Raw genomic sequence first — 57,671 nt, 5'->3', positions numbered from 1 at the left:
ACACGCCCGAAATGGGCATCCACGGGGTGATCGAATTCGGCAACCGACTTCTCGGAGTTGTGCTGGGGCTCGTCGCGATCGTCGCGTTCCTGGCCGTCGTGCGACTGCGCCGGTCACGGCCGGACCTGTTCCGGCTCGCGCTGCTGGCCGGCCTGGGCATTCCCGCGCAGGCGGTCATCGGCGGGGTGAGCGTGCTCGTGAGGCTCAACCCGTATGTGGTCGGGCTGCACTTCGTCATCTCCATCGCCCTCGTCGTGCTCTGCACGGTCTTCGTGCACCGCGTGTACACGGGCAACCCGGTGCGGATGCCGGCGGTCCCCGGGTGGTTCCGGCTCCTGGCCTACACCACGGGCGCCGTCATCCTGGTCACCATCCTCGTCGGGATCGTCACCACAGGCTCCGGCCCGCACGCGGGCGACGCGAACGCCCCGCGCAACGGCCTCGACTCCGAGCTGCTCCAGCACGTGCACAGCTGGCCGGCGTATGCCACCTTCGCCCTGACCCTCGCCCTCGTGATCGCATCCGTCGCGCTCGCGCTCCCGCCGCGGGGCTGGGCCGTGCTGCTGCTGATCATCGAGGCCGGCCAGATCGGCGTCGGCCTGCTCCAGGCCAACATCGGCCTGCCGCCCTTTCTGGTGGGTATCCACATGGTGCTGTCCTGCGTGCTCGTTGCGGTGATGACCGCGGTCGTCCTGAACCTCACGGCGCCGTCAGCGGAGCCGGCGCCGGCGTCCGGCCCGCTCGCGGAGAGCGCCGCCGCCCGCTAGCCCGTCAGAACGGCAGAAGCGGGTCGACGCCGACGGCGACGAACAAGAGCGTCAGATAGACGATCGAACCGTGGAACACCCGCATCGGCGACACGTGTTCGTGCCGGATGGCGAGGCTGTACAGGCGGTGCGTCTCGTAGATGAACCAGCCGCCGGTGACCAGAGCCGTGACCGTGTAGACGAGCCCCATGTCGGCGATCGGGATGAGCAGCAGGGAGCAGGCGACCGTCGCCCAGGCGTAGAGGATGACCTGGAGCCCGACCTGGCTGCGGCCTCGGATGACCGCGAGCATCGGCACCCCGGCGGCCTGGTACTCGCTGCGGTATTTCATCGAGAGCGGCCAGTAGTGCGGCGGGGTCCAGAGGAAGATGATCAGGAAGAGGATGAACGGCGGCCAGGACAGGTCGCCGGTGACCGCGGCCCAACCGATCAACACCGGCATGCAGCCGGCGATGCCGCCCCAGACGATGTTCTGGGCGGTGCGCCGCTTGAGGACGAGCGTGTAGAAGACCACGTAGAGCAGGATCGCGCCGAGTGAGAGGAGGGCGGCCAGCCAGTTGGTGAAGGCCCACAGCCAGACGATGGACACGGCACCGAGGACCCAGGCGAAAACAAGGGCCTGACGGTCGGTCAGCTCCCCCGTGACCAGCGGCCGGTTCTTCGTGCGATCCATCACCCGGTCGATGTCCCGGTCGATGTAGCAGTTGAAGGCCCCGGCGGACCCGGCGCTGAACGCACCGCCGACCAGGGTCGCGAGGACCAGCCACAGGCTCGGGATGCCCTGCTGCGCCAGGAACATCGTCGGGGCGGTCACGACGAGGAGCAGTTCGACGACCCGCGGTTTCGTCAGCGACAGGTAGGCCAGGAACGTGCGCCGGAACGAGCGGATTCCGCTCACGGTCGGGGTGGAGACGGGTCCGGGCATGACTCCTCTTACGCTGTGCATTGTGAGACGAGTCTAGGCGATCCGGACGTGCGGGGCAGGCAGGGACGTTCCGGCCCGGAGGCATCCGGGAGGGCGGCGCCATACGCCGTCACATCGCTCGGCCGTTTCTCGGCGACTGCCTATACTGGGGGGTGCTCGCCAATCTCGGTGCATGCGCGGATCCACCGAAGTCGGGCCTCTGCCGCAACGCCTGGATGACGTCGATGTCCACGGGCGCGCTCAATCCAATGGGTGCGGGTTCACGACAACCTGCCCCCTTTGTCTACGAAGGGTCAAGACCAAGTGGCAGCACTGCAGTGGGATTCGATTGACAACAAGGCGGTCGACACGGCACGCCTCCTCGCGGCGGACGCCGTCGAGAAGGTCGGGAACGGGCACCCGGGCACCGCAATGAGCCTCGCTCCCGCCGCCTACCTCCTGTTCCAGAAGGTCATGCGCCGCGACCCTGCCGACAACGAGTGGATCGGCCGGGACCGGTTCATCCTCTCGGTCGGCCACAGTTCCCTGACGCAGTACGTGCAGTTGTACCTCGGCGGCTACGGCCTCGAGCTCGACGACCTCAAGGCCCTTCGCACCTGGGGTTCGAAGACCCCGGGCCACCCCGAATACGGCCACACCGACGGTGTCGAGATCACCACGGGCCCGCTCGGCCAGGGCCTGGCCTCCGCCGTCGGCTTCGCCTACGCCTCCCGCTTCGAGCGCGGCATGTTCGACCCCGAGGCGGCGACCGGCACCAGCCCGTTCGACCACTTCGTCTACGTGATCGCCGGCGACGGCGACCTGCAGGAAGGCATCACCAGCGAGGCGTCCTCGCTGGCCGGCCACCAGCAGCTCGGCAACCTCATCGCGATCTACGACAGCAACCAGATCTCGATCGAGGACGACACGAAGATCGCCTTCACCGAGGATGTCGCGGCCCGCTACGAGGCGTACCACTGGCATGTGCAGACTGTCGACTGGAAGAAGACAGGGTCATACGTCGAAGACGTGCAGGCGCTCAACGACGCGATCGAGACCGCCAAGGGCGTCAGCGACAAGCCGTCCCTGATCATCCTGAAGACCATCATCGGCTGGCCCAGCCCGAAGAAACAGAACACCGGCAAGATCCACGGTTCGGCACTCGGCGCCGACGAACTGGCCGCCGTCAAGGCAATCCTCGGCTTCGACCCGGAGCAGACCTTCGAGGTGGCCGACGAGGTCATCGAGCACACCCGCAAGGCGCAGGGCCGCGGTGCCGCGGCGCACGCCGAGTGGGACGCTGAATTCGCGGTGTGGGCGGAGGCCAATCCGGAGCGGAAGGCGCTGCTGGACCGGGTCCTGTCCGGCGAGCTTCCCGAAGGCGTCGAGGCGGCCCTCCCCGTGTTCGAGGGCGGCACCGAGGTGTCGACCCGCGCGGCATCCGGGAAGGTTCTGACCGCGCTCGGCGCCGTCGTCCCCGAACTCTGGGGCGGTTCGGCCGACCTCGCCGAATCGAACAACACCACCATCGGCGGCGCCGCCTCGTTCATCCCGGGCGAACATTCGACCCACGAGTGGACCGGCAACGAATACGGCCGGGTCCTGCACTTCGGTATCCGTGAGCACGCGATGGCCGCCATCCTCAACGGCATCGTGCTGCACGGCAACAGCCGCCCCTTCGGCGGCACCTTCCTGATCTTCAGCGACTACATGCGACCCGCGGTCCGCTTGGCCGCGTTGATGAAGGCACCGTCGATCTTCGTCTGGACGCACGACTCCGTCGCTCTGGGCGAGGACGGTCCCACCCACCAGCCGATCGAGCAGCTCGCGACCCTGCGGGCCATCCCCGGCCTCGACGTGGTGCGCCCCGGCGACGCCAACGAGGTCGCCTGGGCCTGGAAGACGATCCTTGAACGCCGCAACGGTCCGGCCGGAATCGTGCTGACCCGCCAGAACATCCCCGTCTTCAGCCGTGGCGAGGGCGAAGCCGTCGGCGATGTCCTCGCCTCGGCGCGGAACGTGGCCAAGGGTGCGTACATCCTGGCGGAGGCGGCGAACGGCACGCCCGACGTCATCCTGATCGGAACAGGCTCTGAGGTTCAACTCGCCCTGGCGGCCCGGGACACGCTGAAGGCGGAGGGCATCAATGCCCGCGTCGTGTCGGCTCCGAGCCTCGAATGGTTCCAGGAACAGCCCGCGGAGTACCGCGAGTCGGTGCTTCCGAAGGCCGTGACGGCCCGGGTATCGGTCGAGGCGGGAATCGCGTTGACCTGGGATGGCTACGTCGGCGACCGCGGCCGCAGCATTTCCATCGAGCACTTCGGCGCGTCTGCGGACTACAAGACCCTGTTCCGTGAATTCGGCATCACGACGGAGGCCGTTGTCGCCGCCGCCAAGGATTCACTCGCCGCTCTCTGACCTCGTCAACGGCGCGCATCCCCACACCTGAATAACCCGCTTCATTTAGGAGAATCACTATGACCGAGAACACTCCCCTCGCCCAGCTTTCCGCTGCCGGCGTCAGCATCTGGCTCGATGACCTGTCCCGCGAACGCATCGTTTCCGGCGGCCTCCAGACCCTGATCGACACGAAGAACGTCGTCGGCGTGACCACCAACCCGACGATCTTCGCCGGCGCCCTGAGCAAGGGCGAGGCCTACGTGGAGCAGGTGGCGGCCCTCGCCGCCGCCGGCGCCGGCGTGCAGGAGGCCGTCTTCGAGATCACCACCGACGACGTCCGCGCCGCGAGCGACATCTTCCGTCCGGTCTACGACGGCACCCGCGGCGTCGACGGCCGGGTCTCGATCGAGGTCGAGCCCGGGCTCGCCCACGACGCGGCCGGCACGGTCGCCCAGGCGCAGGAACTCTGGGCCAAGGTGGACCGACCCAACGCCATGATCAAGATCCCCGCGACCGTCGAAGGGCTCGATGCGATCACCGCGACCATCGCGCTGGGCATCAGCGTCAACGTCACCCTGATCTTCAGCCTCGAGCGTCACCGCCAGGTCATCAACGCGTACCTGTCCGGCCTGGAGAAGGCCCGCTCGGCGGGCCTCGACCTGTCGACGATCCACTCCGTCGCCTCGTTCTTCGTGTCCCGCGTCGACACGGAGATCAACCAGCGCCTCGAAGCCATCGGCACGGATGCTGCCCTCGCCCTCAAGAGCAAGGCCGGCGTCGCCAACGCCCAGCTGGCCTACGAGGTCTTCGAACAGGCCTTCTCCAGCGAGCGTGCCCTCGGCCTGCTCCAGGCCGGCGCCAACAAGCAGCGCCCGCTCTGGGCGTCCACCGGCGTCAAGGACCCGACCCTGCCGGACACGCTCTATGTGACCAACCTCGTCGCGCCGGAGGTCGTCAACACGATGCCGGAGAAGACCCTCGAAGCGACGCTCGACCACGGCGTCATCCCCGCCGACTCGGTCACCGGCGCGTACGACGAGGCCAATGCCGTGCTCGACGCGCTCGCCAACGAAGGCGTCTCCTACGTCGACGTCACCCAGGTCCTCGAGGCCGAGGGTGTTGCCAAGTTCATCGTGTCCTGGAACGAACTCCTGGAGACCGTCTCCATCGCGCTCGACACCGCGAAGGCGACCTCGGGGGCGGCACTGTGAGCTTCCGCATCTCGGTCAGCGGCGCCGCCGCCGACGCCGTGCGCAGCACGGTCCCGACCCTGGTGGCCGACCTCGTCGCATCCGGCATCACGGCGCTCGACCCTGCCCTCTGGGGCCCGGAGGCCGAGGACGAGGCCGGCAAGCGACTCGGCTGGACCGAGTCGGTTTCCGACTCCCGGCCCCTGATCCCCGAGATCCTGGCGCTGCGCGACTCGCTGCGCGCCAAGGGCGTGAACCGGATCGCCCTCGCCGGCATGGGCGGCTCCTCGCTCGCGCCGGAGGTCATCACCCGCACCGCCGGAGTGCCCCTGACGGTGCTCGACTCGACCGACCCCGGCCAGGTCCTCGCCGCGCTCGGCGACCACCTCGCTTCGACCGCACTCGTCGTCTCGTCCAAGTCGGGTTCGACCGCGGAGACCGACAGCCAGCGCCGCGTGTTCGAGCGGGCATTCCGCGAAGCCGGCATCGACCCGGCCGAGCGCATCATCGTCGTCACCGACCCTGGTTCGCCGCTGGACGCGTCCGCGCGCGCCGCCGGCTACCGCGTCTTCAACGCCGACCCCACGGTCGGCGGGCGCTTCTCCGTGCTCACCGCCTTCGGCCTGGTGCCGTCAGGGCTCGCCGGGGTCGATATCGCCGAGTTGCTCGACGAGGCCGACGCTATCTCGCTCGCCCTCGCCGTCGACAGTCCGGAGAACCCGGGGCTCATCCTCGGTGCGGCCATCGCCGCGACCACGCCGCGTCGGGACAAGCTGGCAATCGTGTCCGACGGCACCCACATCGTCGGTTTCGCTGACTGGGCCGAGCAACTCATCGCCGAGTCAACCGGCAAGCAGGGCACGGGCATCCTCCCGGTCGTCCTCGACCGGGGTGCTCCCGAGCTGTCGGAGAACCTGCCTGACGTCCAGGTCGTGCGCCTCGTCGCCGACGCCGGCGTCGAGGTCTTCTCCGACAACGACGGCGCGGACGAGATCCGGGTCAGCGGCACCCTCGGGGCGCAGTTCCTGGTCTGGGAGTATGCCACCGTCATCGCCGGACGCCTGCTCGGCATCAACCCATTCGACCAGCCCGACGTGGAGGCGGCCAAAAACGCCACCCGCGGCCTGCTCGACGCCCGCCCGGAGCCCGTTCCGGCGGCGTTCATCTCGGACGGAATCGAGGTCAGGGGCACCGCACACGTCATCGGGGCCGCCAGCGACCTGGCGTCGGCCATCGACGCTCTCCTGGAGGAGCTCGGCCCGGACGGTTATCTGTCCGTGCAGGCTTACGTCAACCGCCTGGCCCTGCCGCAGCTCGCCGAGATCCGCGACCTGCTCGCGGCACTCTCCAGGCGCCCGGTCACGTTCGGCTGGGGACCTCGGTTCCTGCACTCGACCGGCCAGCTCCACAAGGGCGGCCCGGCCACCGGCGTCTTCCTGCAGATCCTCGCCACTGCCCCCGTCGACCTGGACATCCCGGAGCGCCCGTTCACCTTCGGGGAGCTCATCCAGGCGCAGGCCAGCGGCGACGCGATCGTCCTGGCCGACCACGGCCGCCCGGTGCTCACGCTCACGCTGACCCAGCCGGAAGCGAACGTCGCGACCCTGTTCGCGGCCCTGCGCTAGCCGCCACGCGTCACCCCGGCCGCCCCGGCCACGCTGTCCGTCCACACCCTGAAGGAGCTGCATGTCCCCGGTGGAAATCACCCCGGAGTTCAATCCCCTGCGATCGCCCTCCGACTACCGCCTGAATCGAATCGCGGGGCCCAGCAGCCTCGTCATTTTCGGCGTTACCGGTGACCTCTCACGGAAGAAACTCATGCCGGCCGTCTACGACCTGGCCAACCGGGGCCTGTTGCCTCCCGGATTCGCCCTGGTCGGTTTCGCCCGGCGCGACTGGGACAACGAGGACTTCATGCAGGTGGTGCACGACTCCGTCAAGGAGTACGCGCGCACCGATTTCCATGAGGATGTCTGGGCGCAGCTGGCCGAAGGCATCCGTTTCGTCCCCGGGACGTTCGACGACGACGAGTCGTTCGAACGTCTCAAGGAGACGATCGCGCTGCTCGACGAGGAACGCGGAACGATGGGCAACCACGCGTTCTACCTGTCGATCCCGCCGAAGGCCTTCCCGCAGGTGACCGAGCAGTTGCGGCGGTCCGGGCTGGCGGAGCAGAAGGACGGGCAGTGGCGACGGGTCGTCATCGAGAAGCCGTTCGGCAGTGACCTGCAGACCGCGCGCGAGCTGAACGATGTCGTTGAGTCGGTCTTCCCGCCAGACTCCGTGTTCCGGATCGACCACTATCTGGGCAAGGAGACGGTCCAGAACATCCTGGCGTTGCGTTTCGCGAACCAGTTGTACGAACCGATCTGGAACGCCAACCACGTCGATCACGTGCAGATCACGATGGCCGAGGACATCGGCGTCGGTGGCCGGGCCGGCTACTACGACGGCATCGGCGCGGCCAGGGACGTCATCCAGAACCACCTGCTCCAGCTCCTGGCCCTCACCGCGATGGAGGAGCCCATCTCCTTCGACGCGGCCGACCTCCGCACCGAGAAGGAGAAGGTGCTGGCGTCGATTCGCCTACCGGAGGACCTCGCCACCGGCACGGCCAGGGGCCAGTACGCGGGCGGCTGGCAGGGCGGCGAGAAGGTCCTCGGCTTCCTCGAAGAGGACGGCATGGACCCCGAGTCGGTCACCGAGACGTACGCGGCGCTGCGCCTCACCATCGACACCCGCCGCTGGTCGGGGGTCCCGTTCTACCTCCGGGCGGGAAAGCGCCTCGGCCGCCGCGTCACCGAGATCGCCGTCGTGTTCAAGCGCGCCCCCCAGCACCTCTTCGCGAAGGGCAACACCGCGGCCCTCGGCCAGAACGCGCTGGTGATCCGGGTGCAGCCCGATGAGGGTGTCACCATCCGGTTCGGCTCCAAGGTCCCCGGCGTCGGCATGCAGGTGCGCGACGTCACGATGGACTTCGGCTACGGCCACGCCTTCACCGAGGCCAGCCCGGAGGCCTACGAACGCCTGATCCTCGACGTGCTCCTCGGCGATCCTCCCCTGTTTCCCCGGCACGAAGAGGTGGAATTGTCCTGGAAGATACTCGACCCGATCGAGCAGTTCTGGGCCGAGCAGGGCCAACCGGAACAGTACCGCCCGGGAACCTGGGGCCCGGCCTCAGCCGATGAACTGCTGTCTCGCGACGGCCGACACTGGAGACGCCCATGATCGTCGATCTTCCCGACACCACCACGTCCAAGATATCCAAGGCCCTTGTCAGGATCCGCGAGGAAGGCGGCGCCGTCGCACTGGGACGGGTCCTCACCCTGATCATCGCGTCGACGATGGGCCACGAGGAGGAGGCCATCGAGGCCGCGAACGATGCCTCCCGCGAGCACCCGATGCGCGTCATCGTCGTGTCGACGCAGGCCCTCGACGACGGGGGCCTGGCCACGACACCGCGGATCGACGCGGAGATCCGGGTCGGCGGCGACGCCGGAGCGAGCGAGGTGATCGTGCTCCGCGCCTACGGCGAGGCCGCCAGCGACCCGGAGAGCCTCGTCACCGGCCTCCTGCTGCCGGATGCGCCCGTCGTGGCCTGGTGGCCCGGCGTGGCCCCTGCCGTGCCCGCCGAGTCCCCGCTCGGTCGCATTGCCTACCGCCGGATCACGGATGCGTCCGCGCAGCCGGACCCGCAGGCCGCGCTTCACCATCTCTGCAGCTCTTACCGCCCGGGCGACACCGACTTCGCCTGGACTCGGCTGACCCTGTGGCGCGCCCAGCTCGCAGCGGTCCTCGACCAGCCGCCCTACCTGCCCGTCACGGCCGTCGAGGTGTCCGGTGCGGCAGACTCCCCGTCGACCGCGTTGCTGGCCGCTTGGCTGCAGTTGCAACTGCAGGTTCCGGTCAGCTACGAGTTCACCACCGGCCCCATGTCCAGCGGAATCCGCGGTGTTCACCTCACCCGTGCGGCAGGGGTGATCTCGCTCGAACGTGAGGTGCCCGGCATCGCGACCCTCACCCAGCCGGGACAGCCGGTGCAGGACCTCACCCTCAAACGGCGCAGCCTGCGCGACTGCCTCAGCGACGAGCTGCGCCGGCTCGACCCGGATGAGTTGTATGGTGAGGTCATCACGCGCGGCCTCCCGCACCTTGACGATGTGGTCGCAGATCAAACCGAAGGACGACCGTGACCAACGAACGACGCGTACTCGTACACCCGGACCGGGCCGCCCTCGCGGCGTCGGTGGCGGCTCGATTCATCACCACGACCGTGGACATCCTGCACGAGCAGGGCGAGATCAATGTGGTCCTCGCCGGCGGCTCCGTCGCCACCGAGGTGCTCGAGGCGATCAACGCATCTGCGGCCAGGGACACCATCGATTGGGACCTGGTCAACTTCTGGTGGGGCGACGAGCGCTGGGTGGCCAAGAACGATCCGGAACGCAACGAGCTGCAGGCTCGGACCGCTCTCCTCGACCACATCGCGGTCCCCGCGGCGAACGTGCATCCGTTCGCGGCCTCGGACGAGGGCACGGACCTGGATTCCGCGGCTGCGGACTATGCCGCCCGGCTGGAGGCCGCGTCGATAGACGGCACGGCGCTTCCGCGATTCGACATCACGTTCCTCGGCGTCGGACCGGACGGGCACGTCGCCTCGCTGTTCCCCCACCAGCCCGGCATCAGGGAATCGGACGCGAGCGTACTCGCCGTCCGGGACTCCCCCAAGCCCCCGGCGGAACGTCTCAGCCTGAGCCGACCGGCCCTCAACTCCTCCCGCTGCATCTGGATGGTCCTGGCCGGACCAGACAAGGCATCCGCCCTCGGCCTGGCCCTCGCGGGCGCGAGCCGCGACGAGGTGCCCGTGGCCGGCATCAAGGGACGCCGGTACACGAACTTCTTCGTTGACCGGGAGGCCGCCGCTGAGGTTCCGGAGAATCTCACGGCGTCGACCTTCTGATCCGGCTGAGGCGCGGCCGACAAGCCACACCGTAGACAGAAAAGAGCGGGTCCCGATCAATCGGGACCCGCTCTTGTCTGTGTCAACGGTGTGGCTAGTTCGTGGCGGCGAGCTTCCCGCGACGTACCCGAAGCTGCTGCAGCGCCTCTTCAAGGAGCGACTCGGCCTCTTCCTCCGTTCGACGCTCCTTCACGTAGGCGAGGTGCGTCTTGTACGGCTCGAGCTTCACCACCGACGGCGGGTTCTCCTTGTCACGTCCGGCAGGCAGGCCGGACGACGGGCAATCTATGGTCGCCGGGATCTCATCGTCCGGGAGGTTCGCGGCGAAGTACCGGACGGTCTCATTCCCGAGGGCGTCCCAGTACGAGACCTTGATCCGGTCCGCGTGAAAACCGCGGTCCTGCTCGCCCATGGGGCCGGCTCCTACACGCGAGCCACGAATTGCGCTGCCACCAGATGCCATGATGTTCCTCCGCTAGAAAGGGGCGTTGAAGCTGATTGGCCGCTTGAGCCAATGTTGACTTGAACGGGTCGTGCCGAGCTCATCCGGCCGGGAATCAGCCCCGGCCGGGCGACGAGAATTACAGGCCTGCGTCGAACTTCGTGATCAGGCCGAGGACGACGATGCACGAGATCCACAGGAGTCCGAGGATGACGGTGATGCGGTTGAGGTTTCGTTCGGCGACACCGGAGGCGCCGAGGTTCGAGGTCACACCGCCGCCGAACATGTCCGACAGGCCTCCGCCACGCCCCTTGTGCAACAGAATGAGCATGGTGAGCAGGAGGCTCGTAATGCCGAGCAACACCTGCAGCACTACCTGGAGAATACCCACGCGAAACCTTTCACAGTGCGGTGGGGCACTTGCCCCACCAAGATCAGTGATAATCATAGCCTGACTCACGTCACAACCCGCCGTCCCCCGGTTCGGGGGACAGCGGGTTGCCTCAAACGGTCTGACCGGTGCTACAGGCCAACGTGCTTCTGAAAACGCACGATGCTGGAGAACTCGTCGATGTCCAGGCTTGCTCCGCCGACGAGGGCGCCATCCAGATTGGGCTCGCGCATGTAGCCGGCGATGTTGACGCCCTTCACGGAACCGCCGTAGAGGATGCGCGTCCTGGCGGCCACATCCTCCCCGAGGGTGTCCTTCAGCACGTTGCGCAGCTGGGCCGCAACCTGCTCGGCCTGTTCCGGAGTGGCGGCCTGGCCGGACCCGATCGCCCAGACGGGCTCGTAGGCCACGACGATGTCCGCGGCGTTGGAGACGCCGGACAGGGCCGCCTTCAACTGAGCAACCGGCACGGCGCTGGGACCGTGCAGTTCCAGGTCCGCGGCGGTCTCGCCGACGCAGATGATCGGAACCAAGTTGTGCTTGAGCGCGGCCTTGACCTTCGCCGCGACCTGCTCGTCGTCTTCCCCGTGCAGCGTGCGCCGCTCGGAGTGCCCGATCAGAACGTACTGGCACTCCAGCTGGGACAGGAACCCACCGGAGATCTCACCGGTGTAGGCGCCGGAGTCCTGCGCCGACAGGTCCTGCGCGCCGTAGGCGAGCGGGAGCTTGTCGGCGGACACGAGCGTCTGCACCGAGCGGAGATCGGTGAACGGCGGGAACACGGCAACCTCGACGGCTGAGAAGTCATGCTTCGCATCCTTGAGGTTCCATGCCAGCTTCTGCACGAACGCGATGGCCTGGAGGTGGTCCAGGTTCATCTTCCAGTTGCCCGCGATCAGCGGGGTGCGCCGCGGGTTGTCGTTTACTGCCATCCGAGGACCTCCAGTCCTGGTAGGCGCTTGCCCTCGAGGAATTCGAGGCTGGCGCCACCGCCGGTTGAAATGTGACCGAACTGGTCATCGGTGAAGCCGAGGATGCGCACGGCGGCGGCAGAATCGCCACCACCGACCACGCTCAGGCCGTCGACCTCGGTCAGTGCGCCGGCAACCGTCCGGGTGCCTTCCGCGAACGGAGCCAGCTCGAACACGCCCATGGGGCCGTTCCAGAAGACCGTCCTGGAAGACCGGATGATCTCGGCGAACGCAGCCGCCGTGTCGGGACCGATGTCAAGGCCGAGGCCCGAGGCACCGAATGGGGTGTCTTCGATCGCGTTGGCCGGGGTGATCACGTGTTCCGCGTCCGCCCCGAACTTCGATGCCACGACGATATCCGTCGGCAGCACGATCTTGACGCCGAGGCGCTCTGCTTCCGCCAGGTACCCGCGCACAGTCTCGATCTGGTCGGCCTCGAGCAGGCTTGCACCCACCTTGTGGCCCTGTGCGGCGAGGAACGTGAAGAGCATTCCCCCGCCGATGAGCAGCGAGTTGACTCGCGGCAGCAGGTGGCCGATGACGCCGAGCTTGTCCGACACCTTCGAGCCTCCGAGGATGACCGTGTAGGGTGCCTCCGGCTTCTCGGTGAGGCGATCGAGAACCTCGAGCTCCGCGGCGATCAGCAGACCGGCGGCGCTCGGGAGGATCGCTGCAAGGTCGAACACGCTGGCCTGCTTGCGGTGGACGACACCGAAGCCGTCCGAGACGAGGACGTCGCCGAGGGCCGCGAGCTCGTTGGCGAACGCAACGCGCTCGTCGTCCACCTTGCTGGTCTCCCCCGGGTTGAACCGGAGGTTCTCCAGCACGACGACCTCGCCGTCGGCCAGAGCCGAAACGGCAGCAGTCGCGGACTCGCCGACGGTGTCGGTGGCGAACGCGACGTCGCTGCCCAGCAGCTCAGCCAGACGGGTGGCGACCGGAGCCAGGCTGTACCTGTCCTCCGGCGCACCCTTCGGCCGGCCGAGGTGCGAGACGATCACGACTCGGGCGCCCTGCACGAGCAGCGCCTTGATGGTGGGCAGAGACGCGCGAACGCGACCATCGTCCGTGATCTCTCCGTCTTTCAACGGGACATTCAGATCGCAACGGACGATGACGCGCTTGCCGTGGAGCTGCCCCAGTGATTCGACTGTTCGAAGTGTCACCGTGGGCCTCGGTCAGAGGCTCTTGGCGACGAGCTCGGTGAGGTCAACCATGCGGTTGGAGTAGCCCCACTCGTTGTCGTACCAGGACGACAGCTTGACCTGGTCGCCGATGACGCGCAGCAGGCCGGCATCGAAGATGGAGGAGTGCGGGTCGGTGACGATGTCGCTGGAAACGATCTCATCTTCGGTGTACATGAGGATGCCCTTGAGGGGACCCTCGGCTGCTGCCTTGTAGGCTGCCTTGATCGCTTCCACGGTCACCGGGCGTTCGGCGATGACGGTGAGGTCGGTGATGGAGCCGGTGGGAACCGGAACGCGAAGCGCGAAGCCGTCGAGCTTGCCCTTGAGTTCCGGAAGCACGATTCCGAGCGCCTTGGCGGCACCGGTCGAGGTCGGAATGATGTTGACGGCTGCGGCGCGAGCGCGACGCAGGTCGGAGTGCGGGCCATCCTGCAGGTTCTGGTCGGCCGTGTACGCGTGGATCGTGGTCATCAGACCGGACTTGATACCGAAGTTGTCGTTGAACACCTTCGCCAGCGGCGCGAGGCAGTTCGTGGTGCAGGACGCGTTGGAGATGATGTCGAACTTGGCCGGGTCGTAGTCCTGCTCGTTGACGCCCATGACGATCGTGGCGACCTCTCCGGTGGCGGGAGCGGAGACGATGACCTTCTTGGCACCGGCGGTGATGTGCTTGCGCGCATCGTCGGCCTTGGTGAAGCGACCGGTGGACTCGATGACGATGTCGACGCCCAGGGCGCCCCAGGGGAGGTTGGCCGGGTCGCGCTCGGCGAGGACCTTAATCGGCTTGCCGTTGACGATGATCGAGTCGCCGTCAACCGAGACCGTGGCGGCAAGGCGCCCGGTGATGGAGTCGTATTTAAGGAGGTGAGCGAGCGTCTTCGTGTCGGTGAGGTCGTTCACGGCGACGATCTCGATGTCGCTGCCCTGGGCGAGGGCGGCGCGAAGATAATTACGGCCGATGCGGCCAAATCCGTTAATACCGATCTTTACAGACACGAATGTCTCCTAATCTTGTGCGCCGAAGCGCGTTTCTTGTGGGTGAACTGGACGAGGTGCCGGCCCCGGCGAGGGGGCCGGTCCTGCTATGAGAGCAGGAGCAGCCCGTTGGTCTTTTCGCGTGCGATGGTGAAGCGTTCCTGGACGTTCGCCCAGTTGACGATGTTCCAGAACGCCTTCACGTAGTCCGCACGCACGTTGCGGTAGTCGAGGTAGTAGGCGTGCTCCCAGACGTCGAGCATCAGCACGGGGATCGTGCCGGCGGCAAAGTTCGCCTGCTGGTCGAAGAACTGCTGGATGATCAGGCGCTGGCCGATCGAGTCCCAGGCGAGCACTGCCCAGCCTGAGCCCTGCACGCCGAGCGCGGTGGCCGCGAAGTGGGCCTGGAACTTGTCGAAGGAGCCGAAGTGATCGTCGATCGCGCTCGCGAGGTCGCCGGTGGGCTTGTCGCCGCCGTCCGGGGAGAGGTTGGTCCAGAAGATCGAGTGGTTGACGTGCCCGCCCAGGTTGAAGGCGAGGTCCTTCTCGAGCTTGTTGACGTAGGTCAGCTGTCCGGAGTCACGGGCTTCGGCCAGCTGGGCGAGGGCCGTGTTGGCCCCGGTTACGTAGGCCTGGTGGTGCTTGCCGTGGTGGAGTTCCATGATGGTGCCGCTGATGCTCGGCGCGAGCGCCGAGTAGTCATAGGCGAGGGCCGGGAGTGTGTATTCAGCCAATGTGTATCTCCTCTGTATTTGTCGGCGGGAAATGCTCCGCCACCAGTTTGTGAGCGACCTATCCAGTCTACTCAGGTCGCGCTGGCCGCGTGACGAGCAGCGGGATCAGACCTCGTCGAGGTCGGAGGGCAGATCCGCGTCGGTTCCGGGGATTCCCTGGTCTGCGGCCTTCTTGTCCGCCATCGCGAGCAGCCGGCGGATCCTGCCGGCGACGGCGTCCTTGGTCATCGGCGGGTCTGCGTGGTGACCGAGCTCGTCGAGGCTCGAATCCCGGAAGGACAGGCGCAGCTCACCGGCGTAGCGCAGGTGCTCCGGAATATCGGCCCCGAGGATCTCCATGGCTCGCTGGACCCGCGCGCAGGCGGCGACGGCGGCCTGCGCGGAGCGACGGAGGTTGGCGTCGTCGAAGTTGACGAGCCGGTTGGCGGTTGCCCGCACCTCGCGGCGCTGGCGGAGGGCCTCCCAGTTGAGCACGGTGTCATGGGCGCCCATGTGCACGAGCATCGCGCCGATGGCGTCGCCGTCGCGGATGACCACCCGGTGCACGCCGCGCACCTCCCTGGCCTTGGCGACGACGCCGAGGCGGCCGGCCGCTCCGACGAGGGCCATGGCCGCTTCGTTGCCCGGGCAGGTGATCTCGAGCGCGGCGGAGCGCCCGGGGTCGGTCAATGAGCCGTGGGCCAGGAACGCCCCCCGCCACACGGCGGCGATCTCTTCCTTCGACCCCGTGGTCAACCGGTTCGGCAGCCCGCGGATCGGACGTCGCCTGGCGTCGAGGAGCCCGGTCTGCCTGGCCAGGGTCTCGCCCCCGTCGAGAACGCGCACGAGGAAGTGGCTGGTCCGGCGCAGCCCGGAGGCCGCGATCACGGAGACGTCGCTGCGCACCCCGTAGAGCTCGGCCAGGGCCTTGCGGACGCGGCGGGCGAGCAGCGCAGTGTCGAGCTCGGATTCGATGGCGATCCGGCTGGAGATCATGTGCAGTCCGCCGGAGAACCGGAGGATGGTGGCCAGTTCCGCGGCCCGAACCGTGGTCTTCGAAACCTCCACGCGAGCGAGTTCGTCTTTAACGTCGGCGGTGAGTGCCAATCGCTTGTCCATTCTGTTGTCCTGGCCTTGTCCCGGCCGGGAGTTGTTCTGGCTGGCCCGGTGGCTGTTTCCAGGCACCCTCGGCCGTGGCTATTCTCGTCCGAGGTCGCGGTTCTTGAGGCTGACCGCCACCCCGGGAAAGTCCTTGATCCGGCGCGCGATTTCGGCCGACATGGCCACCGAACGGTGCTTGCCTCCGGTACAGCCGACCGCGATCGTCACGTGGCGCTTGTTCTCCCGCTGGTAGCCGGCGAGGACCGGCCCCAGTGCCGCCGCGTAGTTGTCCAGGAACTCCACCGCGCCGGTCTGGGCGAGTACGAAGTCCCTGACCTCTGAGTCCTGCCCGGTGTGCGCGCGCAGCTCGGGGATCCAGAAGGGATTCGGCAGGAAGCGCACGTCGGCGACCATGTCGACATCCGTGGGCAGGCCGTACTTGAAACCGAAGCTCATCAGGGTGACGTTGACCCCGGCCGTGTCAGCGGCCGCGAAACGGTCGGTGATCGTCGTGGCCAGTTGGTGGATGTTCAGGTCCGAGGTGTCGATGACGAGGTCGCAGGACTCCCGCACGGCACTGAGTTTGCTGCGCTCGGCCGAGATCCCGTCGAGGATGGTTCCGTCGCCCTGGAGCGGATGCGGCCTGCGCACGGACTCGAACCGGCGCACGAGCACGTCGTCCCTGGCCTCGAGGAAGATCACGCGCACGCGGGCGCTCTTGCGCAGGGACTGGACGATCTCCTGGAAATCGGTGAAGAAGCCCCGGCCGCGGATGTCGACGACCGCGGCGATCTTCGGAAGGCTGGTGCCGGCCCGGCTGACCAGTTCCACCAGCGGCCGCAGCATCTGCGGCGGGAGGTTGTCGACGACGTACCAGCCGAGATCCTCCAGCGCATTGGCCACGGTCGAGCGTCCCGCACCGGACATCCCCGTCACGATAAGCATCTCCTGCTTGTCGTTCTCCGTTGTCATATTCGCTCTCGCGCCTTCGGTTGTGGTGGATATCGCGTGTCCAGCCTACCGACCGGCCGAAGGGTTCAGGCGCGCAAGTGCTGATGGATGGTGCCCGCGAGGCCGGGGCCGATCCCCCGAACCTCGGCGATCGACTCCGCCGTGGCCTCCCTCAGCCGCGCCACGGAGCCGAAATGCTGCAGGAGAACCTTGACTCTCGCGGGGCCGAGACCCGGGATCTCGCCGAGGACCGTGGAGATGTCCCGTTTGCGCCTGGCACGTTGGTGGGTGATCGCGAACCGGTGCGCCTCGTCCCTGATCCGCTGGATCAGGAACAACGCGTCGCTGTTCCTGGGCAGGATCACCGGGTAGTCGGAGTCCGGCAACCAGATCTCCTCGAGTCGCTTGGCGATGCCGCAGAGCGTGATGCCGGTGACGCCGGACTCCCGCAGCGCGCGGGCGGCGGCGGCGACCTGCGGCTGCCCGCCGTCGACGATGAGCAGGTTGGGCCGGTAACGGAACTTGCGCCTCCTGGCCGGTGCACCGTCGTCGTCGGGCGACTCCGGTTCGTCGTCGGGGACCAGGTAGGCGAGGCGTCGGGTCAGGGTGCGGAAGATGGAGTCGGTGTCATCCGTCGATTCCGGGATACCGAACCGGCGGTATTCGTCGGTGCGGGGCAGCCCGTCCTCGAAGACCACCATCGAGGCGACGATGTTCGTGCCGCTGAGGTGCGACACGTCGTAACACTCCATCCGCAGCGGCGCAGACGGCATCCCCAGGGCCTCCTGGATGTCTTCCAGAGCCTTGGAGCGCGCAACGAAGTCCGAACTTCGCCGGGTCTTGTAGAGCATCAGGGCGTGTTTCGCGTTCTGGGTCGCCGTTGCCAGCAGGGCCGCCTTCTCTCCGCGCTGGGCGGCCTGGATGCGAACCTTGCGCCCGGCGATCCCGGCGAGCCAGTCCTCGAGGGCCTCGGCGTCATCGGGCAATTCGGGAATCACGATTTCCCGCGGCGGCACGGCATCCCCGCCGTAGGCGGTCTGCATGATCGTGTCGATGAGTTCGCTGGTGGTCAGGTCGAGTTCCTTGTCGACCATCCAGCCGCGGACGCCCCGGATCCGGCCGCCGCGCACGATGAACAGCTGCACCGCGGCCGCCAGCTCGTCCTCGTCGAAGGCGAACAGGTCGATGTCGACATTGTCTCGCAGGACCACGGCGCTCTTCTCGAGCACCGCGTCCAGGGCGCGGATCTGGTCGCGCCGTTTGGCGGCGGTTTCGTATTCCTGGTCGGCCGCGGCGACCTTCATCTCCGCGGTGAGCCGGTTGATCAGCTTGCGGTCCTGGCTGCCCATGAAGCCGACGAATTCGTTGACGATGACGCGGTGTTCCTCGAGACTCACCGTGCCGGCGCACGGTCCGAAGCACCGCCCGATCTGACCGGCGAAGCAGGGCTTGCCCGACTGCATCGCCCGCTTGTAGTTGGCGTTGTTGCAGGTGCGGATCGGGAAGGCCTTGAGCATCAGCTCGATGGTCTCGTGCACCGCCCAGACCTTCGGGTACGGCCCGAAATAGCGGGCCCCGCGGATGCCGGTGGTGCGGGTGACGAGGGCACGGGGCGCCTCATCGGCCAGGGTCACCGCCAGGTAGGGGTACGACTTGTCGTCCTTGAACTTGACGTTGAAGGGAGGGTCGAACTCGTTGATCCAGGTCCACTCGAGCTGCAACGCCTCGACCTCGGTGCCGACGACGGTCCACTCCACGGAATTGGCCGTGGTGACCATGCGCCTGGTGCGCTCGTGCAGGCTCCCGAGGGGCGCGAAGTAGTTGCTCAGCCGGGCCCGGAGGTTCTTCGCCTTGCCCACGTAGAGCACGCGTCCGGTTTCGTCACGGAACCGGTACACGCCCGGGCGGGTCGGGATCTCGCCCGCCTTGGGGCGGTAACTCAGCACGTCGGACATGAATTCCCCTGGTCTGCGCCTACTGCGCCGCCAGGACCTCCTTGAGGAATTTCCCGGTGTGGCTCTTCTTGACGGTGGCGACCTGCTCGGGGGTGCCGGTCGCGAGCACGCGCCCGCCGCCCGACCCGCCCTCCGGGCCGAGGTCGATCACCCAGTCCGCGGACTTGATGACGTCGAGGTTGTGTTCGATCACGATGACGGTGTTGCCCTTATCGACGAGGCTGTTGAGCACCAACAGCAGTTTGCGGACGTCTTCGAAGTGCAGGCCGGTGGTCGGCTCGTCGAGCACATAGACGCTGCGCCCGTTGGAGCGGCGCTGCAGCTCGGTCGCCAGCTTGACGCGTTGCGCCTCCCCTCCGGACAGGGTGGTGGCGCTCTGGCCGAGCCGCACGTAGCCGAGGCCCACCTCGACCAGGGTCTTGAGGAAGCGGTGGATAGCCGAAATAGGCTCGAAGAATTCCGCCGCCTCGCTGATGGGCATGTCGAGCACCTCGGCGATGTTCTTGCCCTTGTAGTGCACGGTGAGGGTGTCCCGGTTGTAGCGCGCTCCCCCGCACACCTCGCAGGCGACGTACACGTCGGGCAGGAAGTTCATCTCGATCTTGATTGTGCCGTCGCCGGAGCAAGCCTCGCAGCGGCCGCCCTTGACGTTGAAACTGAACCGCCCGGGGAGGTATCCGCGCGCCTTGGCCTCGATCGTTTCGGAGAACAGGGTGCGGATCTTGTCGAAGACGCCGGTGTAGGTCGCCGGGTTGGAGCGCGGGGTTCGCCCGATCGGAGCCTGGTCGACGTGGATGACCTTGTCCAGGTGGTCGAGGCCGGTGACCCTCGTGTGCCTCCCCGGCAGCTTGCGCGCACCGTTGAGCCGGTTGGCGAGGACCCGGTAGAGGATGTCGTTGACCAGGGAGGACTTGCCTGAGCCGCTGACCCCGGTGACGGCGGTGAACGTGCCGAGGGGGAAGCTCACCGACACCTTGCGGAGGTTGTTCGCCTCGGCCCCGACGACGGTGATCTCGCGGGTGGGGTCGATTTCGCGTCGCGCGGTGGGTGTGGGAATGGTCCTCCGGCCCGCCAGGTAGTCGCCGGTCAGGGACTTCTTGTTGGCCAGCAGGCTTTCGTACGAGCCGGAGTGCACGACGTGACCGCCGTTGACGCCGGCGCCCGGTCCGATGTCGACGATCCAGTCGGCCGTCTTGATGGTGTCCTCGTCGTGTTCGACGACGATCAGGGTGTTGCCGAGGTCGCGCAGGGCCACCAGGGTTTCGATCAGTCGGCGGTTGTCGCGCTGGTGCAGCCCGATGCTCGGCTCGTCGAGCACGTAGAGCACCCCGGTGAGGCCGGAGCCGATCTGGGTGGCCAGGCGGATGCGCTGGGCCTCGCCGCCGGACAGCGTCGCGGCGGCCCTGGCCAGGTTGAGGTAGTTGAGGCCCACCCGGATCAGGAAGTCGAGACGGGCCTTGATCTCTCGGAGCACCTGGGCCGCGATGGTCGATTCACGATCGGTCAGCTCGAGCTTGTTCATGAACGAGCGGGCGTCGGTCAGGCTGAGGGTGCAGACATCCGCGATGCTCGAGCCGTGAACCAGTACGGCGAGGACCTCCGGCTTGAGCCGGGTGCCGGAGCAGACGGGGCAGTCGACCTCGCGCAGGTACTCTCCCCAGCGTGCCCGCTGCGTGTCGGATTCGGCCTGGAGGTACTGGCGTTCGATGTAGGGCACGACACCCTCGAAACCGGAGGTGTAGCTCATCTCCCGGCCGTACCGGTTCTTCCACTTCACCTTCACCTCGAAGTTGTCGCCGCGGAGCACGGCGTTCTGCACCTCGGCGGGCAGCTCGCCCCACGGGGTGTTGAGGGAGAAGTCCAGGTCGCGGGAGAGCCCGTCGAGGAGTTTTTCGTAGTACTGGAACAGGCCCTTGCCCTGCGTGGTCCAGGGCAGCACGACCCCGTCCGCGATGCTGAGCTCCGGGTCGCCGAGCAGCAGGTCGGCGTCGACGGACATCCGGGTGCCGAGCCCGGAGCACTCGGGGCAGGCGCCGAACGGCGCGTTGAATGAGAAGGTGCGCGGCTCGATCTCGGTCAGTTGCACGGGGTGGTTGTTCGGGCAGGAGAGCTTCTCCGAGTAGCTCTGCCAGGCGTCGTCGCCCTCGCCGTCGACGTAGTTGATCTGCACGATGCCGTCGGTGAGTTTCAGCGCGGTCTCGAGGGAATCGGTGAGCCGGCTGAGCAGCTCGGGCCCGGCGACCAGCCGGTCGACGACCACGGAGATGTCGTGCTTGATCTGCTTCTTGAGCACGGGCGGCTCGTTCAACTGGATCTGGGTACCGTCGACGATCGCCCGCGAGTAACCGCCGGCGGCCAGTTCCTTGAACAGGTCGACGAATTCGCCCTTCTTCTGCGAGACGACGGGGCTGAGCACCTGGTAGCGGATGCCGGCCTCCAGCTCCATCAGCTGGTCGGCGATCTGCTGCACGGTCTGGGCCTGGATGACTTCGCCGCAGACGGCGCAATGCGGCACGCCGATGCGCGCCCAGAGCAGCCGCATGTAGTCGTACACCTCGGTGATCGTGCCGACCGTGGACCGGGGGTTCCGGTTGGTGGACTTCTGGTCGATCGAGACGGCGGGGCTGAGCCCCTCGATGAAGTCGACGTCGGGACGGTCGACCTGGCCGAGGAACTGGCGCGCATAGGCGGACAGCGACTCGACGTACCGGCGCTGGCCCTCCGCGAAGATGGTGTCGAAGGCGAGCGACGACTTGCCCGAACCGGACAGCCCGGTGAAGACCACGAGGGAATCCCGGGGGATCTCCAGGTCCACGTTGTGCAGATTGTGCACCCGTGCGCCGCGAACACTGAGTTTTGACCCGGACTCTACCTTGGAAATTGACACCGTTCGAGTCTATGCAGTGCGGCCGACACTCCGGTGCGAGATCAACACGCCCTGAGCGAACAGATGTTCGAAAGTGAGGCCGGTGGGTTGTGGCGCGGCCGGGTCAGATGTGACCCGCCTTCTCCATCTGGCGCAGTTCCCGTTTCAATTCGGAAACCTCGTCACGCAGCCGCGCCGCGAGTTCGAACTTGAGTTCCCCGGCGGCCTCGAGCATCTGGCCGTTCAGGTCCGCGATGATCGACTCCAGGTCGTTGGCCCCGTTGGCGGCCAGGCCCTGGCGGCGAGGGGTCGGCGCGAGTCCCTTGCGCCGCTCGGTGCGGCCGGCCAGGAGCTCGGCGGTGTCGGCCTCCTCCCGGGCGAGCACCTCGGTGATGTCCGCGATCCGCTTGCGGAGCGGGGTCGGGTCGATCCCGTGCAGGGTGTTGTAGGCCACCTGCTTCTCGCGGCGGCGGTCGGTTTCGTCGATGGCGCGTTCCATCGACGCCGTGAGCCGGTCGGCGTACATGTGCACCTCGCCCGAGACGTTGCGGGCAGCGCGCCCGATGGTCTGGATGAGCGAGGTGGCCGAGCGGAGGAACCCTTCCTTGTCGGCGTCGAGGATGGCGACGAGCGACACCTCGGGCAGGTCGAGGCCTTCCCGCAGCAGGTTGATTCCGACGAGCACGTCGTACACGCCCGCGCGGAGCTCCGTGAGCAGTTCCACCCGGCGCAGGGTGTCGACGTCGGAGTGCAGGTAGCGCACCCGCACCCCTGCCTCGGTGAGGAAGTCGGTGAGTTCCTCGGCCATCTTCTTGGTCAGCGTCGTGACGAGCACCCGTTCGTTGCGTTCGACCCTCGTGTGGATCTCCTCGAGGAGATCGTCGATCTGCCCCTTGCTGGGTTTCACGACGATTTGCGGGTCGATCAGCCCGGTCGGGCGGATGATCTGCTCCACGACGCCGTCGGCGATGCCCATCTCGTACTTGCCCGGTGTCGCGGACAGGTAGACGGTCTGGCCGACCCTGCCCTTGAACTCACTGAACTTGAGGGGCCGGTTGTCCAGCGCGCTGGGGAGCCGGAAGCCATGCTCGACGAGGGTGCGCTTGCGGGAGGAGTCGCCCTCGTACATGGCGCCGATCTGGGGCACGGTGACGTGCGACTCGTCGATGACCATCAGGAAGTCGTCGGGGAAGTAGTCGAGCAGGCAGTGCGGCGCCTCCCCCGGTTGCCGGGCGTCGATGTGCCGGGAGTAGTTCTCGATCCCCGAGCAGAACCCGATCTGCTCCATCATCTCCAGGTCGAAGGTGGTGCGCATCCGCAGGCGCTGAGCCTCCAGCAGCTTGCCGCCCCGTTCGAGCTGTTCGAGGCGTTCGGCCAGTTCCTCCTGGATGGTGCCGATGGCGCGCTGCATGACCTCGGTGCTGGCGACGTAGTGCGACCCGGGGAAGACGGAGACGGAGTCGAGCCTGCGCACGATGTCGCCGGTCAGCGGGTGCAGGCTGTACAGCGCCTCGATCTCGTCGCCAAACATCTCGATCCGGATCGCCAATTCCTCGTACATCGGGATGATCTCGATGGTGTCGCCCCGCACCCGGAAGTGGCCTCGGGAGAAGTCGACGTCGTTGCGCTGGTACTGCATCGCGACGAACCGGCGGACGAGCCAGTCCCGGCTGACCTTCTGGCCGACCTGGAGGGCGATCATGGCCTCCAGGTAGCCCTCCGGGGTGCCGAGGCCGTAGATGCACGAGACGGTGGACACGACGATCACGTCGCGCCGGCTCAGCAGCGAGTTGGTGGTGGAGTGCCGCAACCGCTCCACCTCCGCGTTGATCGAGGAGTCCTTCTCGATGAAGGTGTCGGTCTGCGGCACGTAGGCCTCAGGCTGGTAGTAGTCGTAGTAGGAGACGAAGTACTCGACGGCGTTGTTGGGCATCAGCTCACGGAACTCGTTCACCAGCTGTGCGGCCAGGGTCTTGTTGTGGGCGAGCACCAGGGTGGGGCGTTGCACCTGCTCGATCAGCCAGGCGGTCGTCGCCGATTTTCCGGTTCCGGTGGCGCCGAGCAGCACGATGTCGGTCTCGCCGGCGTTGATCCGGCCGGCCAGCTCGGCGATCGCGGTCGGCTGGTCACCGCTCGGGGTGTACTCGCTCACGACCTCGAACGGATGTACAGAGCGCGTGGGTTCCATGGCTCCAGTCTACGGAGCACCCCTGACAGTCGTCTCGGCGGCGACCCGCACGCGCCGCCAGAGGTCGTCGACCTGGGCCAGCGTGCGGGTGAGGCTGCCGGCGGTGTCGATGACCACGTCCGCGACGGCCAGGCGCTCGTCGTCGCTGGCCTGGGACCGGATCCGGCGCAGGGCCTCGGCCTCCGTCATCCCGCGCAGCTCGACCATCCGCCGCACCCGGGTTGCCTCGTCGGCGTGGGTGACCACGATCAGGTCGAACGGGTGGTCGACGCCGGCCTCCACCAGCAACGGAACGTCGTAGACGACGACCGCGTGCGGGTCCCGCTCGGCGGCCTCGCTGATCACCAGGTTCGAGAGGGATCGCACGGCCGGGTGCACGATCGCGTTGAGCAGGGTGAGGGCCGCTGAGTCGGCGAAGACGAGGGCCCCCAGTGCCGGTCGGTCGAGGCTGCCGTCCGGCCCGATCACGGACGGGCCGAACGAGCGGGAGATCTGGTTGAACGCCGCCGTGCCGGGTTCCACCGCGACCCGGGCGAGGTGGTCGGCGTCGATGTGCACGGCGCCGAGTTCGTCGAGCCTGCGCGCCACGGTGCTTTTTCCGGATGCGATCCCGCCGGTCAGTCCAATCAGGTACACCCGTGCAATGCTAACCTCCCGCGGCGCCCTCAGCGCCACGGTGTTCGTGCTGGTCGTCGACGGCAGGCCCGCACGAAAAAACAGGCCGGACCCCGAAGGGGCCGGCCTGTCTCAGCGCGCCGGCACCGTGTCGGTGCCGGCGAGCCAGGTGGAATCGCGCCCCTAGTTGGAGCTGGAGAGCTTCTCGCGCAGAGCTGCGAGGGCCTCGTCGTCCGCGAGGGTGCCGGCGCCGGCCGTCTCGCTGGAGAAGGAGGAGCCCGCGGCGGAGGGGACATCGCCGGGGGCGATGATCTCGTCGTTCGCGGAGGCAACCTGCTTCTTGTGGGCTTCCCAGCGAGCCTGGGCTGCAGCGTAGTCCTGCTCCCACTTCTCGCGCTGGGTTTCGAAGCCTTCGCGCCACTCGTTGGTCTCCGGGTCGAAGCCCTCAGGGTACTTGTAGTTGCCCTGGTCGTCGTACTCGGTGAGCATTCCGTAGAGTGCCGGGTCGAACTCGGTGCCCTCCGGGTCGACACCCTCGTTGGCCTGCTTGAGGCTCAGCGAGATGCGGCGACGCTCGAGGTCGATGTCGATGACCTTGACGAAGACCTCGTCGCCGACGGCGACGACCTGTTCGGCGAGCTCAACGTGCTTGCCGGAGAGCTCGGAGATGTGGACCAGGCCCTCGATGCCCTCGGCGACGCGAACGAACGCACCGAACGGGACGAGCTTGGTGACCTTGCCCGGTGCAACCTGGCCGATGGCGTGGGTGCGGGCGAAGACCTGCCACGGGTCTTCCTGGGTGGCCTTGAGCGACAGCGACACGCGCTCGCGCTCGAGGTCGACCTCGAGGATCTCGACGGTGACTTCCTGGCCGACCTCGACGACCTCGCTGGCGTGCTCGATGTGCTTCCAGCTGAGTTCGGAGACGTGAACCAGACCGTCAACGCCGCCCAGGTCGACGAACGCACCGAAGTTGACGATCGACGAGACGACGCCCTTGCGGACCTGTCCCTTCTGGAGGTTGTTGAGGAACGTGGTGCGGCTCTCGGACTGCGTCTGCTCGAGCAGGGCACGACGGGACAGCACGACGTTGTTGCGGTTCTTGTCGAGTTCGAGGATCTTGGCCTCGATCTCCTGGCCCAGGTACGGGGTCAGGTCGCGAACGCGCCGCAGCTCGATGAGCGAGGCCGGGAGGAAGCCGCGCAGGCCGATGTCCACGATGAGGCCACCCTTGACGACCTCGATGACCGAACCGGTGACAACGCCGTCTTCGTCCTTGATCTTCTCCACGTCGCCCCAGGCACGCTCGTACTGAGCGCGCTTCTTGGACAGGATGAGACGGCCTTCCTTGTCTTCCTTCTGAAGAACGAGGGCCTCAACCAGGTCGCCGACCTTGACGACCTCAGAGGGGTCGACGTCGTGCTTGATGGAGAGTTCGCGGGAGGGGATGACACCCTCGGTCTTGTAGCCCACGTCGAGGAGAACCTCGTCGCGGTCGATCTTCACTACGGTTCCTTCGATGAGGTCGCCGTCGTTGAAGAATTTCAGAGTCTTTTCGACCGCGGCAAGAAAGTCTTCAGCAGATCCAATGTCGTTGATGGCGACCTGCTTGGGTGCCCGTTCGGTCGTTGCGATTGTCATGTAGTAGTTGCTCCAGGATGGACATAGATCGGGCCACACGCAGAAAGGATTTCAGGATCGCGCACCGCGCATGGCAGCGGATAGTTCGTCACAAACGTGACAGTCAAGCTTAGCTGTTTGCGGACGGGCGCGGCAACTTCGCCCGAACCGGCCCCGGTGCCGCAATCTGGCGGATCGCGGGCTCGAGCTCGGGATAGGAAAAGACGTAGCCGGCGTCCACGAGCCGTTCGGGAATGACCCAGCGGCTCTTCAGCACGAGCTCGGTTTCAGTGCGGATGGCCACGGCGCCCAGCTCCAGCACCCACCGCGGCAGCGCCAGTCCGAACGGCATCCCGAGGACCTCCCGGAGCACGCCCATCACGGTGGCGTTGTCGGACGGGTTCGGCGAGGACGCGTTGACGATCCCCGCAAGGTCCGGCCGGTCGGTGAGGAAACGGATGATGCCCAGCACGTCGGCAATGTGGATCCAGCTGAACTTCTGCCTGCCGCCCTGCGCTCGAGCCTCATGCCAGGTGCCGGCCGCGAGGCGGTCACGCGTTGGCCACCACCGTCCGTCCCGCTGCGGGCCGCCGAGTCCGAGCCGGGTCAGCGTCAGGAGCGGGCTCAGGGCGCTGCCGTCGCCGAGTACGATCGCCATCCTCAGGGCGACCCGGCGAGTGCCCGGCAGGTCGCCATCGAAGAGCGCGCGTTCCCACGCTGTCGCGATACCCACCGAGAACCCCTCACCGAGCTCGCCTGTCGCTTCGGTCATCGGCCGGTCCTCGGCGTGACGGTAGATCGTCGCGGTCGAGGCGTTCACCCACAGGGGCGGCGGCGTTTCGCAGGCTTGCACGGCCGCCGCGAGTTCCCGCGTCGTGTCGACCCGGGACCGGAGGATCTGGGCCCGGTTCGCCTCCGTGTAGCGGCAATTGACGCTCTTGCCGGCGAGGTTGACGAGTACCTCGGCTCCGTCCAGGAGCCGGGTCAGCGCCGGAGAGTCGCCCCAGACCGCGTCGCCCGTTCGCCCGATCCGGGCGACGTTCCAGCCGTCGGCCCGGTAGGCCTCGACCAGGTACCTCCCGATAAAACCGGAGGCCCCGGCGATGACGATCCGTCGACTCATGTCTGGCGCTCCCTCTCTTGCACCGAGTAGTGGAACCACCCGGCGTATTCGTACAGTCTGCCGAGCCAGGGTGCGCTGACGATGACCCGCACGTGCTGGCTGTCCGTGTCGTCGTCGAATCGTTCGGTCAGCGAGACGGTCGGTGCGAGGAAGGCGGGCAGGACGAGGCGAAGGCCGGCCAGGCGCAGCAGCACCCGGGCGGAGTCCAATCGGAGCGTGCCGTCGACGATGCGGGCGTTGAGCCGGGTTTCGAGCAGGCCGAGGGTGCCCAGACGGTCGACCAGCCCGGAGGGCCCGGCCGTGATGGCGTCCACCATGCGCCGCTCCCCCGCCCGGAACCGGAATGTGCGCACTGCGGCGACGCCGCCATGGCCGGCGGCGTCGAGCGTGGGCGTGTTCAACACGGTGAAGGGCACGTCTCGTTCCCAGACGGGGAAGAGCACCCCCAGGCGGCCGAGGAGCCAGAGCGGGGGCCACAGCCACCGCCGGGGCGTTCCGACCGTGCTGAAGGTGCCTTCACCGGCGCCGACGCACCCGGCCGGGATCGCCGCGAAGTAGGCGCGGAGGCGCGGGTGCAGTCCGGCGAGGTCGTCGCCGAGCGCAGTCTGGTAGGGCGATCGTGCTTCCCCCGGCACGGCGCGCCTAACCGAGCATCGCCGAACGGAGCGTGTCGAGGCCGACCCCGCCGAGGTCCAGGGCCTTGCGGTGGAAGTCCTTGATCGAAAACGCCGCGCCCTCCTTCTCGCGGTAGGTGTCGCGCAGTTCTTCCCAGATCCGCTGGCCGACCTTGTACGAGGGTGCCTGGCCGGGCCAGCCGAGGTAGCGGTTGACCTCGAACTTCACGAAGCCGTCGTTCATGTTCACGTTCCGCCGGAGGAAGTCGAATGCGTAGTCGGCCGTCCACGGTCCGGAGCCGTCCGGCAGCTGCTTTTCCAGGTGGACCCCGATGTCGAGCACGACGCGGGCGGCGCGCATCCGCTGCCCGTCGAGCATGCCGAGGCGGTCGGCCGGGTCGTCGAGGTAGCCGAGCTGCTCCATCAGGCGTTCGGCGTAGAGGGCCCAGCCCTCGGCGTGGCCCGAGGTGCCGGCCAGCTGGCGGCGCCAGGTGTTCAGCTTGGCCCGGTTGTGGACGGCCTGGCCGATCTGCAGGTGGTGCCCGGGTATTCCCTCGTGGTAGACGGTCGTGAGTTCGCGCCAGGTGTCGAATTCGGTGACGCCGACGGGGACGGACCACCACATCCGGCCGGGGCGGGAGAAGTCGTCGGTGGGCCCGGTGTAGTAGATCCCGCCCTCCTGGGTGGGGGCGATCAGGCACTCGAGGCTCTTGATCTCGTCGGGGATGTCGAACTGGGTGCCGGACAGCTCGGCCACGGCGCGGTCGCTGGTCTCCTGCATCCACTGTTGCAGCGCCGCCGTGCCGTGCAGCTTGCGGCTCTGGTCGGTGTCGAGGTGCGCGATCGCCTCGAGCACGCTCGCGCCCGGCTTGATCTGGTCGGCCACGCTTTCCTGCTCGGCGACCATCCGGGACAGTTCCTCGACGCCCCACTCGTAGGTCTCGTCGAGGTCGATCGTGGCGCCGAGGAACCGGCGGGAATGGAGCGCGTACAACTCGCGGCCGATCGCGTCCTTCTCGGGCGCCGCACCCTCGAGGGTGCCGCCGAGGAACTCGGCGAGGGTGCCGTAGGCGGCGGCGGCGGCGCGCGCGCCCGTGGCGAGAGCGGTGGCCAGGGTGGCCGGCAGGCTGCCGGATTCGAGGCTGGCCTCGGCGGCGAACCGCGCGAAGAACCCCCCATTCGCGGCGTGGCGCTTCGCCTGGGTGGCGACCTCCCGCACCTGGCGCCTGGCCGGCATGATGCCCTGCCGCATTCCCTCCCGGAGGGTCTGCAGATAGCCGTCCATGGCCGCGGGGACACTGCCGAGGCGGGCGGCGATGTTCTCCCAGTCGCCGACGGTTGTGGTGGGCATGAGGTCGAAAATTTCGCGGATGCCCTGGGCCGGCGACGCGATCACGTTCAGGTCCCGCAGCGCCAGCCCGGCCTCGTGGCTCTCCACATCGAGGGCGAGGGCGCTGCGCAGGTCGGTGCGGGTGACGACGTCGACGTCGTCGGCGGGCGGCGCCGCGTCCAGGAGGGCGATGACCTTCTTCGCCTCGAGCTGGCGGCGTTCGTCCCCGGCCGGCGAATAGTCCCCGAAGCGGCCGTCGCCCTCGGTGCGGCCGATGTATGTTCCCACCGTCGGGTCGAGGTCGACGAGGGTGTCGACCCAGTCCTCGGCGATCCTGTCGATCGCCGTCGGAGTGCGCTGAGTGTCGATTGTCATGGCACGAGCCTAAGACACCGGCGGCGGCGGCGTCTTCCCCCCGGTCGGAAGGGTCACGACGAACCGCACACCCGGCCGGTGGAGCGGGTCGATCACGATCGACCCGCCGTGGGCGGCGACGATTTCCCGGGCGATCGCCAGGCCGAGGCCGCTGCCGCCGGCGTCACGGGTACGGGACTCGTCGACCCGGGCGAACCGTTCGAAGACCCGGTCGTGCTGGTCCGCCGGGATTCCGGCCCCGTCGTCCGCGACGGTCAGTTCGGCCTGCCCGTCGACCTCTCTCAGGCTGATCACGATGTGCGGGCCGCCGTGCTGCACCGCATTGTCGAGCAGGTTGCGCACGACCCGTGCGAGCCGGTCCCGGTCGCCACGGAGCTGCGCGCCGGACACCCTGCCGGCGTCGACCGAGACCGGTCGGGTGCCGCGCACCCGGCGCGCTTCGTCCATGACGACGTCGTCGAGGTCGACCGGCTCGTCCTGGCGCGGTTCGCGGACGCTGTCGGCCCGGGCGAGGAGGAGGAGATCGTCGATGAGCCGTTGCAGGGTGTCGGCCTCGTCGAGCACGCTCCGCTGGGTGGCGGCGACGTCCGCCGCCTCGGGGTGGGCGCGATCGACCTCGAGCTGGGCACGGATCCGGGCCAGCGGCGTGCGCAACTCGTGCGAGGCATCCGCCACGAATCGACGCTGCCTGGCGCCGGCCGTCTCCACACGCTCGAGCATGTCATTCATGGTGCGCGCGAGCCTGGCGATCTCATCCCGGGTGTTCGGTTCGGGCACCCGCCGGTCCAGGGTGGAGCCGGACATGGCGGCCACCCGGCTGCGGATGGCTTCGACCGGCCGCAGCACCCGTCCGACCAGCAGCCAGACGACAGCCGCCAGGAGCAGCGACGCTGCGGGGACCGCGACGAACAGGCCCGCGAGGAGGGCGTCGACGCTGTCCTGGACGTCGTCCAACGGGGTGCCGACGAGCACGCGGAGGCCGCTCCGGGTCGTGGACAGAACCCGGAACTCCGGGCCGGGAATCGACCGGATGGTCTGGAGTCCGTCACCGGAGTCCAGGCTGCCGGCCAGGCGCGCGTCGGCGAGGGAGCGGGCGGTGGCGGCGATCTCCCGGCCCGCCACATCCGTCACCCGGGCGAAGGATTCGTCGTCGCCCTGCCCGGAGATGACGGCCGGCAACGTTCCGGCGTCGAGTGCGGCGATGATCGCTGTGCTGTGTCGATGCAGGACCTCATCGACGTTGTCGGTCAACACCGACCGTTGGGCGGCGACGAGGGCTCCGCCGGTGACGGCCAGGACGATGAGCACGGCCAGCGTCGCGGCGGCGGTGATCCGCCAGCGCACACTTCCCATCAGCCAGGTCGCCCGCACGGCAGCCGACTCTACCGAGGCCCGGGGCTGCCCGGCACCGTTCGTGCCGCCAGCCGATAGCCCGCGCCGCGTACGGTGTCGATCGAGGCGTGGCAATCGTGCTGCTCGAGCTTGCGGCGCAGCCTGGCGACGTACACCTCGACGATATTCGGGTCGCCGTCGAAGTCTCCGCTCCAGACGCCGTCGAGGATGTGCTGCTTGGACAGCACCTGTCCGGTGCGGTGGACCAGGTAGTGCAGGACGTCGAACTCCCGGGAGGTGACGGTGAGTTCCGCCTCACCGACCCACACCCGGTGGTGGAGCGGGTCGATCCGGAGGTCGGCCACCCCGCTCGGCGGCGGCGTCGCCGAATTGCTCCGGCGGATCAGGGCGTACAGGCGTGCCACGAGAACCGGGAAGGAAAACGGCTTCACCAGGTAGTCATCCGCGCCGGTGTCCAGCGCCTCCGCCTCGTCGAGGTCACCGTCCTTCGCGGTCAGCATCAGGATGGGCGTCCAGTTCTCGGCCGCGCGGAGATCGGCGCAGACCAGGAACCCGTTCCGGCCCGGCATCATGATGTCCAGGACGATGACGTCGTAGCAGCCCTCGCCGGCTCGCCAGAGCCCGTCAATTCCGTTGCGCTCGACGTCCACGGTGAAGCCCTCTGCGCGGAGGCCGCGCCCGAGGGCGGCCGTGATCTTCTCGTCGTCGTCCACCAGGAGCACTTTCATGGCACACCCTTCCTGCCGGTGACTCCCGCCCGGTCGGCCGGTGCGGCCGACCGGTGCGGCCGACCGGTACCTCGCCGTGCCCGATCAGCCGTCGGCGCCGCCCTTAGGCTCAGCGACGACCTGGAATGCCCGGTCAAGCTGCACATCGACCTCTGTGCCGTCGTCGAAGGTCACTTCGACCTCATAGTAGCTCTCCTCGTCGCCGACCTCGGTGTCGGTGACCCGGCCCTGCCCGGTCGCGGCCAGGGCCGCGGCACTCGCCTGGGCGAGCGCCGGGCCGGTGATGGCCGTCTCGGAGTCGCTCTGGCCGGATCCCTCGGCGTTCGCGGCCGGAAGGCCGCCCACCGTGCCGACGCCGACCAGGGCGGCCAGTCCGGCGGCGGCCGCCTTGCCTGTCTTCTTCATTGTGTTCTCCTTGGATCTCGCTTCCGAGCGCGCTTGGCCCGGTCCTCGTCACGGTAGGGGACGGCCGCTGAATCCACCCTGAACGGTTCGGGGTCGTTCAGGGTGGGTTCAGAACCGGGGTCAGTGCGCGGCGGCGTCCCAGTTCGCGCCCCGGCCGACCTGGACCTCGAGCGGCACGAGCAGGTCGGCCGCCCTCTCCATCCGGTGCGTGACGACGGCGCGGAGGGCATCCCACTCTCCCGGTGCCACCTCGAAGATCAGTTCGTCGTGCACCTGGAGCATCATCCGGGACTCGAGCGCGCCCTCGGCCAGGTCGTCGGCGATGCCGTTCATGGCGATCTTCATGATGTCGGCGGCTGAACCCTGGATCGGGGCGTTGAGGGCAGCGCGTTCCGCGTTCTCGCGGAGCACCCGGTTGGCGCTGTGCAGCTCGGGGAAGGGACGGCGACGGCCGAAGATGGTGGCGGTGTAGCCGTCGAGCTTGGCCTGTTCGACGACGTGCCTGAGATAGTCGCGCACCGCCCCGAACCGGGCGAAGTAGTCGCCGATCAGCTGTTTGGCTTCCTTCGTGTCGATCCGAAGCTGGCGCGACAGCCCGAAGGCGCTCAGCCCGTAGGCGAGGCCGTAGGACATGGCCTTGACCTTGCTGCGCATTTCGGGAGTGACGTCTGCCGGGGCGACGCCGAACACGCTGGCGCCGACGAACCGGTGCAGGTCCTCTCCGGCGTTGAAGGCTTCGATCAGGCCGGCGTCCGCGGAGAGGTGCGCCATGATGCGCATCTCGATCTGGGAGTAGTCCGCGGTGAGCAGGCACTCGCTGCCGGGCCCGGCGTGGAAGGCGGCGCGGATGCGGCGACCCTCCTCCGTGCGCACGGGGATGTTCTGCAGATTGGGGTCCGTCGACGAGATGCGCCCGGTGGCCGTGCCGATCTGCACGTAGTTGGTGTGGATGCGGCCGGTCCCGTCGATGGCCTTGTCGAGGGTCTCCACGATCTGGCGCAGCTTGGTCGCGTCGCGGTGCTGCAGGAGCAGGTCGAGGAAGGGGTGCGGATTGCTGGCCTGCAGGTCGGCGAGGGCGCCGGCATCCGTGGAGTACCCGGTCTTGTTCGCGCGGGTCTTGGGCATGCCGAGTTGCTCGAAGAGCACCTCCTGGAGCTGCTTGGGCGATCCGAGGTTGACCTCACGGCCGATCTCGGCGTAGGCGCCCGCGGCCAGGGCTGCGGAGCGTTCGCCGAGCTGGGCGGACAGGGCCGCCAGCTCGTCGTGCGAGACGGCGACCCCGGCGAGCTCCATGTCCACGAGCGCGATCAGGGTGGGCATCTCGATGCCGGTCAGCACGCGCCGCGAGCCCGCGTCGAGCTGCGCGGCCAGGACCTGGGCGAGGCGGTAGGTGTACCACGCCTGCATGGGGACTCCCCCGGCCTCGTCCTCGTCCGGCACGAGCTGGTTCGGGTCGTGCACGGGCAGTGTCTCGTCGAGGTAACGGGTGACCAGGTCGGTGAGGGTCTTGTCCGGGCCGCCCGGACGCAGCAGCCAGCCGGCGACGAGGGTGTCGGTGGCCAGCCCGGTGAAGGCCAGGTTGCTGCGGCGCAGCGCCTTGATCTGGTGCTTGGCGTCGTGCATGATCTTGGGCGAGTCGCTCGCGAGCCATTCCTCGAGCGGGAGGTAGTCGGTGCGTCCGGGCTGCCAGGGCAGGTTGACGGTCTCGGTGGGGCCGGCCAGTCCGAAGCCGATCGCCTTGCCGTCCTGCACCTCGACGCACAGGCCGATTCCAACCGGTGATCCGGCCACCGCCCGGCTGATCCAGGCGCCGAGTTCCTCGTCGAGCAGGTCCTGGGCGGTAGGGGCCGAGGGAGCGGGGACGGCCTCCACAGCGGGGGACGGCGCCGCGGCGGCGTCGCCGTCGACGCCGGCCGCGCCGCCCTCGAGCTTGATCACCCGGTCGAGCAGAGTCTTGAATTCGAGCCGGCCGAAGACGTCGCGCACGGCCGGTTCGTTGATCGCGCCGCGGGCCAGGTCGGTGATCTGCACGGGCAGGTCGAGGTCGGTCACCAGCCGGTTCAGCCGCCGGTTGCGGATCGCGTTCTCCTTCTGCTCGCGCAGGTTGTTACCGACCACGCCCGTGATCTCGTCCGCGTGTTCGAGGATCCCGTCGAGGCTGCCGTAGAGCCCCAGCCATTTCACGGCCGTCTTCTCCCCGACCTTGGAGATGCCGATCAGGTTGTCGCTGGTCTCGCCGACCAGCGCCGCGACATCCGGGTACTGCGCAGGCCGGATGCCGTATTTCTCCATCACGCGCTCGGGGTCGTACCGGGTCAGCGCGGACACACCCTGGCTGGCCGGGTAGAGCAGGGTGACGTTCTCGTTGACGAGCTGGATGGTGTCGCGGTCGCCGGAGACGACGAGGACGTGGTAGCCCTCGTTGGTGCCGCGCACGGACAGGGTCGCGAGGATGTCGTCGGCCTCGAAATCTTCCTTGGTCAGGGTCGTGATGTTCATCGCTGCGAGGGCGTCCTGGAGCAGCGGGACCTGCCCGATGAACTCGCTGGGCGTGCTGGCCCTGGTCCCCTTGTAGTCGGGGTACTCGCGGGTGCGGAACGAGAACCGGGAGATGTCGAAGGCCACCGCGATGTGGGTGGGCTTCTCGTTGCGCAGCAGGCTCAGCAGCATCGAGATGAACCCGTGGATGGCGTTGGTGTGCTGCCCGTCCCGGGTCTGGAAACTGTCGACCGGGAGGGCATGGAACGCCCGGTAGGCCAGGGAATGGCCGTCGATGATCATCAGGGTAGGCTTTTCGGAATCCAACACAGAGACAGCCTACAAGCGTCGTCAGACGCGGGCAGGGTGCAGCGACCAAAGGTGATCATGATCGAGAAGACCGCAGACGCGCTGGCCTGGGTTCAGGAACGCGGGGCAGGCAGCCTGGCCGAGAAGATGGGCATCGAGTTCGTCCAGTTCACGATCGAACGGGCGGTCGCGCGGATGCCGGTCGCGGGCAACACCCAGCCGGCCATGTTGCTGCACGGCGGCGCCTATGTTGTGCTGGGCGAATCGCTCGGGTCGATGGCGGCGAACCTGCACGCCGGCCCGGGGCGCCTCGCGGTCGGCATCGAGATCAATGCCACGCACACCCGGTCGGCGACATCCGGCCATGTCACGGGAGTGTGCACGCCGCTCCACCTGGGGCGAACCCTGACGACGCATGAGATCGTCGTCACCGATGATCAGGGCCGACGCTGTTCGACGATCCGGATCACCAACCTGATCAAGGACCTGCCGGCGCTGGCATAGAAGAAACGCAGGCAACCCGTCCACCCACGGTTTGCCTGCGTGTCTTTTCCTGAGTCGAGAGCGCCGCCTATTTTTTTGCGGAGAGCTGCTCGATGATCGCCTGGGCGACGTCGTGCATGGTCAGGCGGCGGTCCATGGATGCCTTCTGGATCCAGCGGAACGACTCCGGCTCGGAGAGGCCCATCTTCTCGTTGAGCAGGCCCTTGGCCCGGTCGACGAGCTTGCGGGTCTCGAACCGCTCGACCAGGTCGGCGACCTCGGCCTCGAGCGTGATGATCTGGCTGTAGCGGGACAGGGCGATCTCGATCGCCGGGAGCAGGTCGTTGGGCGTGAACGGCTTGACGACGTACGCCAGCGCGCCGGCCTCCGTGGCCCGCTCGACCAGTTCCTTCTGGCTGAACGCGGTGAGCAGCACGACCGGGGCGATGTGCGCCTTGGTGATGCGTTCGGCGGCGGAGATGCCGTCAAGGTGAGGCATCTTGACGTCCATGATCACCAGGTCGGGCCGCAGCTCGGTGGCGAGGGCCACGGCGGTTTCGCCGTCGCCGGCTTCGCCGACCACTTCGAATCCGGCGTCGCGGAGGATTTCGACGATGTCGAGGCGGATGAGGGACTCGTCCTCGGCCACGACGACGCGGCGAGGAGGAACTGGAGTGGAATCTTGGTCGGTCACGGGTCAAAGCCTACGGTATTCTGATCCAGGTGTTGTGAGCCGGTGTGGCGGAATGGCAGACGCGGAGCACTCAAAATGCTTTGTTCGAGAGGACGTGTGGGTTCGAGTCCCACCACCGGTACCGACACCCAGGCTGTTTCCACCGCGGAAGTGTCGTGCGCCCTTCCGCGGCGTCGCCGAATCAGCCCCCCATCGAAGCCCTCCCGCCGTGCCAAACGATCCCTTCAGGGCGCGAAAAGCCCCGCCGCGTGCGGACACGGGGCGGGGTTTCTCGTTCGGGGTCAGTTCTTGGCGTAGGCCGGGTGAACCTCGTTGTGCGCATCGCCGACGCGGTGCACACGGATGTCGTTCGTGGAGCCGGCGATTCCGGGAGGGGATCCGCTGATCACGACGACCTTGTCGCCGAGCTGGGCCAGACCCTGGCTGAGCAGAATGTCGTCCACCTGGCCGAACATGGCGTCGGTGTGGGTGACCCGCTCGACCAGGTACGTCTGGATGCCCCAGCTGAGGGCAAGGCGACGACGGATGCCGGGCTCCGGGGTGAAGGCCAGCATCGGGATCTTCGAACGCAGGCGGGACATCCGCCTGGCCGAGTCACCGGACTCGGTGAAGATGCAGAGGTACTTCGCCTCGACGAACTCGGCAACCTCGATGGCGGCCAGGGTGATCGCCCCGCCCTGGGTGCGCGGCTTGTTCGTCAGCGGAGCAATGCGCTCCAGGCCGTGGTCCTCCGTCGAGGCCACGATGCGCGCCATGGTCTGGACCGTGACGACGGGGTACTCCCCGACGCTGGTCTCGCCACTGAGCATGACCGCGTCAGCACCGTCGAGCACGGCGTTGGCCACGTCGGACGTTTCCGCGCGCGTCGGCACCGGGCTGTGGATCATGGATTCCAGCATCTGGGTCGCCACGATGACCGGCTTGGCCATGCGACGAGCGAGCTCGACCGCATGCTTCTGCACGATCGGCACGGCCTCCAGCGGCAGCTCCACGCCCAGGTCGCCACGGGCGACCATGATGGCGTCGAACGCGTCGACGATGCCTTCGAGGTTCTCGACGGCCTGCGGCTTCTCGATCTTCGCGATCACGGGGACGCGACGGCCTTCCTCAGCCATGATCTCGTGCACGCGGGTGATGTCGGCGGCGTCGCGCACGAACGACAGCGCGATCAGGTCCGTTCCGAGCCGGAGACCCCAGCGCAGGTCAGCCTCGTCCTTTTCGGACAGGGCCGGCACGTTGACGGCGACTCCGGGCAGGTTGATGCCCTTGTTGTTCGAGACGGGGCCCGCGACGACTACCTTGGTGGTCACGACGGTGCCGTTCGTGACCACAACCTCGACCTTGACCTTGCCGTCGTCGATGAGGAGGAAGTCGCCGGCCTTGACGTCCTGGGGAAGGCCCTTGTACGTGGTGCCGGAGAGTTCCCGCGTGCCGACGACCTCTTCGGTGGTGATCTTAAAGATGTCGCCGACGGCCAGTTCGTAAGGGCCGCCTTCGAACTTGCCGAGACGGATCTTCGGCCCCTGCAGGTCGACCATGACGGCGACCGCACGGCCGGAGTCATTCGCGGCCTTGCGAACATTCGCGTAAACGCCTTCGTGGACCTGATAGTCCCCATGGCTGAGGTTCATCCGGCAGACATCGACGCCCGCATCGATGAGCGCTCGAATTTGTTCGTAGCTGGATGCCGCCGGCCCGAGGGTGGCAACGATTTTGGCGCGTCTCATACTGAAAATTCTCCGGTTTCCGCGCTTCTTTGGCGCTGTGGTGCTTTCGTGGGGGCAGAGACCACGGGGTGGTGGGTCTCTTCGGTGGTGATCACTTGGTAACGGACCAATCAGATTGCGAAGGCATGGTCGGTCGGTTTGACCGGAGCAGGCAGTAGGGTCTCACCTTCGAGGTAACGATCGACGGCGGCTGCCGCAGCCCGGCCCTCGGCGATCGCCCATACGATGAGCGACTGGCCGCGACCGGCGTCTCCGGCAACGAAGACTCCTTCGTGACTGGTCTGGTAGTTGCCGTCACGTTCGACATTACTCCGGTCGTCGACCGGCAATTGCAGCTGCGCGGTGAGGTCGCGGGATTCCGGCCCGGTGAATCCGAGGGACAGAAGCACGAGATCCGCGGGGATCTCCCGCTCGGTGCCCGCCTTGGGCACGCGGCGCCCGCCCCGGTACTCGGTCTCGGCGACCCGGATCGCGCGCACCTCGCCGGCGTCGTTCGCCAGGAACTCGATCGTCGACGCGAGGTACTGCCGGCTGCCGCCCTCTTCGTGGGCGCTCGACACCTCGAACAGCGTCGGCGAGAGCGGCCACGGCTGGTGCTCCGGGCGGCTCGTGCCCGGCCGCGTGCCGATTGCGAGGTTGGTGACGGATGCCGCCAGCTGACGGTGCGCGGTGCCGATGCAGTCGGCGCCGGTGTCGCCGCCGCCGAGCACGACCACGTGCCTGCCTTCCGCCGTGATCTGCTGGTCGACGGTGTCGCCCGCGCCGACCCTGTTCTGCTGGACCAGGTATTTCATCGCGAAGTGCACGCCGGGCAGGTCCCGCCCGGGGATCGGGAGATCGCGGGGCACCATCGCGCCGGTGGCGATGACCACGGCGTCGTACCTGGCGCGCAGGGCGTCCCAGGTGATGTCGACGCCGATGTTGACGCCGGCCCGGAACCGGGTTCCCTCCGCCGTCATCTGCGCCAGCCGCGACTCGAGGTGCTTCTTCTCCATCTTGAAGTCGGGGATGCCGTAACGGAGCAGCCCGCCGATCCGGTCGTCTCGTTCGAAGACGGCGACGGTATGCCCGGCGCGGGTGAGCTGCTGCGCCGCCGCGAGGCCGGCCGGGCCGGAACCGACGACGGCGACGGTCTTTCCGGTGAGCCGCCCCGGCGGCTGCGGCTGCACCCAGCCGTTGGCGAACGCCTGGTCGATGATGGACACCTCCACCTGCTTGATCGTGACGGCGGGCTGGCTGATGGCCAGGACGCAGGCGGATTCGCAGGGCGCCGGGCAGAGCCGGCCGGTGAACTCGGGGAAGTTGTTCGTGGAGTGGAGACGTTCGATCGCCTGCCTCCCCTCATCCCGCCAGGTGAGGTCGTTCCACTCGGGGATCAGGTTGCCCAGGGGGCAGCCCTGGTGGCAGAACGGCACGCCACAGTCCATGCAGCGGCCGGCCTGGCGTTTCAACTGCGCCGCGTCGCCCTGCTCGTAGACCTCTTTCCAGTCCATCAGGCGAACGGACACGGGACGGCGGGCCGGGGTTTCACGCTCCGTGGTCTTGAGGAAGCCCTTCGGATCAGCCATTGGTTACCTCCAGAATGCGGTTCCAGACGACGTCGCCGTCGGGGTCGAGACCCTCGGCGACGGCATTCTGCCTGGTTGCCAGCACGGCCGCGTAGTCCCGCGGCAGCACCTTGACGAATGTGGACATGGTGGTTTCGAGGTCGGCGAGCAGCCGGGCCGCGAGCGGTGAATCGGTGTACTCGCGGTGCTGTTCGAGCAGGTCGCGTACGATCTCCCGATCGGCGCTGCCCAGCGGAGACATGGTCAGCTCCCCCGATTGGAGGGCCTGGAAGTTGACGTTGTCGCTCTTGAGGTCGAAGATGTACGCCGTTCCGCCGCTCATTCCGGCCCCCAGGTTGCGCCCCGTCTCGCCGAGGATCACCGCGAGCCCGCCGGTCATGTATTCGAGGGCGTGGTCGCCGACGCCTTCGACGACGGCGGTCGCGCCGGAGTTGCGCACCAGGAACCGTTCCCCCACGATTCCGCGGATGAACATGCTGCCCTGGGTCGCGCCGTAGCCGATCACGTTGCCGGCGATCACGTTCTGCTCGGCGGGGAAGAGGCTGCGCCGGTCGGGGCGCACGATGATCTGCCCGCCGGAGAGGCCCTTCCCGACGTAGTCGTTCGAGTCGCCCTCGAGCCGCAGGGTGATGCCGCTGGGCAGGAACGCGCCGAAGGACTGGCCGGCCGATCCGGTGAGGGTGACGTCGATCGAACCGGCCGGGAGACCCTGTTCGCCGTGGCGCACGGTCACCTCGTGGCCGAGCATCGTTCCGACGGCCCGTTCGGTGTTGCGGATGGGCAGCTCGATGGCGATCGTGCCGCCGTGGTCAAGCACGCTGGCGCTCCGGCGGATGAGCTCGTTGTCGAAGTGCAGTTCCAGCTCGTGCTCCTGCGGACGGCCGGATTGCCTCGGCTCGCCGGCGGAGAAGTCCGGTCCGACCAGGATCGGCGACAGGTCGAGGCCGGATGCCTTCCAGTGCGTGAGTGCGCCGTCGACGTTGAGGATCTCCCGGTGTCCGATCGCCTCTTCGAGGCTGCGGAAACCGAGGCCGGCAAGGTATTCGCGCACCTCCTGGGCGATGAACTCGAAGAAGTTGATCACGTATTCGGCCTTGCCGGTGAACCGTTTCCGCAGCTCCGGGTTCTGGGTGGCCACTCCGACCGGGCAGGTGTCGAGGTGGCAGACGCGCATCATGACGCAGCCCTCGACGATCAGGGGCGCGGTGGCGAAGCCGAACTCCTCGGCGCCGAGCAGCGCGCCGATCACGACGTCCCTGCCGGTCTTGAGCTGTCCGTCGACCTGCAGCACCACCCGGTCACGCATGCCGTTGAGCATGAGTGTCTGCTGGGTCTCGGCGAGCCCGAGTTCCCAGGGCGTTCCGGCGTGCTTGAGCGAGTTCAGCGGGCTGGCACCCGTGCCGCCGTCGTGGCCGGAGATCAGGATCACGTCGGACAGCGCCTTGGCGACACCCGCCGCGACCGCGCCGATCCCGGACTGGCTGACCAGTTTGGTGTGGATCCGCGCCTGGGGGTTGGCCCGCTTGAGGTCGAAGATCAGCTGCTTGAGGTCTTCGATCGAGTAGATGTCGTGGTGCGGCGGCGGCGAGATCAGGCCGACTCCCGCGGTCGCGTGCCGGGTGCGGGCGATCCACGGGTACACCTTCGTCGGCGGCAGCTGGCCGCCCTCCCCCGGCTTGGCGCCCTGGGCGAGCTTGATCTGGATGTCGTCGGCGTGGGAGAGGTACATGCTGGTCACGCCGAACCGGCCGGACGCGACCTGCTTCACGGCGCTGCGCCGCTCCGGGTCGATCAACCGGTCGAGGTCCTCGCCGCCCTCGCCCGTGTTGGACTTGCCCCCGAGGCGGTTCATCGCGATGGCGAGCGTCTCGTGGGCCTCAGGCGAGATGGAGCCGTAGCTCATCGCACCGGTGGCGAAGCGCTTCACGATCGACTCGACCGACTCGACCTCGTCCAGGGGAACGGGGTGGCGCTTGCCGGTGTCGAAGGTGAACATGCCGCGCAGCGTCATCAGGCTCTCGGCCTGGTCGTCGACGAGTTTCGTGTACTCGCGGAAGATGTCGTAACGGCGGGTGCGGGTGGAGTGCTGGAGCCGGAAGATCGTCTCCGGGTTGAACAGGTGCGGTGAGCCGTCCCGGCGCCACTGGTACTCGCCGCCCGTGTTCAGGCGTTCGTGGGCGGTGACGGCGGCATCCTCCGGGTACGCGGAGGCGTGGCGGGCCTCGTTCTCCGCGGCGATGACGTCGATCCCGACCCCGCCGAGCTTGCTGGTGGTGCCGGTGAAGTACTGGTCGATGAACTCCTGGCTGAGGCCGACGGCCTCGAAGGTCTGGGCGCCCGCATAGGAGGAGACGGTGGAGATCCCCATCTTCGACATGATCTTGAGCACGCCCTTGCCGAGGGCCTTGATCACGTTGCGCACGGCCTGTTCCGGCGTGCCCGAGGTCAGGTAGCCGCTGCGCACGAGGTCTTCGCAGGTTTCCATCGCGAGGTACGGGTTGATCGCGGAGGCGCCGTAGCCGATCAGGAGGGCCACGTGGTGCACCTCGCGAACATCGCCGGCCTCGACCACGATGCCGACCTTCATCCGGTTCTCGGTTCGGATCAGGTGGTGGTGCACGGCGGCGATCATCAGCAGGGACGGGATCGGCGCGAAGTCCTTGTTGGAGTCGCGGTCGGACAAGACGATGAACATCGCCCCGGCCTCGATCGCCGCGTCCGCCTCCAGGCACATCTCGGCGATGCGGGCGGACAGGGCGTCCGGCCCGTCGTCGAACCGGTAGAGCCCGCGGATGGTGGTGGTCGTGCGGCTGCCGGGGGCGGTGTCGATGTGCTGGATCTTGGCCAGCTCGTCGTTGTCGATCACGGGGAAGTCGAGGACCACCTGCCGGGCGTGCTCCGGTCCGGCCGAGAGCAGGTTGCGCTCCGGGCCGAGCCCGAGCTTGAGCGAGGTGACGACCTCTTCGCGGATCGAGTCGAGCGGCGGGTTGGTCACCTGCGCGAACTGCTGGGTGAAGTAGTCGAAGATGAGCCGCGGACGGTCGCTGAGCACGGCGATCGGGGTGTCTGAGCCCATCGCGCCGAGCGGTTCCCCGCCGGTGCGTGCCATCGGGGCGAGCAGCACCCGCACCTCTTCCTCGGTGTAGCCGAAGGTGCGCTGTCGACGCACGACGGATGCCGGCGGGTGCACGATGTGCTCCCGGTCGGGAAGGTCCTTGAGGTTGATCCGGCCCGCGTCAAGCCAGGTTCCCCACGGCTCGCTGGCGGCCAGGTCGGCCTTGATCTCGTCGTCCTCGATCAGGCGGCCGGCGACGGTGTCGACGAGGAACATCTTGCCGGGACGAAGCCTGCCCTTGCGCACGATGCGGCTCGGGTCGATGTCGAGCACACCGATCTCGCTGGCCAGCACGACGAGTCCGTCGTCGGTGATCAGGTAGCGGCCGGGTCGGAGCCCGTTGCGGTCGAGGGTGGCGCCGACGAGGGAACCGTCGGTGAAGACGATTGCGGCGGGTCCGTCCCACGGTTCCATCAACATCGAGTGGTACTCGTAGAACGCGCGGCGTTCCTCGTCGAGGTCGGTCTGGTTCTCCCAGGCCTCCGGCACCATCATCATGACCGCGTGCGGGAGGGAGCGGCCGGACAGGCTGAGGAGTTCGACGACCTCGTCGAACGAGGCGGAGTCGCTGCCGCCCGGGGTGACGATCGGCAGTAGCGGGGCCAGGTCGCCGAGCAGCTCGGATTCGAGTTGGGACTGGCGTGCCTGCATCCAGTTGCGGTTGCCCTGAACGGTGTTGATCTCGCCGTTGTGCGCGATCATCCGGAACGGCTGCGCCAGCGGCCAGGACGGGAACGTGTTGGTGGAGTACCGGGAGTGCACCAGCGCGAGCCTGGAGACGAACCGCGGGTCGGAGAGGTCGGGGTAGAACGGCTCCAGCTGCAGGGTGGTGACCATGCCCTTGTAGACCATGGTGCGGCAGGACAGCGAGGCGAAGTAGATCTCCAGTTCGCGTTCGGCGCGCTTGCGCAGACGGACCGCCTGGCGGTCCAGGGCGATGTCGCCGAGGGACAGCCCGGCGTCGTCGGTCCGGTCGCTCTGCACGAAGAGCTGCTGGATGGCGGGCATGGCGGCCCTGGCCAGGTTTCCGACCTCGTCGGGCCGCACGGGGACCTCGCGCCAGCCGAGGATCGTGAGGCCCTCTTCGCGCACGATCCGGGCGATCTCACGTTTGATCGTGCTGCGCGCGGTCGGGTCGGTCGGCAGGAAAACGTTTCCCACCGCGTACCGGCCGACCTCGGGGAGGGTGAAGTCCGTGACGGAGCGGAGGAAGTCGTCGGGGATCTGGGTGATGATGCCGGCGCCGTCGCCGGTTCCGGCATCCGAGCCCACCGCGCCGCGGTGTTCGAGGTTGCGGAGCGCGTCCAGGGCGAGCGTGATGATGTCGTGCCCGGCAGTGCCGCGCAGGGTGGCGACCATGGCGAGCCCGCAGGCGTCCCGTTCGTCGGCTGGGTTGTACAACCCCTGGGGCTTCGGCACACTGCTGAAGCGCGAGAAGAGAGGTGTTTGCGGCATGGGACCGTCCTCACGAAGTGACTGGCAAGTGGGGACGACGCTGGCCCGCTGAAAGTGGTCTTGTGCGCGGCGGCCCGTGATACCGGGTGACAAGCCGTCGCGGGTTTTCCCTGGGGCTAAAGGCGCGTGTTGTCGGTGCTTGTGGCTGCAACATCGCCTGACCCGGCGGGTTCGACGGCGTCATCACCGTGATCCTCGGATTCCGGATCAAACTCTTCAGATTCTACCTCAGCATCCGGTCCCTTCCATTCGCGGCCGGGCTGGTAGGCGCTCACCGGGATCCCGGTGTGGCGTCGGCTCTGCACGATGAGGATGACCAGACCGATCAGGATCGCGGCGTAGGCGGCCCAGACGTTGGTGCGGATCCCGAAGTAGATCTCGCTCGGGTCGACCCGGATCGACTCGAAGAAGCTGCGCCCGAGGCCGTACCAGATCAGGTACACGCCGAAGGCCTTGCCCCAGCGCAGGGTGAGCCGACGTTCGAGCAGGAGGATCACGGCCACGCCGATCACATTCCAGATCATCTCGTAGAGGAAGGTGGGGTGGAACAGGGTGCCGGCGGGCAGGCCGACCGGGTAGGCCGGGTTGGTCGTTTCGATCTGGAGACCCCACGGCAGGGTGGTCGGCAGGCCGAACAGCTCGTGGTTGAACCAATTGCCGAGCCGGCCCATCGCCTGGGCGACGAGCATGCCGGGAGCCAGGGCGTCCGCGAAGGCCCAGAACCGGATGCCGGACATGCGGCAGCCGATGTACGCGCCCACGGCACCGCCGAGCAGCGCCCCGAAGATGGCGTTGCCGCCCTCCCAGATGTACAGGGTGCGGAGCAGGTCGGCGCCCGGGAAGAAGTAGTCCCCCGGGTGGGTGAGCACGTGGTAGATCCGTGCCCCGACGATGCCGAGCGGCACGGCCCACAGGATGATGTCGAGCACGACGCCCGGTTCGCCGCCGCGGCTGGTCAGCCGGCGGGAGGTCAACACGGTAGCGGCGATGATCCCGGCCAGGATGCAGAGGGCGTAGGCGTGGACCCGGAACGGTCCGACGTCGAAGAAGCTCCACTCCGGGCCGGGGCTCGGGATGCTCAGCAGAAAAGACACCAGGTATTACCTTTCATCGTGACGGGGTCACTCCGGGTTGGCCGACAAGCCGGGCCGGCCGAAAAACTGTCGAGGGGCCGAACGACCGCCTCGGTCAACATACCTCAGACTGCGGGGCGGATGTCCCTGGCACCGGCGGCGAGGTCGCGGGCGAGGACCGCGAGGAGAGGGAGTCCCCCTTCGGCGAGGGCCTTCACGAGCGCGGAGCCGACGATGGCGCCGTCGGCGTAGCCGAGGATTTCCCGCACCTGGCTGGGGGTGGAGATGCCGAGCCCGACACAGGCGCTCGTCGACCCGACCGCGCGCAGGCGGTCGATGAGAACCCGGGCCGCCGAATCGACGTCGCTGCGGGCACCGGTGATCCCCATGGTGGACACGGCGTAGACGAAACCGCGGCTCGCCTGGACCGCCTGCGCCAGCCGGGCGTCGGACGAGGACGGCGCGGCGAGGAAGACCCGGTCGAGGCCCGTGCGGTCGCTGGCCGCGAACCAGGCCGCCGCGTCGTCGGGGATCAGGTCGGGGGTGATCAGCCCGGCGCCGCCGGCGGAGTGGAGGTCGTCGGCGAACCGGTCGACGCCGTACTGCACGATCGGGTTCCAGTAGGTCATCACCAGCACCGGGGCATCCACCTGGGCGGTGATCGCCGCGACGGCCTCGATGCCGTGGCGCAGCCGGAAGCCGTTGGCCAGGGCCTGCTGGGTGGCGGCCTGGATCACGGGGCCGTCCATGACCGGGTCCGAATACGGCAGGCCCAGTTCGAGGATGTCCACGCCGCCGGCGACCAGGGCGACCGCTGCGTCGATGCTCTCGGACAGTGTTGGGAAACCGACCGGCAGGTAGCCGATCAGGGCGCCGCCGCCCTGTTGCCGCCGCGAGGCGATGGTGGATTCGACCGTACTTGTCGTTGTCGTCATAGCTGTGCCGCGCCCTTGTCGAGCAGGTCGAAGTAACGGCCCGCGGTTTCCATGTCCTTGTCGCCGCGGCCGGAGAGGTTCACCAGGATGGTGGAGTCCGGCCCGAGCCGCTTGCCCAGGTCGAGGGTGCCTGCGAGGGCGTGTGCCGACTCGATGGCGGGGATGATTCCCTCGGTGCGGCTGAGCAGCCGCAGGGCGTTCATCGCCTCCGCGTCGGTGATCGGAAGGTAGGTCGCCCGGCCGATGCTGGCCAGCCAGGAGTGCTCGGGTCCGACGCCGGGGTAGTCGAGGCCGGCGGAGATCGAGTGTGACTCGACGGTCTGGCCGTCTTCGTCCTGGAGCAGGAAGCTGCGGGCGCCGTGCAGGATGCCGGGGCGTCCCTTGGTGATCGTCGCCGCGTGGCGGAGGGTCTCCGCGCCGTCGCCGCCGGCCTCGTAGCCGTACAGGGCCACGTCGGCGTCGTCGAGGAACGCGTGGAAGATGCCCATCGCGTTGGAGCCGCCGCCCACGCAGGCCGTGACGGCGTCGGGGAGGCGCCCGGTCAGGTCGAGGACCTGCTGGCGGGCCTCCTCGCCGATGATCTTCTGGAAGTCGCGCACCATCGCCGGGAACGGGTGCGGGCCGGCGACCGTTCCGAAGATGTAGTTGGTGTTCTCCACGTTGGTGACCCAGTCGCGCATGGCGTCGTTGATGGCGTCCTTGAGCGTGCGGGAGCCGGTCGTGACCGGCACGACCTCCGCGCCGAGCAGCCGCATCCTGGCAACGTTGAGGGCCTGGCGTTCGGTGTCTACCTCGCCCATGTATACGACGCAGTCCAGCCCGAACAGGGCGGCGGCGGTCGCCGTGGCCACGCCGTGCTGGCCGGCTCCGGTCTCCGCGATCACCCTGGTCTTGCCGATGCGTTTGGTGAGCAGGGCCTGGCCGAGCACATTGTTGATCTTGTGCGACCCGGTGTGGTTGAGGTCTTCGCGTTTCAGGATGACGCGGGCGCCGCCGGCGTGCGCGGCGAACCTGGGCACCTCGGTGATGATGGACGGACGACCCGTGTAGGTGCGGTGCAGTTCCATCAGCTCAGCGGCGAAGGCCGGGTCGGATCGGGCGAGGGCGTACTCGTTGGTGAGTTCGTCGAGCGCCGCCACGAGGGACTCCGGGACGAATCGTCCGCCGAAATCCCCGAAGTACGGGCCTGCTTCTGCTTTGAGTGACATGTCTATACCGCCAGGAATTCGGTGAGGGTGCGGATGGGGTCGCTCGTGACGAGAGCTTCGCCGACGAGCACGACGTCGGCTCCGGCGGCACGGTAGTGTGCGACATCCGCCGCCGACTTGACGGCGGATTCGGCGACCCGGACCACTCCGGACGGGATCCGGTCGGCCAGCCGGCCGAACAGGTCCTGGTCGAGGTCGAAGGTGGAGAGGTCCCGGGCGTTGACCCCGACGAGGCCGGCCCCGAGGTCGAGGGCACGGTCGACCTCGTCGGCGCTGTGCGTTTCGACGAGGGCGGTCATGCCGAGTTCGCGCACGAGATCGTGCAGCGAGACCAGGGTGGCCTGGTCGAGGGCGGCGACGATGAGCAGCACCAGGTCGGCGCCTGCCGCGCGGGCCTCGAGCACCTGGTACGGGTCGCCGATGAAGTCCTTCCGCAGCACGGGCACCGACACGGCGGAGCGGACCTGTTCGAGGTCGGCCAGCGAGCCGAGGAACCGCCGCCCCTCGGTCAGCACGCTGATGGCGCTGGCGCCGCCGAACTCGTAGGACACGGCCAGGGCGGCCGGGTCGCGGATCTCGGCGAGCGTGCCCCGGGACGGGCTCGCCCGCTTCACCTCGGCGATGATCTTCACCCGCTCGGCCGGGGCGAGGGCGGACAGGGCGTCGATGGCCGCCGGGCGCGCAAGGGCGGCCGCCTCGACGACGGAGTACGGGCGATCCTGGCGGCGGAGCTCCGCGTCGGCGATCGCCCCGGCTAGCAGCTCGGAAAGCACTCGGCTAGTGGCCTTCGTGAGTCTGGGCGTCGGCTACGCCGTAGCCCACCTTGGAAAGCGCCCAGCCGACGACGAGACCGACGACGAGCAGCGCCGCCGAAGCCCAGACGAGCCAGGCCAGCGCGAGGAAGAACGCCACGGTGCCGATGGTGATGGCCACCAGCATGATGGTCACGGCGGTCCAGGCCGCAATGGAATGGCCTTCGCCAGGGTCTACCGACTCGAAGCTCATTGATCTCCTTTTGTGCGTTGACGTGCGGACCAAGTCTAGCGGCCTGACGGTGGCCGTCTTCAGCGAGGAGCCGTGGGGTCCTCGCCGCGGGTGAGGCCGTCCCAGTCGTCAACGGCGTCGCTGGACGGGTCGGTGGCGGGGTCGCCGGAAGCGCCGGCCGCCGGGCGGCCGGCGCCGTCGGCGGCATCCGCTGCTTCGAACCGCACGGCCTGGTATCTCGAACCGGGGCCCGGCCAGCGGCGGGCCGTCACGAGTACGGTGAGGCCGGCCGCGGCCATCGCGACGCCGGCGACGAGGGCCAGGTAGGGCCACGGCGTGGAGACTGAGGCGACGACCCCGTCGGTGACGGACTTGCTGCCGGCAATCCCGGTGGCGGCGGTGATGAGGGCCGAACTGGCCCCCGCCGGGTCGCCCAGCGCCAGCGCCGCGGCGAGGCCGACCGAGAAACCGAGCAGGATTTCGAGCAGGCCGAGGACGACGCGGATGACCGGGCCGGCGATGGTGAGCGCGCCGGCGAGGGCCACCCCGGCCAGGGCGAGGGCGGTCAGTCCGGGCGCGGCGGTCGAACCGGTGACCTCGAGGGCCTTCGGGGCCGTGCCGGGCTGCGGGGCGTCGGCGGTGATCCAGACCTGGGTCCAGGCCAGCAGGGCGAGGGCGCTGGCGGCGAGCACCAGCAGGATCACGGCGAGCTTGAGGCGGCGAGCGGACACTCAGCGCACCCGCTTCATGGCGTTGGCCACGGCCACGGCGCGCAGCGGGGCGGCCGCCTTGTTCTGCGACTCCTGGTATTCGGATGCCGGATCGGAGTCGGCGACGAGGCCGCCGCCCGACTGCACCCTGGCGACGCCGTTCATGATGGTGGCCGTGCGGATGGCGATGGCGAGGTCCGCGTCCCCGGCGAAGCCGAAGTAGCCGACCACTCCCCCGTAGACTCCGCGCTGGGTGGGTTCCAGTTCGTCGATGATCGCCAGGGCACTGGGCTTCGGCGCGCCGGACAGGGTTCCGGCCGGGAAGGTCGCCCGGAAAACGTCGATGGCGGTCCGGCCGGGCAGCAGGTTGCCCTCCACCGACGAGACGAGGTGCATGATGTGGCTGAACCGTTCGATCCGCATGAATTCGGTGACCTCCACCGATCCGGCCGCGCACACCTTGAGCAGGTCGTTCCGGGCAAGGTCGACGAGCATGAGGTGCTCGGCTCGCTCCTTCGGGTCGCCGGCGAGTTCCGTTTCGAAGTCGGCGTCGGTTTCCGGGGTGGTCCCGCGCGGCTTCGACCCGGCGATCGGGTGGGTGAAGACCCGGTCCTGCTGCACCTTGACGAGGGCCTCCGGCGAGGAGCCGACGATCCAGTACGGTTCACCCGACGTGGACTCGAGGCTCAAGAGGTACATGTACGGGCTCGGGTTCAGGCTGCGGAGCACCCGGTAGACGTCGATCGGGTCGGCGGTGCAGGCCTGGTCGAATCGTTGCGAGATGACGACCTGGAAGATGTCACCGTCGACGATGCGCTGCTTGGCGACCTCGACCGAGGCGACGAAGTCGGCGCGGGTGGTGCGCATCACGGGATCGGGCGCGGTCGACAGGTCGACCTCGGCCAGCCAGGCCTCCGACGGCGCGGCGAGCCGGGCCTGGAGGGAGTCGAGGCGGGCCTGGGCGCTCGCCCAGAGGTCCGCCGGGGTGTCCGTTCCGTCGTTCAGCACGTTCGCGATCAGCTGCACCGTGCCGAACTTGTGGTCGATCGCCACGAGGTCGGCGACGAAGCTGAACGCCTGGCCCGGCACGTCGTAGTCGGCCAGGGGCCGGTCCGGCAGTCGCTCGATCTGACGGATGGCCTCCCAGCCGATGAAGCCGACCAGCCCGCCGGTCAGCGGCGGGTGCCCGGTCAGGCACGGCGTCTGCCAGCGCTCGAACAGGGCGGAGAGAGCCGCCAGCGGGCCGAGACCGGCGGCGGCGCCGAGCGCGCGGTCGGCGTCCACGCCGTAGTCGATCCACCGGGTGGCATCGCCCTGCTGGGTCAGCACGCCGAAGGAGGACACCCCGACGAAGGAGAACCGCGACCAGATCCCGCCCTGTTCGGCCGACTCGAGGAGGAAACTGCCCGGCGCCCCCGCGGCGAGCTTGCGGTAGATGCCGACCGGGGTCTCGCCGTCGGCGAACAGTTCACGGATGACCGGGATGACGCGGTGCTCCGGGCCGAGCGCCGCGAACTGTTCGGCTGTGGTCGTCCCGGCCGTGGTCTCGTCGACGGCCATGGTCAGTTCACCGCGTCGGCGGGCGCGGCGGGGCGGGTGCCGGTGGCGACGTCGATTCCCCGCCCGTCGAAGCAGGCGCGCGTGCCGGTGTGGCAGGCGGAGCCGACCTGGTCGACCCGCACGAGGAGGGTGTCGGCGTCGCAGTCGAGCGCGGCGGACTTCACGTATTGCCCGTGCCCGGAGGTGTCGCCCTTGCGCCAGTATTCCTGGCGGCTGCGGGACCAGAAGGTGACGCGGCCCTCGGTGAGGGTGCGCCGCAGCGCCTCCCGGTCCATCCAGCCGAGCATGAGCACCTCGCCGGTGTCCCACTGCTGGATCACCGCCGGCAGCAGGCCGTCGGAGTTGAATGCGGCCAGGGTCAGGCCGGCGTCGACGGATGAGCGTGCCTGGTCATTCATGGTGGCGCCTTCTCGTTCGGGGTTCATCGGTCGTTCGGCATTCGTCGGTCGGTCGGGGTTCATCAGCGCACCGGCATCCCGGCGGCGCGGAGCTCCCGCTTCACATCGTTGATGGTCAGCTCGCCGTTGTGGAAGACGGATGCCGCGAGCACCGCGTCCGCGCCGGCCGCGATCGCCGGCGGGAAGTCAAGGGCCCGCCCGGCGCCCCCGGAGGCGATCACCGGCACGGGACTGAGTTCACGCATGATCGCGATGAGCTCGAGGTCGAAGCCGGTCTTGGTTCCGTCGGCGTCGATGGAGTTCACGAGGAGTTCGCCGACGCCCAGCTCGATCGCGGTGGCGGCCCAGGCCACGGCATCCAGGCTGGTCTCGGTGCGGCCGCCGTGGGTGGTGACGATGAAACCCGATTCGGTCCGGTCGCTGCGTTTCACGTCGAGCGAGAGCACGAGGACCTGGGAGCCGAAGCGGTCGGCGATCTCCCCGATCAGGGCCGGGCGGGCGATCGCCGCGCTGTTGACGCCGACCTTGTCCGCGCCGCTGGCCTGCAGCCGGGAGACGTCCTCCACACTGCGGATTCCACCGCCGACGGTCAGCGGGATGAACACCTGCTCCGCGGTGGCGCGCACGACGTCGTAGGTGGTGGAGCGGTTGTCGACGGTCGCGGTGACGTCGAGGAAGGTGAGTTCGTCGGCACCCTGCTCGTAGTAGCGGCGGGCGAGCTCGACCGGGTCGCCCGCGTCGCGCAGGTTCTGGAAGTTCACGCCCTTCACCACGCGGCCATTGGCCACGTCGAGACAGGGAATCACCCGCACAGCAAGACTCACGATTTCCTCCGTGACGATTCTTCTCGGAACACAGCAGGTTACAGTCGGGCGTTGTGGATGGAGCTGATCAGGATCGCCCTGGCGCCCAGTTCGTAGAGCGCGTCCATGACGTGGTTGGTGTCCAGGCGCGGGATCATCACGCGCACGGCGACCCATTCCGGGTCGTGCAGCGAGGACACCGTGGGCGACTCGATCCCGGGCGCGAGCAGGCAGGCGTCGTCGAGCAGGGCCGCCGGGATGTCGTAGTCCATCAGCACGTACTGGCGGGCCACGAGCACGCCCTGGAGGCGGCGCAGGAGTGTCGCGATTCCGGGCTTCTCGTTCTCGGAGGTGATCAGCACGGCCGTCGACTGGAGGATGACCGGGCCGAAGATGTCCAGGCCGGCCTTGCGCAGGGTGGAGCCGGTGGACACGACGTCGGCGACGGCATCCGCGACCCCGAGCTGGACCGCCGATTCGACGGCGCCGTCGAGGGTGACGAGGGTGACCGTCACGCTGTGCTCGGCCAGGAAGGCCTCGACCAGGCCGGGGTAGCTGGTCGCGACGCGCAGGCCCGACAGGTCGGAGAGTTCGGTGAACCTGCCGGCGGGGCCGGCGAAGCGGAAGGTGGAGTCGCCGAAGTCGAGGCTGGCGATCTCGTGGGCCGGGGAGCGGGAGTCGAGCAGCAGGTCCCGGCCGGTGATTCCCACGTCGAGGGCTCCGGAACCGACGTAGGTGGCGATGTCACGGGGTCGGAGGTAGAAGAACTCGACGTCGTTGCGCGGGTCCGCGACGACGAGGTCGCGCGGATCGCGACGACCGGTGTACCCGGCCTCGGACAGCATCTGCGCGGCGGTTTCGGACAACGAGCCCTTGTTGGGCACGGCGATTCTCAACATGGTGTTCTTTCAGCGTTCAACGTTTGCGGAGGTGGACGGAGTCGGCCGGTGGCCGGGCCGTCACAGATGCCGGTACACGTCGGCCGGGGTGAGCCCCTTCGCCAGCATGAGCACCTGCACGTGGTAGATGAGCTGCGACATCTCGGCCGCCGTCTCCTCGTCGCTTTGGAATTCGGCCGCCATCCAGACTTCTGCGGCTTCCTCAACGATCTTCTTGCCGATGGCGTGCACGCCGGCATCAAGCTCACGCACTGTTCCAGAGCCCTCAGGCCTGGTTCGTGCTTTGTCGCTCAGCTCAGCGAAGAGGTCGTCGAATGTCTTCACTCCCCTAGGTTACTAGTGCGCGTGCCGGTGTTCGTCCGCGGCGGCGCGCAGCCGGGCGATCTGGGCGGCGGGATCGGCGGCGTTGAACACGCTCGAACCGGCGACGAACGTGTCGGCGCCGGCCTCGGCGGCGATCACGATGGTGTCCTCGGTGATGCCGCCGTCGACCTGCAGCCAGACGTCGAGGCCGCCCTTGCGGACGTTCTCGGAGAGCGTCTTCAGCTTGCGCATGGTCGACGGCATGAAGCTCTGCCCACCGAAGCCCGGCTCGACGGTCATCACCAGGACCTGGTCGAATTCGGGCAGGAGTTCGAGGTAGGGCTCGACCGCGGTGCCCGGCTTGAGGGCGATGCCCGCGCGCGCGCCGATCGAGCGCAGCTTCCGCGCCAGGCCGACCGGGTTGGTGGTGGCCTCGGCGTGGAAGGTCACCGAGAAGGCCCCGGCCTCCGCGTAGCCGGGCGCCCACCGCTCGGGGTTGTCGATCATCAGGTGCACGTCGAACGGCAGTGGCGAGACCTGGGCCAGGCGGGAGACGACGGGCGGGCCGAACGTGAGGTTCGGCACGAAATGGTTGTCCATGATGTCCACGTGCACGAGGTCGGCGGTGCGGATGCGCCCCAGTTCCTGTTCGAGGTTGGCGAAGTCGGCGGCGAGAATGCTCGGGTTGATCCTGGAGGGCATGACTTCACCCTAACCCGTGGCATCCGCCCACCGTTCCCGCAGCCCGCTGCCCGCACCCGCCCCGCGAACTACCCGTCGAATTCGACGGAGATTTGCGCCGAAATCGCCCAAATCGAGCACTTATATGCCCGGAAGGTCAAAAACTCCGTCGAATTCGACGCGGGCTAGGCGGTGCGTTCGAGCAGGGTGATGAACATCGCGTCCGTGCCGTGCCGGTGCGGCCAGAGTTGTACGCTGCCGCTGCCGCCGTCGCCGGGCAGGTCGAGCGGGGAGCTCGCGAGGCCCTGTAGGACGCCCGCGGTGTCGAGGGTGCGAACAGCGCCGCCCCACTTCTTCAGCGCCGTGGCCACGATGCCCCTGGTTTCGGCGATGTGCGGCGAGCAGGTGACGTAGGCGAGGATGCCGCCGGGCTTGAGCGCGCCGAGGGCGGCGTCGATCAGGCCGGACTGCAGGTCGCTGAGCTCGGCGACATCCCGGGGCAGTTTGCGCCAGCGCGCCTCCGGGCGGCGGCGCAGGGCGCCGAGGCCGGTGCAGGGCGCGTCGAGGAGGATCCGGTCGAAGGCCTCGGGGTGGGCGTCGCCGAAGGTCGTGCCGTCCTCCTCCCAGACCGGGACCGCGGCCGGAACGGCGGCCAGCGCCTTGCGCACAAGCGTGGCCCGGGCGGGGACGAGTTCGTTGGCCACGAGCTCGGCGCCCACGGCGAGGGCCTCGGCGGCGAGCAGCGCCGCCTTGCCGCCCGGGCCGGCGCAGAGGTCGAGCCAGCGTTCCCCCTTTTCGGCCGGGCGGGCCCGGCTCAGGGCCAGGGCCGCCAGCTGCGAGCCCTCGTCCTGCACGCGGATCCGGCCGTTGTGGTCGTGCATGAGGTGCACCGGGTCTCCGCCGGCAAGCACGAAACCGGTCGGTGAGAACGTGTTGGCCTCGCCGAGGCCTGCCGTCTCCCCCGCGGGGACGAGTCCGGGGAGGGCGACCATGTTCACCCGTGGCGCCGCGTTGTCGGCGATCAGCAGGTCATCGAGTTCGGCTTCGCGCCCCTCGATCCGGAGGGACTGCCGGAAGGCGCGGACGACCCACACCGGGTGGGAGTGTTCGATTGCGAGACGGTCGTCGTCGCCGGTGGCGTCGGCGAGGATCCGCTCGCGCCATTCCTCGGTGCTGGACCGGGAGATGGTGCGCAGGACCCCGTTGGTGAAGCCGGTGGCGGCCCGCGAGCCGACCTGCCTGGCCAGCTCGACCGATTCGTTCACCGCGGCGTGGGTCGCGACCCGGGTCGCGAGGAGCTGGTGGGCGCCGAGTCGCAGCACGTCGAGGATGGCGGGGTCGATCGCGGAGACCGGCCGGCCGGCCGCTTCGGCGATGACCCGGTCGTAGAACCCCTGCATCCGCAGGGTGCCGTAGGTCAGCTCGGTGGCCAGGGCGGCATCCGCCGTGTTCAGGGCGGCCCGTTTGATGCGGGTGGGCAGCAGCAGGTTGGCGTACGCATCGGATTCGCGCACGGCCGCGATCACCTCATAGGCGACCCGCCTGGCCGGCTGGACGAAATCGTGTTGCGTGCGCGGGCGTTCCTGCTTCCGGCCCCGGCCTCGCTCGTCGCTCATGAGGCGACCACCTCCGTCGCCGCCAGTCCACGCCACCAGTCCGCTGCCCTCATTGTCGTCTTTCCCGCCGGTTGCACCGTGACGAGCTCGAGGGGCTCGGTCCCGGTTCCAATCAGCACTTTCTTGTCGATCTCTCGAATCACGCCTGCCGGGTGCGGCAGGGCCCCATGGGTCGGGGCGACATCGAGGAGTTTGAGGCGAACGTCATTCACCGTGGTGAACGCGCCGGGCTCTGGGGTGACGCCGCGAATCCGGTTGTGGACGGTCTCCGCCGGGGCTGACCAGTCGATCCGGGCGTCGGCGAGGGTGAGTTTGGGGGCGAGGGTGACCTCCCCGGACTGGTCGACCGCGGTTGCCCGACCGGCCTCGAGGTCGTCGACCACGCCGAGCAGCAGCCGCGCACCGCTCTCGCTCAGTCCGGAGAGCAGGGTGCCCGCGGTCGCGTGTCGGCCGATCGGCTCTGACTGCACGGCGAAGACCGCGCCGGCGTCCAGTTCGGGCACCAGTTGGAAGACCGCGGCGCCGGTGCGCGCGTCGCCGGCGATCAGGGCACGCTGCACCGGTGCGGCGCCGCGCCAGCGGGGAAGCAGGGAGAAGTGCAGGTTGATCCAGCCGAGGCGCGGCACGGAGAGCAGGGGATCCCTGACGAGTCCGCCGTAGGCGACGATCACGCCCAGGTCGGGCGCGAGGTCCGCGATCTCGGCGGTGGCGGCGGTGGCGGCCTCGTCGAGGCGGTTGGTCTTGAGCAGGCGGAGGTCGCGGTCCGCGGCGGCCTGCCCGACCGGGGACGGGGTGAGGGTGCGCTTGCGGCCGAGCGGCGCATCGGTACGGGTCACCACGGCGACGAGGTCGTGCGGGGAGTCGGCCAGCAGCGCCAGGCTGGGCACTGCCGCCTGGGGAGTGCCCGCGAAGACGATTTTCATTTAGAGCAACTCCGGGTCGTCGAATCGTACTTTGAGTGTAGGTGCCGCTCGGAAGGGAGCGCCCTTCGGCCGCCGCCGCCTGGCCGCGTTCCGCACGATGGCGGCCTTGAGCAGGCGGGCGGCCTCGTCGCCGCTCCCGTAGGGGAAGCGCACGATGGCGCGCACGAGGGGCGGGTCGGTCGCCACCGGGCCGAGGACGTCGAGCCCGGGAACCTGATCGAGGTCGACAAGAGCCGCCGCCACGTCTTCTGCGGCGCCGGTGACGGACGCAACCCGCACGGCGGGCGGGAACCGCAGCTGCCGCCGGTCGGCCAGCTCGGAGGCCGCGTGCACCTCGGGTTGCCACGCGTTCAGCGCTCGGGCGAGGGTGCCGCCGACTCCGACGAGCATCACGGGCGCCCCGGGAGCGGCCAGGGCCGCCGTGTTGCACCAGGCGCGGAGGCCGTCGTCCCCGACGCGGAGGGATTCGCGGGCGAGCATCCGTTCCCCGTCGAGCAGCAGGATGGCCCGGTAGCCGCCGACCGGGATCGGCTCGGCACCGCGGGTGGCGATGACGAGGGCAGGTGCGGCGCCGAGCTGTTGCACCTGGTGGTCACCGTCGGCGATGATGACCCTGGCCCCGGGGAAGGCCCGGCCGAGTTCCTCGGCGGTGCGGCCGGTGCCCAGGCTGACGACCCGGAGTTTGCGGCCCTCGCAGTGCGCGCAGCTCCAGTCGGCAGCGAGGGCGCCGCACCAGCGGCAGGACGGCAGCGACGCCGCCGAGGCCAGGCCGAGCGGGCCCTGGCAGGCTGTGCAGCGGGCCGCCTTCTTGCAGGTCTGGCAGGCGAGCATCGGCGCGTAGCCGGGGCTGGCCACCTGCACGAGCACCGGCCCGTCCTGAAGGGCGTCCCTGGCGGCCTGCCAGGCGGCCGAGGGAATCCGCGCGGCGCGGGCCTGCTGGTCGGAGGCGGCCTGGAAGTCGGTAGGGATGACCCGGGGGTGCTGGCTCCTGGCGGGGCGCACCTCGCCCAGCCAACCGAGTTCGACGAGGCGTTGCACCTCCACCGTGCGGGTGTGCCCGAGGAAGACGAGAGCACAGTCGGCCTGGCCCTGCCTGACCAGGGCGGCGTCCCTCGCGTGCACGTAGGGACTCAGCGGTTCGCCGTGCAGGGGGTCGCCGTCGTCCCAGAGCGCGATCAGGCCCAGCTCGTGCGCCGGGGCGTATACGGCGGAGCGGTTGCCCAGGACGATTCGCGGCGCGGGTGCCAGACAGGCGAGGAATGCCCGGTACCGGTCGGCGTTCGGCTGGCGGGCGTCGACCCGGCTGACCGTGCCGGCGGGGGCGAGGAGGTCGAGTGCTGCCTGCACCTGATCCTGGTCCCGGTAGTCGGGGACGACGAGGATGCTGCTCCTCCCGGCGGAGAGGGCGGTCACGGCGAGCTCGGCCATGGTGTGCGCCCAGCGCCCGATGGTCGGTCCGCCCGGCAGGGGCATCAGGGTCGGCACGGCCGCGACGCAGAGGCGTTTCCGCTCGGCGACGACGGTGCCGAGGCTCCCGGCCGGGTAGTCGACGAAGCCCTCCGGCGGCGCGGCCACCGGGTCGGCGGCGCCCGGCGCGGCCCGCGCAGCCTCGGCGGCCAGCCAGG

Annotated in this window: 49 protein-coding genes and 1 tRNA gene (1 of these 50 running past the window's edge); 10 read left to right on the top strand and 40 right to left on the bottom strand. The window is 68.5% G+C overall.

The annotated features are described in order from the left end of the window. Positions 1–767 carry the 3' portion of a COX15/CtaA family protein gene (locus E3T48_RS09910; protein ID WP_134523901.1) on the top strand. Its footprint begins 175 nt before the window's first position, so the window shows 767 of its 942 coding nt (coding positions 176–942); its start codon lies off the left edge, out of view; its stop codon occupies positions 765–767. Positions 768–771: 4 nt separating this feature from the next. Here the strand turns inward: E3T48_RS09910 and E3T48_RS09905 are convergent, their stop codons facing one another. Beyond that, positions 772–1,692, bottom strand: coding sequence for a heme o synthase (locus tag E3T48_RS09905; protein ID WP_134523900.1), 921 nt, complete (start codon positions 1,690–1,692; stop codon positions 772–774). A gap of 303 nt (positions 1,693–1,995) precedes the next feature. Here E3T48_RS09905 and tkt point away from each other — a divergent pair, with 303 nt between their 5' ends. From tkt to pgl, 6 genes are all read left to right on the top strand, one after another. Next, positions 1,996–4,089 carry a transketolase gene (gene tkt / locus E3T48_RS09900; RefSeq protein WP_134523899.1) on the top strand — a complete coding sequence of 698 codons (2,094 nt, stop codon included), beginning with the start codon at positions 1,996–1,998 and terminating at the stop codon, positions 4,087–4,089. Between the two features lie 59 nt (positions 4,090–4,148). Beyond that, a complete protein-coding gene (gene tal, locus E3T48_RS09895) occupies positions 4,149–5,282 on the top strand; it encodes a transaldolase (RefSeq protein ID WP_134523898.1) in 1,134 nt (377 codons plus the stop codon). Next, entirely contained in the window at positions 5,279–6,886 is a 1,608-nt protein-coding gene (locus E3T48_RS09890) for a glucose-6-phosphate isomerase (protein WP_134523897.1), read from the top strand. Before tal ends, E3T48_RS09890 begins: the two co-directional genes overlap by 4 nt. Before the next feature lie 61 nt (positions 6,887–6,947). Then, positions 6,948–8,489, top strand: coding sequence for a glucose-6-phosphate dehydrogenase (gene zwf, locus E3T48_RS09885; RefSeq protein ID WP_134523896.1), 1,542 nt, complete (start codon positions 6,948–6,950; stop codon positions 8,487–8,489). Beyond that, the gene (locus tag E3T48_RS09880) at positions 8,486–9,454 is read left to right on the top strand and encodes a glucose-6-phosphate dehydrogenase assembly protein OpcA (protein ID WP_134523895.1); all 969 of its coding nucleotides are present in this window, start codon (positions 8,486–8,488) and stop codon (positions 9,452–9,454) included. Before zwf ends, E3T48_RS09880 begins: the two co-directional genes overlap by 4 nt. After that, positions 9,451–10,221 carry a 6-phosphogluconolactonase gene (gene pgl, locus E3T48_RS09875; RefSeq protein WP_134523894.1) on the top strand — a complete coding sequence of 257 codons (771 nt, stop codon included), beginning with the start codon at positions 9,451–9,453 and terminating at the stop codon, positions 10,219–10,221. The genes E3T48_RS09880 and pgl overlap by 4 nt, the downstream gene beginning before the upstream one ends. A gap of 94 nt (positions 10,222–10,315) precedes the next feature. On the opposite strand, the gene E3T48_RS09870 is transcribed toward pgl, so the two are convergent. From E3T48_RS09870 to coaE, 12 genes are all read right to left on the bottom strand, one after another. Continuing rightward, complete coding sequence (locus E3T48_RS09870; RefSeq protein ID WP_134523893.1) at positions 10,316–10,684, bottom strand: RNA polymerase-binding protein RbpA; 369 nt, start codon at positions 10,682–10,684, stop codon at positions 10,316–10,318. Between the two features lie 118 nt (positions 10,685–10,802). Then, positions 10,803–11,054 carry a preprotein translocase subunit SecG gene (gene secG, locus E3T48_RS09865; protein WP_134523892.1) on the bottom strand — a complete coding sequence of 84 codons (252 nt, stop codon included), beginning with the start codon at positions 11,052–11,054 and terminating at the stop codon, positions 10,803–10,805. Positions 11,055–11,185: 131 nt separating this feature from the next. Then, positions 11,186–11,986 carry a triose-phosphate isomerase gene (tpiA, locus tag E3T48_RS09860; RefSeq protein ID WP_134523891.1) on the bottom strand — a complete coding sequence of 267 codons (801 nt, stop codon included), beginning with the start codon at positions 11,984–11,986 and terminating at the stop codon, positions 11,186–11,188. After that, complete coding sequence (locus tag E3T48_RS09855) at positions 11,977–13,191, bottom strand: phosphoglycerate kinase (protein ID WP_134523890.1); 1,215 nt, start codon at positions 13,189–13,191, stop codon at positions 11,977–11,979. The genes tpiA and E3T48_RS09855 overlap by 10 nt, the downstream gene beginning before the upstream one ends. 12 nt (positions 13,192–13,203) lie before the next feature. Beyond that, entirely contained in the window at positions 13,204–14,208 is a 1,005-nt protein-coding gene (gene gap, locus E3T48_RS09850; protein ID WP_134523889.1) for a type I glyceraldehyde-3-phosphate dehydrogenase, read from the bottom strand. An 86-nt stretch (positions 14,209–14,294) separates the two neighbouring features. Beyond that, entirely contained in the window at positions 14,295–14,921 is a 627-nt protein-coding gene (locus E3T48_RS09845) for a superoxide dismutase (RefSeq protein WP_134523888.1), read from the bottom strand. Between the two features lie 105 nt (positions 14,922–15,026). Beyond that, complete coding sequence (whiA, locus tag E3T48_RS09840; protein ID WP_134523944.1) at positions 15,027–16,007, bottom strand: DNA-binding protein WhiA; 981 nt, start codon at positions 16,005–16,007, stop codon at positions 15,027–15,029. Positions 16,008–16,097: 90 nt separating this feature from the next. Next, positions 16,098–16,973, bottom strand: a complete 876-nt coding sequence (gene rapZ, locus E3T48_RS09835) for an RNase adapter RapZ (RefSeq protein WP_134523887.1) — start codon at positions 16,971–16,973, stop codon at positions 16,098–16,100. A 65-nt stretch (positions 16,974–17,038) separates the two neighbouring features. Beyond that, a complete protein-coding gene (gene uvrC / locus E3T48_RS09830) occupies positions 17,039–18,907 on the bottom strand; it encodes an excinuclease ABC subunit UvrC (protein WP_134523886.1) in 1,869 nt (622 codons plus the stop codon). Between the two features lie 19 nt (positions 18,908–18,926). Next, positions 18,927–21,794 carry an excinuclease ABC subunit UvrA gene (uvrA, locus tag E3T48_RS09825; RefSeq protein ID WP_134523885.1) on the bottom strand — a complete coding sequence of 956 codons (2,868 nt, stop codon included), beginning with the start codon at positions 21,792–21,794 and terminating at the stop codon, positions 18,927–18,929. A 103-nt stretch (positions 21,795–21,897) separates the two neighbouring features. Further along, complete coding sequence (gene uvrB / locus E3T48_RS09820) at positions 21,898–23,961, bottom strand: excinuclease ABC subunit UvrB (protein WP_134523884.1); 2,064 nt, start codon at positions 23,959–23,961, stop codon at positions 21,898–21,900. 9 nt (positions 23,962–23,970) lie between these two features. After that, complete coding sequence (gene coaE / locus E3T48_RS09815) at positions 23,971–24,597, bottom strand: dephospho-CoA kinase (RefSeq protein WP_134523883.1); 627 nt, start codon at positions 24,595–24,597, stop codon at positions 23,971–23,973. Between the two features lie 7 nt (positions 24,598–24,604). Here coaE and E3T48_RS16735 point away from each other — a divergent pair, with 7 nt between their 5' ends. Further along, positions 24,605–24,763 carry a hypothetical protein gene (locus tag E3T48_RS16735; protein WP_166789689.1) on the top strand — a complete coding sequence of 53 codons (159 nt, stop codon included), beginning with the start codon at positions 24,605–24,607 and terminating at the stop codon, positions 24,761–24,763. Here the strand turns inward: E3T48_RS16735 and rpsA are convergent. From rpsA to polA, 8 genes are all read right to left on the bottom strand, one after another. Then, a complete protein-coding gene (gene rpsA, locus E3T48_RS09810) occupies positions 24,760–26,217 on the bottom strand; it encodes a 30S ribosomal protein S1 (protein ID WP_134523882.1) in 1,458 nt (485 codons plus the stop codon). The genes E3T48_RS16735 and rpsA overlap by 4 nt on opposite strands. Before the next feature lie 109 nt (positions 26,218–26,326). Beyond that, positions 26,327–27,319 (bottom strand): epimerase, encoded by a 993-nt coding sequence (locus tag E3T48_RS09805; RefSeq protein WP_134523881.1) that lies wholly within the window; start codon positions 27,317–27,319, stop codon positions 26,327–26,329. Next, positions 27,316–27,954 (bottom strand): DUF4166 domain-containing protein, encoded by a 639-nt coding sequence (locus E3T48_RS09800; RefSeq protein ID WP_134523880.1) that lies wholly within the window; start codon positions 27,952–27,954, stop codon positions 27,316–27,318. Before E3T48_RS09800 ends, E3T48_RS09805 begins: the two co-directional genes overlap by 4 nt. Positions 27,955–27,961: 7 nt before the next feature. Continuing rightward, entirely contained in the window at positions 27,962–29,638 is a 1,677-nt protein-coding gene (locus E3T48_RS09795) for a DUF885 domain-containing protein (RefSeq protein WP_134523879.1), read from the bottom strand. Between the two features lie 9 nt (positions 29,639–29,647). Then, the gene (locus E3T48_RS09790; RefSeq protein ID WP_134523878.1) at positions 29,648–31,009 is read right to left on the bottom strand and encodes a sensor histidine kinase; all 1,362 of its coding nucleotides are present in this window, start codon (positions 31,007–31,009) and stop codon (positions 29,648–29,650) included. Between the two features lie 11 nt (positions 31,010–31,020). After that, positions 31,021–31,719 carry a response regulator transcription factor gene (locus tag E3T48_RS09785; protein WP_134523877.1) on the bottom strand — a complete coding sequence of 233 codons (699 nt, stop codon included), beginning with the start codon at positions 31,717–31,719 and terminating at the stop codon, positions 31,021–31,023. A gap of 84 nt (positions 31,720–31,803) precedes the next feature. Next, positions 31,804–32,124, bottom strand: coding sequence for a PepSY domain-containing protein (locus E3T48_RS09780; protein ID WP_134523876.1), 321 nt, complete (start codon positions 32,122–32,124; stop codon positions 31,804–31,806). Positions 32,125–32,244: 120 nt separating this feature from the next. After that, positions 32,245–34,932, bottom strand: coding sequence for a DNA polymerase I (gene polA / locus E3T48_RS09775; protein WP_134523875.1), 2,688 nt, complete (start codon positions 34,930–34,932; stop codon positions 32,245–32,247). A 57-nt stretch (positions 34,933–34,989) separates the two neighbouring features. Between polA and E3T48_RS09770 the strand changes: the two genes are divergently transcribed. Further along, positions 34,990–35,415 (top strand): hotdog fold thioesterase, encoded by a 426-nt coding sequence (locus tag E3T48_RS09770; protein WP_134523874.1) that lies wholly within the window; start codon positions 34,990–34,992, stop codon positions 35,413–35,415. Positions 35,416–35,482: 67 nt separating this feature from the next. Here E3T48_RS09770 and E3T48_RS09765 read toward each other — a convergent pair whose 3' ends face one another. Then, entirely contained in the window at positions 35,483–36,088 is a 606-nt protein-coding gene (locus tag E3T48_RS09765; protein ID WP_134506658.1) for an ANTAR domain-containing response regulator, read from the bottom strand. A 38-nt stretch (positions 36,089–36,126) separates the two neighbouring features. Between E3T48_RS09765 and E3T48_RS09760 the strand changes: the two genes are divergently transcribed. Beyond that, positions 36,127–36,209 (top strand) — tRNA-Leu (locus E3T48_RS09760). A gap of 160 nt (positions 36,210–36,369) precedes the next feature. Here the strand turns inward: E3T48_RS09760 and pyk are convergent. The 18 genes from pyk to E3T48_RS16730 form a co-directional block, all read right to left on the bottom strand. Further along, positions 36,370–37,815, bottom strand: a complete 1,446-nt coding sequence (pyk, locus tag E3T48_RS09755) for a pyruvate kinase (protein ID WP_134523873.1) — start codon at positions 37,813–37,815, stop codon at positions 36,370–36,372. Positions 37,816–37,925: 110 nt separating this feature from the next. Further along, positions 37,926–39,383: a glutamate synthase subunit beta gene (locus E3T48_RS09750; protein ID WP_134523872.1), complete on the bottom strand. Its 1,458-nt coding sequence runs from the start codon at positions 39,381–39,383 to the stop codon at positions 37,926–37,928. After that, positions 39,376–43,953, bottom strand: coding sequence for a glutamate synthase large subunit (gene gltB / locus E3T48_RS09745; RefSeq protein ID WP_134523871.1), 4,578 nt, complete (start codon positions 43,951–43,953; stop codon positions 39,376–39,378). Before gltB ends, E3T48_RS09750 begins: the two co-directional genes overlap by 8 nt. A gap of 116 nt (positions 43,954–44,069) precedes the next feature. Beyond that, a complete protein-coding gene (gene lgt, locus E3T48_RS09740; protein ID WP_134523870.1) occupies positions 44,070–45,050 on the bottom strand; it encodes a prolipoprotein diacylglyceryl transferase in 981 nt (326 codons plus the stop codon). Positions 45,051–45,151: 101 nt separating this feature from the next. Next, the gene (trpA, locus tag E3T48_RS09735) at positions 45,152–45,961 is read right to left on the bottom strand and encodes a tryptophan synthase subunit alpha (protein ID WP_134523869.1); all 810 of its coding nucleotides are present in this window, start codon (positions 45,959–45,961) and stop codon (positions 45,152–45,154) included. Then, positions 45,958–47,169 (bottom strand): tryptophan synthase subunit beta, encoded by a 1,212-nt coding sequence (gene trpB / locus E3T48_RS09730; protein WP_134523868.1) that lies wholly within the window; start codon positions 47,167–47,169, stop codon positions 45,958–45,960. The genes trpA and trpB overlap by 4 nt, the downstream gene beginning before the upstream one ends. A 2-nt stretch (positions 47,170–47,171) precedes the next feature. Further along, positions 47,172–47,942, bottom strand: coding sequence for an indole-3-glycerol phosphate synthase TrpC (gene trpC / locus E3T48_RS09725; RefSeq protein ID WP_134523867.1), 771 nt, complete (start codon positions 47,940–47,942; stop codon positions 47,172–47,174). 4 nt (positions 47,943–47,946) lie between these two features. Next, a complete protein-coding gene (locus E3T48_RS09720) occupies positions 47,947–48,174 on the bottom strand; it encodes a DUF6704 family protein (protein WP_134523866.1) in 228 nt (75 codons plus the stop codon). 59 nt (positions 48,175–48,233) lie between these two features. Continuing rightward, positions 48,234–48,884 (bottom strand): Trp biosynthesis-associated membrane protein, encoded by a 651-nt coding sequence (locus E3T48_RS09715; protein WP_134523865.1) that lies wholly within the window; start codon positions 48,882–48,884, stop codon positions 48,234–48,236. After that, the gene (locus E3T48_RS09710; protein WP_134523864.1) at positions 48,885–50,423 is read right to left on the bottom strand and encodes an anthranilate synthase component I; all 1,539 of its coding nucleotides are present in this window, start codon (positions 50,421–50,423) and stop codon (positions 48,885–48,887) included. A gap of 2 nt (positions 50,424–50,425) precedes the next feature. Further along, entirely contained in the window at positions 50,426–50,821 is a 396-nt protein-coding gene (gene hisI / locus E3T48_RS09705; RefSeq protein ID WP_134523863.1) for a phosphoribosyl-AMP cyclohydrolase, read from the bottom strand. A gap of 62 nt (positions 50,822–50,883) precedes the next feature. Next, complete coding sequence (hisF, locus tag E3T48_RS09700; protein ID WP_134523862.1) at positions 50,884–51,645, bottom strand: imidazole glycerol phosphate synthase subunit HisF; 762 nt, start codon at positions 51,643–51,645, stop codon at positions 50,884–50,886. Positions 51,646–51,683: 38 nt separating this feature from the next. Continuing rightward, positions 51,684–52,523: an ATP phosphoribosyltransferase gene (gene hisG / locus E3T48_RS09695; RefSeq protein ID WP_134523861.1), complete on the bottom strand. Its 840-nt coding sequence runs from the start codon at positions 52,521–52,523 to the stop codon at positions 51,684–51,686. A gap of 60 nt (positions 52,524–52,583) precedes the next feature. Further along, entirely contained in the window at positions 52,584–52,847 is a 264-nt protein-coding gene (locus tag E3T48_RS09690) for a phosphoribosyl-ATP diphosphatase (protein WP_134506683.1), read from the bottom strand. Between the two features lie 12 nt (positions 52,848–52,859). Further along, on the bottom strand, positions 52,860–53,528 hold the full coding sequence (gene rpe, locus E3T48_RS09685) for a ribulose-phosphate 3-epimerase (protein WP_134523860.1): 669 nt from the start codon (positions 53,526–53,528) through the stop codon (positions 52,860–52,862). 164 nt (positions 53,529–53,692) lie between these two features. Next, the gene (locus E3T48_RS09680; RefSeq protein WP_134523859.1) at positions 53,693–55,123 is read right to left on the bottom strand and encodes an RsmB/NOP family class I SAM-dependent RNA methyltransferase; all 1,431 of its coding nucleotides are present in this window, start codon (positions 55,121–55,123) and stop codon (positions 53,693–53,695) included. After that, positions 55,120–56,046: a methionyl-tRNA formyltransferase gene (gene fmt / locus E3T48_RS09675; RefSeq protein WP_134523858.1), complete on the bottom strand. Its 927-nt coding sequence runs from the start codon at positions 56,044–56,046 to the stop codon at positions 55,120–55,122. The genes E3T48_RS09680 and fmt overlap by 4 nt, the downstream gene beginning before the upstream one ends. Continuing rightward, positions 56,047–57,671 (bottom strand): primosomal protein N' (locus E3T48_RS16730; RefSeq protein WP_166789688.1); only part of this gene is annotated, 1,625 nt, incomplete at its 5' end.

The sequence above is a fragment of the Cryobacterium fucosi genome, assembly GCF_004403515.1.
Lineage (GTDB): Bacteria > Actinomycetota > Actinomycetes > Actinomycetales > Microbacteriaceae > Cryobacterium > Cryobacterium fucosi.
This window is presented reverse-complemented; position numbering and strand designations above follow the sequence as displayed.

Excerpts from the sequence above, each read along its gene's own strand:
- E3T48_RS09905 (WP_134523900.1), bottom strand. The coding sequence starts at position 1,692 with ATGCCCGGACCCGTCTCCACCCCGACCGTGAGCGGAATCCGCTCGTTC.
- tal (WP_134523898.1), top strand. The coding sequence starts at position 4,149 with ATGACCGAGAACACTCCCCTCGCCCAGCTTTCCGCTGCCGGCGTCAGC.
- zwf (WP_134523896.1), top strand. The coding sequence starts at position 6,948 with ATGTCCCCGGTGGAAATCACCCCGGAGTTCAATCCCCTGCGATCGCCC.
- E3T48_RS09880 (WP_134523895.1), top strand. The coding sequence starts at position 8,486 with ATGATCGTCGATCTTCCCGACACCACCACGTCCAAGATATCCAAGGCC.
- E3T48_RS09870 (WP_134523893.1), bottom strand. The coding sequence starts at position 10,684 with ATGGCATCTGGTGGCAGCGCAATTCGTGGCTCGCGTGTAGGAGCCGGC.
- tpiA (WP_134523891.1), bottom strand. The coding sequence starts at position 11,986 with ATGGCAGTAAACGACAACCCGCGGCGCACCCCGCTGATCGCGGGCAAC.
- rapZ (WP_134523887.1), bottom strand. The coding sequence starts at position 16,973 with ATGACAACGGAGAACGACAAGCAGGAGATGCTTATCGTGACGGGGATG.
- uvrC (WP_134523886.1), bottom strand. The coding sequence starts at position 18,907 with ATGTCCGACGTGCTGAGTTACCGCCCCAAGGCGGGCGAGATCCCGACC.
- uvrB (WP_134523884.1), bottom strand. The coding sequence starts at position 23,961 with ATGGAACCCACGCGCTCTGTACATCCGTTCGAGGTCGTGAGCGAGTAC.
- E3T48_RS16735 (WP_166789689.1), top strand. The coding sequence starts at position 24,605 with ATGCTAACCTCCCGCGGCGCCCTCAGCGCCACGGTGTTCGTGCTGGTC.
- rpsA (WP_134523882.1), bottom strand. The coding sequence starts at position 26,217 with ATGACAATCGCAACGACCGAACGGGCACCCAAGCAGGTCGCCATCAAC.
- E3T48_RS09805 (WP_134523881.1), bottom strand. The coding sequence starts at position 27,319 with ATGAGTCGACGGATCGTCATCGCCGGGGCCTCCGGTTTTATCGGGAGG.
- E3T48_RS09795 (WP_134523879.1), bottom strand. The coding sequence starts at position 29,638 with ATGACAATCGACACTCAGCGCACTCCGACGGCGATCGACAGGATCGCC.
- E3T48_RS09785 (WP_134523877.1), bottom strand. The coding sequence starts at position 31,719 with ATGAAAGTGCTCCTGGTGGACGACGACGAGAAGATCACGGCCGCCCTC.
- E3T48_RS09780 (WP_134523876.1), bottom strand. The coding sequence starts at position 32,124 with ATGAAGAAGACAGGCAAGGCGGCCGCCGCCGGACTGGCCGCCCTGGTC.
- E3T48_RS09770 (WP_134523874.1), top strand. The coding sequence starts at position 34,990 with ATGATCGAGAAGACCGCAGACGCGCTGGCCTGGGTTCAGGAACGCGGG.
- pyk (WP_134523873.1), bottom strand. The coding sequence starts at position 37,815 with ATGAGACGCGCCAAAATCGTTGCCACCCTCGGGCCGGCGGCATCCAGC.
- E3T48_RS09750 (WP_134523872.1), bottom strand. The coding sequence starts at position 39,383 with ATGGCTGATCCGAAGGGCTTCCTCAAGACCACGGAGCGTGAAACCCCG.
- gltB (WP_134523871.1), bottom strand. The coding sequence starts at position 43,953 with ATGCCGCAAACACCTCTCTTCTCGCGCTTCAGCAGTGTGCCGAAGCCC.
- trpA (WP_134523869.1), bottom strand. The coding sequence starts at position 45,961 with ATGACGACAACGACAAGTACGGTCGAATCCACCATCGCCTCGCGGCGG.
- trpB (WP_134523868.1), bottom strand. The coding sequence starts at position 47,169 with ATGTCACTCAAAGCAGAAGCAGGCCCGTACTTCGGGGATTTCGGCGGA.
- E3T48_RS09720 (WP_134523866.1), bottom strand. The coding sequence starts at position 48,174 with ATGAGCTTCGAGTCGGTAGACCCTGGCGAAGGCCATTCCATTGCGGCC.
- E3T48_RS09710 (WP_134523864.1), bottom strand. The coding sequence starts at position 50,423 with ATGGCCGTCGACGAGACCACGGCCGGGACGACCACAGCCGAACAGTTC.
- hisI (WP_134523863.1), bottom strand. The coding sequence starts at position 50,821 with ATGAATGACCAGGCACGCTCATCCGTCGACGCCGGCCTGACCCTGGCC.
- hisG (WP_134523861.1), bottom strand. The coding sequence starts at position 52,523 with ATGTTGAGAATCGCCGTGCCCAACAAGGGCTCGTTGTCCGAAACCGCC.
- rpe (WP_134523860.1), bottom strand. The coding sequence starts at position 53,528 with ATGCCCTCCAGGATCAACCCGAGCATTCTCGCCGCCGACTTCGCCAAC.
- E3T48_RS09680 (WP_134523859.1), bottom strand. The coding sequence starts at position 55,123 with ATGAGCGACGAGCGAGGCCGGGGCCGGAAGCAGGAACGCCCGCGCACG.
- fmt (WP_134523858.1), bottom strand. The coding sequence starts at position 56,046 with ATGAAAATCGTCTTCGCGGGCACTCCCCAGGCGGCAGTGCCCAGCCTG.